At 55.9% G+C, this 50,597-nt stretch carries 48 protein-coding genes and 1 tRNA gene; 30 read left to right on the forward strand and 19 right to left on the reverse strand.

Annotated features, from left to right (window positions below; all coding sequences use genetic code 11):
- Nucleotides 1-148: 148 nt before the first annotated feature.
- Both AC16KF_RS08910 and AC16KF_RS08915 read right to left on the reverse strand, forming a co-directional pair.
- Entirely contained in the window at nt 149-691 is a 543-nt protein-coding gene (locus tag AC16KF_RS08910; protein WP_484036958.1) for a P-loop NTPase family protein, read from the reverse strand.
- A 114-nt stretch (nt 692-805) separates the two neighbouring features.
- Nucleotides 806-1,888 carry a CehA/McbA family metallohydrolase gene (locus tag AC16KF_RS08915; RefSeq protein ID WP_484036959.1) on the reverse strand — a complete coding sequence of 361 codons (1,083 nt, stop codon included), beginning with the start codon at nt 1,886-1,888 and terminating at the stop codon, nt 806-808.
- 173 nt (nt 1,889-2,061) lie between these two features.
- Between AC16KF_RS08915 and secG the strand changes: the two genes are divergently transcribed.
- The 5 genes from secG (at nt 2,062) to AC16KF_RS08940 (ending at nt 7,636) form a co-directional block, all read left to right on the forward strand.
- Nucleotides 2,062-2,283, forward strand: coding sequence for a preprotein translocase subunit SecG (gene secG / locus AC16KF_RS08920; protein ID WP_484036960.1), 222 nt, complete (start codon nt 2,062-2,064; stop codon nt 2,281-2,283).
- 99 nt (nt 2,284-2,382) lie between these two features.
- Nucleotides 2,383-4,080, forward strand: a complete 1,698-nt coding sequence (locus AC16KF_RS08925) for an ABC transporter substrate-binding protein (RefSeq protein ID WP_484036961.1) — start codon at nt 2,383-2,385, stop codon at nt 4,078-4,080.
- 86 nt (nt 4,081-4,166) lie between these two features.
- On the forward strand, nt 4,167-5,540 hold the full coding sequence (locus tag AC16KF_RS08930) for a dipeptidase (protein WP_484036962.1): 1,374 nt from the start codon (nt 4,167-4,169) through the stop codon (nt 5,538-5,540).
- A gap of 93 nt (nt 5,541-5,633) precedes the next feature.
- Nucleotides 5,634-6,512: a DUF1385 domain-containing protein gene (locus tag AC16KF_RS08935; protein ID WP_484036963.1), complete on the forward strand. Its 879-nt coding sequence runs from the start codon at nt 5,634-5,636 to the stop codon at nt 6,510-6,512.
- Nucleotides 6,513-6,751: 239 nt separating this feature from the next.
- On the forward strand, nt 6,752-7,636 hold the full coding sequence (locus AC16KF_RS08940) for a phosphodiester glycosidase family protein (RefSeq protein ID WP_484036964.1): 885 nt from the start codon (nt 6,752-6,754) through the stop codon (nt 7,634-7,636).
- A gap of 25 nt (nt 7,637-7,661) precedes the next feature.
- Here AC16KF_RS08940 and AC16KF_RS08945 read toward each other — a convergent pair whose 3' ends face one another.
- Nucleotides 7,662-8,486 (reverse strand): PD-(D/E)XK nuclease family protein, encoded by an 825-nt coding sequence (locus AC16KF_RS08945; protein WP_484036965.1) that lies wholly within the window; start codon nt 8,484-8,486, stop codon nt 7,662-7,664.
- A gap of 18 nt (nt 8,487-8,504) precedes the next feature.
- On the reverse strand, nt 8,505-9,767 hold the full coding sequence (locus tag AC16KF_RS08950) for a DUF3048 domain-containing protein (RefSeq protein ID WP_484036966.1): 1,263 nt from the start codon (nt 9,765-9,767) through the stop codon (nt 8,505-8,507).
- Between the two features lie 379 nt (nt 9,768-10,146).
- Between AC16KF_RS08950 and AC16KF_RS08955 the strand changes: the two genes are divergently transcribed.
- From AC16KF_RS08955 to AC16KF_RS09005, 11 genes are all read left to right on the forward strand, one after another.
- Entirely contained in the window at nt 10,147-11,706 is a 1,560-nt protein-coding gene (locus AC16KF_RS08955) for a hypothetical protein (protein WP_484036967.1), read from the forward strand.
- A 1-nt stretch (nt 11,707) separates the two neighbouring features.
- On the forward strand, nt 11,708-12,301 hold the full coding sequence (locus AC16KF_RS08960; protein ID WP_484036968.1) for a hypothetical protein: 594 nt from the start codon (nt 11,708-11,710) through the stop codon (nt 12,299-12,301).
- Entirely contained in the window at nt 12,298-13,701 is a 1,404-nt protein-coding gene (locus AC16KF_RS08965) for a proton-conducting transporter transmembrane domain-containing protein (protein ID WP_484036969.1), read from the forward strand. Before AC16KF_RS08960 ends, AC16KF_RS08965 begins: the two co-directional genes overlap by 4 nt.
- A gap of 40 nt (nt 13,702-13,741) precedes the next feature.
- Nucleotides 13,742-14,938 (forward strand): hypothetical protein, encoded by a 1,197-nt coding sequence (locus AC16KF_RS08970; RefSeq protein WP_484036970.1) that lies wholly within the window; start codon nt 13,742-13,744, stop codon nt 14,936-14,938.
- A gap of 103 nt (nt 14,939-15,041) precedes the next feature.
- Entirely contained in the window at nt 15,042-16,937 is a 1,896-nt protein-coding gene (selB, locus tag AC16KF_RS08975; RefSeq protein ID WP_484036971.1) for a selenocysteine-specific translation elongation factor, read from the forward strand.
- Complete coding sequence (locus tag AC16KF_RS08980) at nt 16,937-17,608, forward strand: SOS response-associated peptidase (protein ID WP_484036972.1); 672 nt, start codon at nt 16,937-16,939, stop codon at nt 17,606-17,608. Before selB ends, AC16KF_RS08980 begins: the two co-directional genes overlap by 1 nt.
- Before the next feature lie 146 nt (nt 17,609-17,754).
- Nucleotides 17,755-19,023, forward strand: a complete 1,269-nt coding sequence (locus AC16KF_RS08985; protein WP_484036973.1) for an MFS transporter — start codon at nt 17,755-17,757, stop codon at nt 19,021-19,023.
- A gap of 75 nt (nt 19,024-19,098) precedes the next feature.
- Nucleotides 19,099-20,232, forward strand: a complete 1,134-nt coding sequence (locus tag AC16KF_RS08990) for a peptidoglycan DD-metalloendopeptidase family protein (protein ID WP_484036974.1) — start codon at nt 19,099-19,101, stop codon at nt 20,230-20,232.
- An 88-nt stretch (nt 20,233-20,320) separates the two neighbouring features.
- Nucleotides 20,321-20,394: transfer RNA gene (locus AC16KF_RS08995), tRNA-Val, on the forward strand.
- A 154-nt stretch (nt 20,395-20,548) separates the two neighbouring features.
- A complete protein-coding gene (locus AC16KF_RS09000) occupies nt 20,549-21,187 on the forward strand; it encodes an RNA polymerase sigma factor (protein ID WP_484036975.1) in 639 nt (212 codons plus the stop codon).
- 37 nt (nt 21,188-21,224) lie between these two features.
- On the forward strand, nt 21,225-21,515 hold the full coding sequence (locus AC16KF_RS09005) for a hypothetical protein (RefSeq protein WP_484036976.1): 291 nt from the start codon (nt 21,225-21,227) through the stop codon (nt 21,513-21,515).
- Nucleotides 21,516-21,730: 215 nt separating this feature from the next.
- Here AC16KF_RS09005 and AC16KF_RS09010 read toward each other — a convergent pair whose 3' ends face one another.
- On the reverse strand, nt 21,731-22,237 hold the full coding sequence (locus AC16KF_RS09010; protein ID WP_484036977.1) for a DUF1684 domain-containing protein: 507 nt from the start codon (nt 22,235-22,237) through the stop codon (nt 21,731-21,733).
- 98 nt (nt 22,238-22,335) lie between these two features.
- Between AC16KF_RS09010 and AC16KF_RS09015 the strand changes: the two genes are divergently transcribed.
- The 13 genes from AC16KF_RS09015 to AC16KF_RS09075 all read left to right on the forward strand — a co-directional run bounded on the left by AC16KF_RS09015 (nt 22,336) and on the right by AC16KF_RS09075 (nt 35,621).
- Nucleotides 22,336-22,707 carry a response regulator transcription factor gene (locus AC16KF_RS09015; RefSeq protein ID WP_484036978.1) on the forward strand — a complete coding sequence of 124 codons (372 nt, stop codon included), beginning with the start codon at nt 22,336-22,338 and terminating at the stop codon, nt 22,705-22,707.
- 4 nt (nt 22,708-22,711) lie between these two features.
- The gene (gene thpR / locus AC16KF_RS09020) at nt 22,712-23,323 is read left to right on the forward strand and encodes an RNA 2',3'-cyclic phosphodiesterase (RefSeq protein ID WP_484036979.1); all 612 of its coding nucleotides are present in this window, start codon (nt 22,712-22,714) and stop codon (nt 23,321-23,323) included.
- Nucleotides 23,324-23,404: 81 nt separating this feature from the next.
- Nucleotides 23,405-23,719, forward strand: coding sequence for a ribosome silencing factor (gene rsfS / locus AC16KF_RS09025; protein WP_484037004.1), 315 nt, complete (start codon nt 23,405-23,407; stop codon nt 23,717-23,719).
- Between the two features lie 41 nt (nt 23,720-23,760).
- On the forward strand, nt 23,761-24,807 hold the full coding sequence (locus tag AC16KF_RS09030) for an HlyD family secretion protein (protein ID WP_484036980.1): 1,047 nt from the start codon (nt 23,761-23,763) through the stop codon (nt 24,805-24,807).
- A gap of 121 nt (nt 24,808-24,928) precedes the next feature.
- A complete protein-coding gene (locus tag AC16KF_RS09035; protein WP_484036981.1) occupies nt 24,929-25,228 on the forward strand; it encodes an antibiotic biosynthesis monooxygenase family protein in 300 nt (99 codons plus the stop codon).
- 15 nt (nt 25,229-25,243) lie between these two features.
- Entirely contained in the window at nt 25,244-26,626 is a 1,383-nt protein-coding gene (locus AC16KF_RS09040) for a BCD family MFS transporter (RefSeq protein WP_484036982.1), read from the forward strand.
- Between the two features lie 3 nt (nt 26,627-26,629).
- The gene (locus AC16KF_RS09045; RefSeq protein WP_484036983.1) at nt 26,630-27,385 is read left to right on the forward strand and encodes an ABC transporter ATP-binding protein; all 756 of its coding nucleotides are present in this window, start codon (nt 26,630-26,632) and stop codon (nt 27,383-27,385) included.
- A gap of 100 nt (nt 27,386-27,485) precedes the next feature.
- Nucleotides 27,486-30,071, forward strand: coding sequence for an ABC transporter permease (locus AC16KF_RS09050; protein ID WP_484036984.1), 2,586 nt, complete (start codon nt 27,486-27,488; stop codon nt 30,069-30,071).
- Nucleotides 30,068-32,491: a PEP/pyruvate-binding domain-containing protein gene (locus tag AC16KF_RS09055; protein WP_484036985.1), complete on the forward strand. Its 2,424-nt coding sequence runs from the start codon at nt 30,068-30,070 to the stop codon at nt 32,489-32,491. Before AC16KF_RS09050 ends, AC16KF_RS09055 begins: the two co-directional genes overlap by 4 nt.
- Entirely contained in the window at nt 32,488-33,207 is a 720-nt protein-coding gene (locus tag AC16KF_RS09060; RefSeq protein WP_484036986.1) for a glycerol-3-phosphate acyltransferase, read from the forward strand. The genes AC16KF_RS09055 and AC16KF_RS09060 overlap by 4 nt, the downstream gene beginning before the upstream one ends.
- On the forward strand, nt 33,204-33,890 hold the full coding sequence (locus AC16KF_RS09065; protein WP_484036987.1) for an esterase/lipase family protein: 687 nt from the start codon (nt 33,204-33,206) through the stop codon (nt 33,888-33,890). The genes AC16KF_RS09060 and AC16KF_RS09065 overlap by 4 nt, the downstream gene beginning before the upstream one ends.
- Before the next feature lie 82 nt (nt 33,891-33,972).
- The gene (locus AC16KF_RS09070) at nt 33,973-34,719 is read left to right on the forward strand and encodes an SGNH/GDSL hydrolase family protein (protein ID WP_484036988.1); all 747 of its coding nucleotides are present in this window, start codon (nt 33,973-33,975) and stop codon (nt 34,717-34,719) included.
- Nucleotides 34,716-35,621 carry a DMT family transporter gene (locus AC16KF_RS09075; RefSeq protein WP_484036989.1) on the forward strand — a complete coding sequence of 302 codons (906 nt, stop codon included), beginning with the start codon at nt 34,716-34,718 and terminating at the stop codon, nt 35,619-35,621. Before AC16KF_RS09070 ends, AC16KF_RS09075 begins: the two co-directional genes overlap by 4 nt.
- A gap of 137 nt (nt 35,622-35,758) precedes the next feature.
- Here AC16KF_RS09075 and ndk read toward each other — a convergent pair whose 3' ends face one another.
- The 5 genes from ndk to AC16KF_RS09100 form a co-directional block, all read right to left on the reverse strand.
- Nucleotides 35,759-36,211 carry a nucleoside-diphosphate kinase gene (gene ndk, locus AC16KF_RS09080; RefSeq protein WP_484036990.1) on the reverse strand — a complete coding sequence of 151 codons (453 nt, stop codon included), beginning with the start codon at nt 36,209-36,211 and terminating at the stop codon, nt 35,759-35,761.
- A gap of 59 nt (nt 36,212-36,270) precedes the next feature.
- Nucleotides 36,271-39,390: a tetratricopeptide repeat protein gene (locus AC16KF_RS09085; RefSeq protein ID WP_484036991.1), complete on the reverse strand. Its 3,120-nt coding sequence runs from the start codon at nt 39,388-39,390 to the stop codon at nt 36,271-36,273.
- Nucleotides 39,391-39,423: 33 nt separating this feature from the next.
- Nucleotides 39,424-40,719, reverse strand: a complete 1,296-nt coding sequence (locus AC16KF_RS09090; RefSeq protein ID WP_484036992.1) for a thymidine phosphorylase — start codon at nt 40,717-40,719, stop codon at nt 39,424-39,426.
- Nucleotides 40,720-40,798: 79 nt separating this feature from the next.
- Entirely contained in the window at nt 40,799-41,833 is a 1,035-nt protein-coding gene (locus AC16KF_RS09095; protein ID WP_484036993.1) for a type 1 glutamine amidotransferase family protein, read from the reverse strand.
- A gap of 30 nt (nt 41,834-41,863) precedes the next feature.
- Complete coding sequence (locus AC16KF_RS09100; RefSeq protein WP_484037005.1) at nt 41,864-42,550, reverse strand: uracil-DNA glycosylase; 687 nt, start codon at nt 42,548-42,550, stop codon at nt 41,864-41,866.
- A gap of 25 nt (nt 42,551-42,575) precedes the next feature.
- Here AC16KF_RS09100 and AC16KF_RS09105 point away from each other — a divergent pair, with 25 nt between their 5' ends.
- Nucleotides 42,576-43,571: a patatin-like phospholipase family protein gene (locus AC16KF_RS09105; protein WP_484036994.1), complete on the forward strand. Its 996-nt coding sequence runs from the start codon at nt 42,576-42,578 to the stop codon at nt 43,569-43,571.
- On the opposite strand, the gene queA is transcribed toward AC16KF_RS09105, so the two are convergent.
- The 9 genes from queA to AC16KF_RS09150 all read right to left on the reverse strand — a co-directional run.
- Nucleotides 43,519-44,583: a tRNA preQ1(34) S-adenosylmethionine ribosyltransferase-isomerase QueA gene (gene queA, locus AC16KF_RS09110; RefSeq protein ID WP_484036995.1), complete on the reverse strand. Its 1,065-nt coding sequence runs from the start codon at nt 44,581-44,583 to the stop codon at nt 43,519-43,521. The genes AC16KF_RS09105 and queA overlap by 53 nt on opposite strands.
- A 36-nt stretch (nt 44,584-44,619) precedes the next feature.
- Entirely contained in the window at nt 44,620-45,027 is a 408-nt protein-coding gene (locus AC16KF_RS09115) for a PIN domain-containing protein (protein ID WP_484036996.1), read from the reverse strand.
- Nucleotides 45,028-45,029: 2 nt separating this feature from the next.
- A complete protein-coding gene (locus tag AC16KF_RS09120; protein WP_484036997.1) occupies nt 45,030-45,275 on the reverse strand; it encodes a hypothetical protein in 246 nt (81 codons plus the stop codon).
- A gap of 72 nt (nt 45,276-45,347) precedes the next feature.
- On the reverse strand, nt 45,348-45,575 hold the full coding sequence (locus AC16KF_RS09125; RefSeq protein ID WP_484036998.1) for a DUF2905 domain-containing protein: 228 nt from the start codon (nt 45,573-45,575) through the stop codon (nt 45,348-45,350).
- Between the two features lie 4 nt (nt 45,576-45,579).
- Nucleotides 45,580-45,969, reverse strand: a complete 390-nt coding sequence (locus AC16KF_RS09130) for a PIN domain-containing protein (RefSeq protein ID WP_484036999.1) — start codon at nt 45,967-45,969, stop codon at nt 45,580-45,582.
- Nucleotides 45,956-46,231, reverse strand: a complete 276-nt coding sequence (locus AC16KF_RS09135; protein ID WP_484037000.1) for a hypothetical protein — start codon at nt 46,229-46,231, stop codon at nt 45,956-45,958. The genes AC16KF_RS09130 and AC16KF_RS09135 overlap by 14 nt, the downstream gene beginning before the upstream one ends.
- Nucleotides 46,232-46,282: 51 nt before the next feature.
- Nucleotides 46,283-47,302 (reverse strand): Holliday junction branch migration DNA helicase RuvB, encoded by a 1,020-nt coding sequence (gene ruvB, locus AC16KF_RS09140; protein ID WP_484037001.1) that lies wholly within the window; start codon nt 47,300-47,302, stop codon nt 46,283-46,285.
- A gap of 130 nt (nt 47,303-47,432) precedes the next feature.
- The gene (locus AC16KF_RS09145) at nt 47,433-48,599 is read right to left on the reverse strand and encodes an HlyD family secretion protein (protein WP_484037002.1); all 1,167 of its coding nucleotides are present in this window, start codon (nt 48,597-48,599) and stop codon (nt 47,433-47,435) included.
- Between the two features lie 220 nt (nt 48,600-48,819).
- Nucleotides 48,820-50,597: ABC transporter permease (locus AC16KF_RS09150; protein WP_484037003.1), on the reverse strand; the 1,778-nt coding region annotated here is incomplete at its 5' end.

Raw genomic sequence — 50,597 nt, forward strand, 5'->3', positions numbered from 1 at the left:
CGTTTGCCTCGTGAGCGGCTCTAGACTTGTTCAGCCCTTGTTTGGCAACTCCAATACTACTTCAAGTCTAATGGAGCGGAGCGAAGAATCTACGACATCGACGTAGAGACTCTTCGCTGGCGCTCAGAGTGACATGCTTGTGATTTTATTATAGTCTCGCCAGCCATTCATCTGCTTCGCGCGGATGTTTGAAATGGATCAATGTCAAATGCCGATGTTCTAGCAGTGACAATAATTTTGGCGTTTCCCTTTTTCTGCGCCAATAGGTTGCGAACAACCAATGGAACAGCGAATCTTTTGACCAGAGTTTGAAATGCACCCAAAACGGCTCGATGTTTTTGTCCCAAAGGACTTCTTGAGTCCACCAGCGAGTGAACGTGCGGCGGGTGAGTTGTCGCAGAACAAGGAAGAACGGATAATCGAGCCAGATGACCGCTTCGGCTTTCGCCCACACCAGATCGCGGACGACGCTGTAGTTCCCCGCGACGATCCACCGTTCGGCTTGCGTTGCTTTTGTCACTCGCTCGCGGAACACGTCCAGCGGAGCCTCCTGCCAGTTTGGCTCCCAGTGAAGCGCGTCGAGTTCGATGAAGCGGAGATCGAATCGCTTGGCGATTTTTTCTGCGAGGGTGGATTTGCCTGAACTCGTTGTGCCGATAACCACGAGACGATTGCAGGGGAACGATTCCATAAGGAGCTTTTAACACGAAGGACACAACGGTCACTAAGGTTGGACGAACGATGAGCAAACAGCCTTCCCTTGGTTTTCCTTTGTGCTCTTCGTGCCCTTTGTGTTGAAAAAGAATTACCTCACGTAGATCGGATTGCTGAAAATCCAGCCGCGTTTTCTGCCAAGGTAATTCCGATAGGCTTCCACGCGATAGACTCCCGCTTCGTTGACGTTGTGCGTAGCGGCGTAGGAATTTTTCCACACGCCGATCCGTTGACCGTCTTTGAGGAGGTGAATATCGGCTGGCTTGGGCGTATGCGCGTGGAGTGTGACACCGCCTTTGACGGAAATCTCATCACCCATGATCGCGGATTGTTCGAGTCCTTTGGCTTTGAAGACGAATCCCTTTGTCGGCGCGGGCAGGTCGTACGCGACGAAACATCGTCCTGCCGCGAGCGCGTCGTAGATCATTTTCTTGTCGGTGGGAACGTCGCCCGTCAGCGGCTGAGGGATGAACACATGTGTGTTGATGGTTTTGAAGTGGAACTCATACGGGAAGATGACTCGATGCAATGGTCCCATGCTCATGTGCATCGCGTGCGCGTCCGAGCCGCCGATGGCGACGACGGGGCGTCCATGCGAGAGCAATTCGTCCCAGCGGGTGAGTGTTTCGCGGATGGGATTGTGCCCGATGAATTGCGGAAAAAATGCGTAAAACAATCCGTGCAATTTTGTCGGCACGACGGTTTTGAGTTCGCTCAACCCATTCCATAGTTCGATGCCCGTGTAATTTTGAACGTCCCAGTCTTCCCATGAAATATCCGTTTCGTGGAAGGCGGGGGCTTCGGGGTCTTTGGGGTGGGCGATGAAACATATCCCGCCTGAGTCGCGCACCGCGTTGATGAGCGTTTGCGGATTCTCGGCAAGGGTGGCGAGGTCGCGCTCCGCGTTGAAGACGAGGAGGTGATTCTTTTGGGGAGCGCGGGCTTGGTCGTGTACTTCCTGCCCAACGAGAAGCAGGACGCCCCTTGTCCTGAGCGATGTCGAGGGGCGATTGAAGCGGTAGTATCCCTCCACGCCGCGCACGAGGACGTTGTGATCCGTCACGATGACCGCATCCAGCCCGGTTTGAATCGCGGCATCGGCAATGTCTTTGTGAACGCCGCTCCCGTCGGAGTAGCGCGTGTGCATGTGTAAATTGACGATGATCTCTTGCATGTTTAAAATCCAGCCACAGAGACCGCAGAGATTTTGAGAAAATTCTCAGAGGTCTCTGCGCGCTCTGTGGCTATGGGTGGCATCTTCAAAGTTTCTCTCCTGTGACCTCGGTTTGACGTATGTTCCGCCCAGCGGGTATAATGACCCCGCTTAATAAAAGGAGGCAGTAATTCATGGAAGTATATTTGGACTATGCGCTGATTATAATCTCAGTGCTTCTTATCACCAGCGTCATCTTGCAGAGCAAAGGCGCGGGGCTGGGCGGCTTGACCGGCGCCGACGCTGGCAGTGTATTCACCGCCCGCCGCGGTATCGAGCGCACGCTATTTTGGGTCACAATTGTCTTGAGCGTTATTTTCTTCGGGCTTGTGATCGCGCTGTTGATCATCTCGTAAGCCAACATCCACTCTCGCAAAGGGCCCGTTTGAATCCGCGCGGCAGAGCGCGCGGGATAGAACGAGCCTTTCTTTTTGTATGACCAAATTTCCCCAAGCATGAAACAATTACGCTGGCAAATCCTGGTAGTTCTCGTGACGCTGGCGATCGCGGCTGTGTTGCTATTCAGCCAGCAATCGCAGGACACCACCGTAGGCGGACCGATCGTCTCGCAACCGGAACAGGGAGGCGTGTATACCGAGGCGTTGATCGGGTCGCTGGGGCGGTTGAACCCGCTGTTGGATTGGAACAACTCCGCCGACCGCGACGTGAACCGTCTCATCTTCAGCGGGCTTGTCCGCTTCGACGAGCGCGGCATTCCGCGCGCCGACCTGGCGGAGGCTTGGGGCGTCGCGCCGGATGGCACGGTGTATAACTTCACCATTCGCGCGAATGCGACCTGGCACGATGGAACTCCGGTCACCAGCGACGATGTGCTCTTCACGATCGACCGCATGAAAAGCGCGGGGTCGCTTGTGCCGCAGGACATCAAAGATCTTTGGGGGCGCATCGAGGTCGCCAAGCTCAACGACAAAAACATCAAGTTCACACTCCCTGAACCGTACGTTCCGTTCATGGATTATCTAACCTTTGGCATTTTGCCGAAACACTTGCTTGAGTCTATTCCGCCGGAGCAAATGCCCGACGCGCAATTCAACATCCAGCCGGTCGGCACGGGACCGTACAAGTTCGATCACCTCATTGTGGAGGGAAGTCGGATCAGCGGCGTAGTGCTCACGATCAACGAAAAATATTACAATGCCGCGCCCTACATCGAGCAAGTGGTGTTCCGGTACTACGACACGTCCGCCGACGCGCTAGACGCCTACAATCAAGGCGATGTGTTGGCAGTCAGCCGCCTCACAGGCGATTCACTGTTCGCCGCTCTCGAAGAGCCGAACCTTGCGGTGTACACCAGTCAACTGCCTCAGATTAGTTTCGTCCTATTCAACCTCACCAACCCCGAGGTGGCGTTTTTGCAAGACGCAAAAGTGCGGCGCGCGCTCATGCTGGGATTGAATCGGTCCCTCATCGTCAACAAATTTCTTCAAGGGCAGGCGATCATCGCCCACAGCCCAATCCTGCCGAGTTCATGGGCATTTTTTGACGGCACCGATCATTTCGAGTACGATCCCGAAACAGCCGCATCCATTCTCAAAGCCGAAGGATATGTGATTCCCGCCGGCGGAGGCGAAGTGCGCTCGAAGGACGGCGCGCCGATGACATTCACGATGTTGCACCCAGACGACGCGCTTCACACCCAGATCGCCGAGACGATTCAAACCCAATGGGCGAAGATCGGAGTCCGCGTGGAATTGCAAGCAATGCCCTACGAACAACTTGTCTTGAATGCGCTCGCCTCGCGCGCCTATCAATCTGCTCTCGTGGACCTCAACCTTTCCCACACCCCCGACCCCGACCCCTACCCATTCTGGCATCAAGCCGAAGCCGCCAGCGGACAAAATTACTCCGGTTGGGATAATCGTCCAGCGAGCGAATATCTCGAGCAAGCGCGCGTCACCGCCGATTATTCATTGCGTACGCGTTTGTATCGCAACTTTCAAGTGATCTTTGCAAAAGAATTGCCCGCGTTGCCTTTGTACATTCCTGTTTACTCGTATGGCGTGGACGCGCAAGTGCAAGGCGCGCAGGTTGCGCCGTTATACGATCCCAGTGACCGATTTGCGACCTTCACTCAATGGTTTTTGCTAACGCGCCGCGCATTGCAAGATGTAACAGAAACCCCTTCGCCGTGATAAAACCGTAGTAACGACTACAGTCGTTATGTGAAAAGGGCGACTGAAGTCGCCACTACAACACGATCAATATTCGGAGACCACCAATGACCGACTCACGACAAACCGCGCTTGAATATGCTCACCAGAACAATGAACGATTCATTGAGGAGTTGAAACAATTCCTCGCGATTCCCTCGATCTCGACCAGCCCCGAACACAACGCGGATACGCTCCGTTGCGCAGAATGGACTGCCGCGCAATTGAAATCAATCGGGATGGATAACGTCCGCGTCATGCCGACGGGCGGGCATCCCGCAGTCTACGGCGAGTCGCTCAAAGCGGGGAAAGACGCGCCGACCGTCCTCATCTATGGTCACTACGACGTGCAACCCGTTGACCCGCTCGATCTGTGGACAACCGATCCGTTCAAAGCCGAAGTGCGCGGAGAAAATTTATACGCGCGCGGCTCATCCGATATGAAGGGACAAGTGATCGCCTCGATGAAGGCGGTCGAGTCGGTTGCGCGGACGGGCGGATTGCCCGTGAACATCAAATGGCTGATCGAAGGCGAAGAGGAGATCGGCTCGAAGAATCTCGGCGAGTTCATCAAGAAAAATGCCGAGATGCTCAAAGCGGATTTTTGTATCAACCCCGACGCCGGCATGATCGGCGCGGACTTGCCGACCATCACGTACGGATTGCGCGGTCTTGCGTATTTTGAAATCCGCATGTACGGTCCCAACCGCGACCTGCACTCCGGTCTGTTCGGCGGGACGATCCACAACCCCGCGCAAGCGCTCGTCGAATTGATCGCGGGCATGCACGACAAAAAAGGACGCATCACCTTGCCCGGCTTTTACGACAAAGTACGTAAGGCGGGCAAAGCCGAACGCACCGAAATTGCGCGCTTGCCGATCAAGCCAAAGGACATCATCAACATGACCGGCGTCCCGGCGTTGTGGGGCGAACCCGAGTACACGCCCGAAGAGCGGGTAAGCATTCGCCCGACGTTGGAGGTCAATGGCTTGCTGTCAGGCTTCACCGGCGAAGGATCGAAGACTGTCCTCCCCGCGTGGGCGATGGCGAAAATATCCTGCCGCCTCGTGCCAGACCAAACGCCGGAGTTGATCGAAAAGGCGATGATCAAATATGTAAAAGCCAACACGCCAAAGACGATCCGCTCGGAGGTGAAGATCATCACCGGCTCGGGCGCGGCGATCACGGAGCGCGACAGCCTGGGCGTGCAGGCAACAGCGAAGGGACTCGAACAAGCGTGGGGCAAGCGTCCGCTGTTCAAACGCGAGGGCGGCTCGATCGGCGTCGTTGTGCAGTTGCAGGAATACGTCGGCGTGGACTCGGTATTGACCGGCTTTGGTCTGCCCGAAGATAACGCGCATTCGCCGAATGAAAAGTTGCACCTGCCCACGTGGCGCAAAGGTATTGATGCGCTGGTTCATACGATCTACAATTTGAAATAATTTCTAACACAAAGGACACAAAGGTCACGAAGGTTTTAAACCCAAAGGTTTTCCTTTGTGTTCTTCGCAAGCCTTCGTGGTGAATCAAAAAAAATGGAAGATAAGATCATTACCTACGGCGGACAAGCCGTCATCGAAGGCGTGATGATGCGCGGACAAAAAGCGTTCGCCATTGCCATGCGCGCGCCGAACGGGGACATCGTCGTTCACAAGGAAAGTCTCGCGGCGGTCTATCGTTCGCGCATTGCGAAGATTCCGTTTTTGCGTGGCACGATCCTGTTATGGGACGCGCTGGGATTGGGAATGCGCGCGCTGACCATTTCTGCCAACACACAAACAGGCGAAGAAGAAAAGCTCGAAGGTCCCGCGTTGTATCTCACGCTTGCAACCTCGCTGGCGATTGGGGTCGCGTTATTTATACTTCTTCCCGCCAGTGTCGGCGGCGCGGCGGAACATTATCTCGGCTGGCATAACCTCGCGCATAATTTGCTGGAAGGCTTGGTGAGGCTCGTCCTGCTCGTCGGCTACATTTGGGGAATTGGATTCATGCCCGATGTCAAACGTCTATTTGGCTATCATGGCGCGGAACATAAAACCATCAATGCTTATGAAGCGGGTGTGGAACTGACACCTGAGAACGTGGCGAAATTTCCGCTGGAGCATCCGCGTTGCGGCACGGCGTTCATGCTGACGTTCGTTCTGTTATCCATTCTCGTTCACAGTCTGTTTGGCGACATGGAGTTTTGGTGGCGACTTGCGAGCCGCGTCTTGTTGATCCCTGTCATTGCGGGTCTTGCGGTGGAATTCATCCGCTGGACCGCCAACAATTTGACCAACCCCTTCGTGCGTTTCATCATCAAACCGAATCTTGCCCTGCAATCGTTAACCACGCGCGAACCCGACACGTCCATGCTGGAGGTGGCGATTGAGTCGTTTAAGACGATGAGGATGGCGGAGGGGGAAGTGGTGTAGGGTGAGTGAAGAAGTGATCAGTTATCAGTGATTAGTAATTGGTGGGTCTCCCGTAATTAACGGGAAAGAGCTTCACCACGAAGGGCACAAAGTACACAAAGGCAAAAAAAAGAGCCTAGATTCCTTGGGTTTTCCTTTGTGACCGTCGTGTCCTTTGTGTTTGAAAAAAAGGTTTCCCGTTAAAAACGGTAGAGCCTAATTGGTAAATAGTAATTGGCTTCGTTTTGAGAATCCCAACTATGAAGAAAAGAAAAATCGCAAGGGTTAGCGTTGCGATCATTGCAGCGGTTGTTCTGTTCGTGGCAGCGTATTTCGTTTTCCTCGGACGAAATAGACCCGCGCCCATTCCCGCCAAGGAAACCCTTTACGAAGGCGTGACATATCAGCGCGTGGTGAGATATTTTCCCAACGCGATGATCGCGCACATCATCAAGATTGACACAAAGACGAAGGGGATTCAATTTCTCATCACACCTGCCGACTCAAAAAGCGAAACACCGCTAAATGCGCGAACCACATCGCAATTCCTCGATGAGTTCGGCGTGCAGATCGCCATCAACGGCGATGGCTTTACTCCATGGTGGTCGCGCGGTCCTGCGGATTATTATCCCCATGTGGGCGATCCCGTCGCGCCGCTGGGGTTCGCGGCATCGAGCGGTGACGATTATTGGAAGGGCGTCGAGTTGGATGAGGGTGAACGTCCCACGTTGTACATCAGTCGCCGCAACGCGTTCAGTTTTAACGACAAGCCGAACCGAGTCTACAACGCGATCTCAGGCGATAGGATGATCGTGTTGCAAGGTCAGCCCTTGGCTGGACTCAACGATTCCGAACTCGATCCGCGCACGGCGATTGGATTAAACAAAAATGGGCGATATGTGTATCTCATCGTCGTGGATGGTCGCCAGCCGTTTTACAGCTCGGGCATCACATTTTCCGATCTTGCGCAACTGCTGATTGATCAAGGCGTGTACACTGCGATGAGTCTCGATGGGGGAGGGTCGTCCACGCTGGTGATCGAGGGCGATAACGGCGAGCCTGTGATCCTCAATTCCCCGATTGATAATTACATCCCCGGGCGAGAACGCCCTGTTGCAAACCACATTGGGGTGTATGTGCCGTAGGACAAATTTAAATTTGTCCCACGCTTCAAAAAGAAATTTCCCCAACCTGCTCGAAGTTGACGTCGAATAACTCTTCCGCTTCTGTCTCTGCTTCGGCTTCGCCCGCCTCTCCCGCGCGGACTCCACGCTCGCAGTACGATCTGTAAGGGCAATAAAGGCAGCGGGTGGCGTCGTCAGTTAGAGGGAAGGAAGAAGCGGAATTTATTTCATCCGCAAGTTTGAGGAGCAAGTCCCAATCCCGTTTATATTGCGCGGACGTGTACGCGAATCGCGCGGGGTCGTTGGGGAAATCCGCAAACCAGTAAACCATCTCGATCTGTTCAGGCTCGAAGGGACGCCCATTGTTGAGATGCGCGCCCGCGTGAACGAGCAACGCGCGATAGACGCGGGTCTGCATCCGCGCGGCGAGCCATTCGTTGCGCGGACGTTTGCGATACGTTTTCCAATCGTAGATCGTCGCTTTGTTTTCGTGCAGGGTGATGAGATCGTATTTGGCGAGCAAACGAAAGTTTCCTAGAGGCGCGGAGAGGGTGGCTTCGGGGTAGAGACCTGTTAGGTTTTTAAAACCTAACAGGTCTATCGCGTTTGAAAAATTTCCCCACCAGCGTTGCAGGTTCGGCGTGTTCGCCAGTTTGCTTACCTGTTCGCGCGGAATGCCAACCAAATATTGTTGCGCGAGGCGATGGAAAAATTCTCCTTCGCGCTGATGCTGTTCATTCTCCAGCGCAGGCTCCGACTCGACGGCGGGATAGGCAAGCCGCTCCACATAGCGGAGTTGGAAGCGCCGCGCGCAGTCCACGTAATCTTGCAGGGAGGATTGGGAGAGAGTGGCGAGTTGGAAGGCAGACATGTCGCAATGATACGCCAATTACGGCGGGTCGTGTCGAAAATTCCATTCACCGCTGGCTTGATCGACGAACGACCGCGAGCCGATCACTTCGTAAAATGTGATGCCCGGTCGCAGGTAAATGGGCGCGCCATCCAGCGTGGCGAAGTAGAGCGGCTGGTCTAGGTTGGTCCGATACCATTTTGCCGGTATCCCCACTCCATCGCGGAATACGTAGGCTTCGCCAGAACCTGTCATGTCGATTTTGAAGACCTCGTCGTCTTCATCGTACTCATTGGCGAAAGAATGATACGCAAGCATGACGACCACATTCGCCGCATGAACATGTTGCGATGTGACGCGGTCTACAAGCGGCGCAAAGGAGCCTTCCTTGCCGTCGCGCACATCGGCGGTTTCTTGATAGCGATAATATTGCTGGTCTTGCGGACTGTAGAGCCAGTAATGATATGAATCGACGGAGTAGAAAGTGGAGACTTTGATTCCGCCCAATCCCGCCAGCGGAGGCGCGGCGTCGAACAGCCCATCGCGGATAATCTGAGGCGAGTTGTCTTTTCCGCCGCGCGAGGCGCAATCTGCCATGAGGGTGGTATTGAAATATGAATTGTTATACGGCTCGACCGTCTGTTCGCGTTCCGTTAAAAAGTGGAAGGGCGGACACGAGCCGTTTGTCGGCGTGAGTAAGAGATCGGCAAATTCGCTCCCTTGAAAATATCCCAATTCGCGCGGGTCGGCAAATTTGAACACCAGGAAGGCGTGATACATGCGCTGCACATGCTCATCGAAGTAACGCCCGGAGCGAACGGGTCCCACCCATTCCGAATCGTTGCCATAAAAGACCGCGATGAAACGCGTCAAACCGTCTTCGATGTAGTATTCAAAAACCTGGTCTGCAAGCGTAAGACCGGATTGCGGGCGCATGTAGCGCGGATAGTTAGCCACTTTGATCGCCATCGGACGGCGTTGTAACAAAGCCGGGTCGACGGGTGGCAAGCCGGTTAATGGATTCAACGTGGAGGTCACAGTGAAGGCTGGCACCATCGCATCGGCGGGGATGTATTGCGGCAGGATGAGGAACGGGGTCGGCGTGGGCAGAAGCGGGGCGAGCGTGGGCAGGTCCACCGGTGTGGGAGCCGAATCAGAAGCAGGGGTGTCTGAAGCGCTATTCGTCAGGGGTTGAAAAGGCGTTGGGGAGGAAATCTCTTCGGCAGAAACATGATCTGCCGCCGCATTGCAACCTGTAAGGAAAAGCAACACGGAAATCACGGCGAGGTGTAAAAAACGCATGGCGGGATTTTACAACAAATAAGTATTGATGCAAATCCCGCTCGTTTCAATTCCCTATCAAAGAGGGGAGTGGCGAAACAAGCGCGCAAACCCTCTTTGCCACAGAGAACGCCGAGACCGCAGAGAAAAAATCTCAAACTACCCGACACTTTCCTTTTTTGGACGCTGACAGCGAAGCGCGCTGAAAACGCCGATAAAAACTTTTTTTGCCCGTTTTTTGAAAAATCCGCGTTGATCAGCGTTATTCTGCGTCCCATTTTTAAAACTGTCAGGTAGGTAGAAAAATCTCAGATTCTCTGCGGACTCCGCGGCTTTGCGCGCCCAAATAGCCGCTCCCTTAAAGAGACGAGCGGGTCAAACCTGATAAAATACCTGTCGCATGTTCATTCTCATCACAGTTGGCATTCTTCTCGTTACCGCTCTGCTGGTGTTGGTCGTGCGGATTTTTTTACCCGCCGCCCGCTACACATGGTTGATTGCCGTTAGCGGATCGTTTCTCGCATGGGCAAGCGTTTTCGCATGGATCAACAAGACGGACCGTTTGCAATTCCTGATCTGGCAACCCGTCTCGTTGTTTTCTCAATCGCCAACCTTCGTCACCGACTCGGCCGCCTGGATGTTTGCCCTAAGCATGATCACGCTCACATTCTCTGTGATCCTCACATCGGTGGTAAGGAGCAATTTTCCCAGCGCGTTAAGTTGGGTTGGCGCGCTCGCGCTTTGCTCGCTGGGAACGCTTGCCGCTGTCGCGAATAACCCGGTGACGCTGGCGTTGATCTGGGCGGCGATCGATCTCGTCGACTTGATCGTTCAACTACGTTTTGTCGAGGAGCCAGCGCTGGGCGAGCGAGTCGTGGTTTCATTCGCGGCGCGCATCACAGGCGTCATGGTTTTGCTGTGGGCAAATGTGTCAAGCGCGGCTCAAGGGGTTGCGCTCGATTTCCACGCATTGACCTCGCAAGCCTCTTTATTTCTCCCGCTTGCCGCGGCATTACGGATCGGCGTTCTGCCTCTTCACCTTCCCTATCCCGGCCGGTCCGCATTACGACGAGGCTTCGGCACCGTGTTGCGGATGATCTCCGCCGGCTCCAGCCTCATATTGCTGGCGCGCATCTCCGCCGGCAGCATTACTTCGCCGTTCGCCCCGCACATTCTTATGATCATCGCTTTCGCCGCGCTATATGGCGGGTGGATGTGGTTGCGCGCCCCTGATGAATTAACAGGTCGTCCGTTCTGGTTGATCGGCGTCGGCTCGCTGGCAGTTGCCGCCGCCTTGCGCTCAAATCCCATCGGCGCGGCGGCATGGAGTTGCGCGCTCATCCTGTGCGGCGGCGTTTTATTTTTATCCTCTGAGCCGAACAAGTGGCTCACGCGCTCGCTATGGGTCGCGGTGTTTGGAATTTCCACCCTCCCATTTTCACTGACCGCCAGCGGCTGGGCCGGCGGAACCGGCTTCCTCCTCGCATGGCTTCCGCTCCTGCTTGCGCAAGCCATGCTTATGTCCGGGTTTATCCGACACATCCTTCGCCCACCCACATCGCGCGAATATTACGAAGACCAACCGCCGTGGGGAAAAAACATCTACCCGATCGGAATCATCTTACTGTTGGCGGTGATCGTCTTTCTAGGATGGTTCGGCTGGGACGGCTCGCTTCACCTTGGCAACGTGATCGCGGGACTCCTCGCCTCTGCCCTCACGGTCGGCTTGATCTGGCTCACCCCACGTATTCGCATCCTTAACCCGGTCCGCGCGCATTGGGTGCGCCCCGCCAACCTGACGTGGCTCGATTGGCTATATCAATCCGTGTGGAGTATATATCGCCAACTGGGCAGGCTGAGCAATACCTTCTCGAACATCCTCGAAGGCGACGGCGGTATTATGTGGACCTTGCTCTTCCTCGCCCTCTTCATCTCTTTCTTCACTCAAAGGATTCCTTGAGATGAATATCCTTGTCTGGGTTGCGGTCGTTGTCATCCTCGTCACCTCGGTAGGATTACTCATCGCGCGAGACTGGCGGCTCAGCATCACCTTTCTTGCCGCGCAATATCTCGCCATGTTCATCCTGCTCCTCCCCCATTTGCCGCTTGGCATGGCTTCTGTCAAAGTGGTGACCGGGTGGATGTGCTCCGCGATCCTCGGCATGACACGCTCTGACTTGAGAGAAAATGATTCAGAGGAAAATCTCTGGCCCCGCGGAAGGCTGTTCAGCCTGTTCGCCGCAGGGATGGTTGTCTTGATCGTGGCAGGCGCAACGCCCTCGATCAACAACATCATGGCTGATGCCGGCGCGGCAGTCACCGCGGGCGGATTATTGCTGGCTGGCTTGGGGTTACTTCACCTGGGAATCACTGCGCAAATCCTGCGCGTAACACAGGGCTTGCTCACCGTCATTGCCGGTTTTGAAATCATCTACTCCTCCGTCGAAACTTCCGCGCTGGTGGTTGCCCTGCTAGTGGTCATCAACCTGGGGCTGGCGTTGGTCGGCTCATACTTGATGATCGCTTCGCAACACCGTGAACCGGAGGCGTTGTGACCACAAACGCGCCCACGCTTTGGATCTTCGTACCGCTCGGGTTTGGCGTTCTACTTCTATTCATCCGGAACGCGCGCGCCATCAGCGCGCTCGGAGGAACGCTTGCCGTTCTCCTCGCGCTGATCGCGCAGTTCGTCCCGATCGAAACGGCGTTGCGGGTTGGAGAATTCTCCGTAAAAATCGATTCGTCCATATCCGTCCTTGGGCGCGCGCTCTTGATCTCGCCCGCCGAGGGTTCATTACTCGCGTTGATCTACGCCGGCTCATCACTCTGGTTTTTTGGGTCGTTGGCGGCTGAGCGCTCAGCGCGCGTGGTACCCGTCGGACTCATGGTCACCGCTTTGATGGTCGCCGCGCTGGCAGTGCAACCGTTCCTCTATGCGGCATTATTTATCGAGATGGCGATACTCATATCGATACCCATGCTCTCCTCCTTGTATGCAACGCCCGGCAAAGGCATCGTTCGATTCTTGATCTATCAGACGCTTGCCATGCCGTTCATTTTATTGGCAGGCTGGTTGCTCGCCGGCGTAGAAGCCAGCCCCGGCGACCTCGCTCTCGCGGCGCAATCCGCTTCGGTGCTGGGACTGGGCTTCGCGTTCCTGCTCGCAATCTTCCCTCTATACAACTGGATTCCCATGCTAATGGAGGAGTCGTCTCCATTTACGGTCGGCTTCCTGTTGTGGATTCTGCCCACCATCACGATCCTCTTCGGAGCGGGGTTCCTCGACCGCTATTCGTGGATACGCTCCTCGCCGCAACTCATTTCAGCGCTCCAATTTGCCGGCTTGCTCATGGTAACGACAGGCGGGCTGTGGGCGGCTTTTCAACGTCACTTCGGACGCATCATGGCGTATGCGTCTGTCGTAGAAACCGGGCTCTCCATTCTGGCGCTCAGCGTTGATTCGCGGCTGGGTATCCCGATCCTGTTCTTATTGATACCCGCGCGCGCGTTAACTCTCGCCTTATGGTCGCTCGCGCTGAACATCATCAAGGAAAACGCCGAAACGATGCGCTTTTCCTCCACACGCGGCATGTTGAGGAATACGCCGTTTGCCGCAACGGGAATCGTCCTCGCCACGTTATCCACAGGCGCGTTCCCCCTCCTGGCAAGTTTTCCGCCGCGCCTGGCTCTTTGGGAAAATATTTCGCGCGTATCCTCCGTCTCTGCCGTTTGGATGGGCATTGGCATTGCCGGGTTTCTGGTGAGCGCCGTTCGTTCGCTGGCGGTGTTCGCGATGGCAGATGAGTTCGCCAGTTGGAAACCGCGCGAAAACCTCCCGCAGATGATCATGCTTGGGTTGGGGATGATCGGGCTGTTCATCCTGGGGTTGTTCCCACAGACCGTGCAAGTTTTTCTCGCGCAACTCCCGTTGATGTTCGAGCATCTGGGTCGTTAGGATGGCTACGGTATAATCCTGCCTGATTTCGGAGGAAGTTATGGATTTTGAACAGATCGTAAAACGCATTGCCTGGCTGGATGACGAGCATCGTAAAACACGCAGGACCATCGTCGCGCTCGAAGAACGCATGGCCGCGTTAGAGGGAAACATCGACGCGGTTGCCAAACAGATCAAGCCGCTGAACAAACAGATCGCGGATGTCGCATCCACCGCGGCGCGGCTGGACCAATTCGACTCGATCTTCGCCAAACAACGCGAAGATATGAACAAGGCGATCGACACGGTTGAGAAACGGATCGAGAAACGCGAAAAGGAATTGATCAAGCGACACGCCCAGGATTTGGAGCCGCTGACAAAATCGCTCGAGGCGTTAAAAAAAGCCACCGACCTTACCGAGATCAAGAGGCAACTCAAAGCCCTGCCCAACGAAGATGCCCGCCTGCAACTCGCCATCAAGGAATTCCCCCCCCTGATCGACAACGCCGTCCGCGCCGCCGATGAAGCCCTGCGTTCGCAAAAAGCATTTGAAGAGGCGCGCAAACAAGACACAAAACGAGTCGCCGACCTGCACGGCGAGTTGACCGCCGTTCGCAAACGAATCGACGAAGCCCGCGCGAAGGCAGACCTCAGCGCAGACGGGTTGAAAACCATCGACAGTCGCATGAACGAACTCATGCTCTCTGAATCTGAACGCAAGAGGGCGCAGACCGTATTTATCGAAAGCCAGACCGTTGCGCAGATCGACCGCGAACACACCTACAAAGAATGGAAGGAAAAATTCGACACGGTGAAACAACAAGCCGAGACGCTCGATCACCAGATCCTTCAACTCGAGGAAACCCTGCGCTCCGCGAAGAAAGCGCAGGAGACCTACAACGAACTCAACACCAAACTCGAACGACGTATCAACGAAGTGACCGAAATGCAACGCCTGACCGAAGACCGCCTGCGGCAGGAATGGGTAACCTTCAAAGCCGACGACCAGAAACGTTGGACGGGCTACACCCTCTCGCAAGACGAAGGCACAAAAGATGTCCGCCGCGTGATGCAAAAGTTGGAGGAACGCATCGACCCGCTGGTCGAATCGATCCAAACCATACAAGACCAAGTCCACCAAACGACGGATGCCACCGAGCAACAACTTCAGGAATTGATGAACGTGGCGCACGAGTGGATGTCCGCGTATGAGCGCATTATGGGTCACGGCAAAACTGCGAAAAAAAGTAAAAAATAGAGCAATCTCAATTTTTCATCATGTTATTCCTCTTTCATCCTTCATGGTCAGGAAAAGCGAAAAACCTGCCCTGGTGTAACGAGGGTGGAAAGATTTTATTTTCATGCGAGTCATCGGAACAGCCGGTCACGTTGATCACGGAAAATCCACGCTCATAGCCGCGCTCACGGGCACACATCCCGACCGCCTCAAAGAAGAACAGGCGCGCGAAATGACCATCGAACTTGGCTTTGGCTGGCTCACCCTGCCAGGCGGAGAAGAGATCGGTATTGTGGACGCGCCGGGTCACCGCGATTTCATCGAAAACATGCTGGCAGGCGTAGGCGGACTCGACGCCGCGCTCCTCATCATCGCCGCAGATGAGGGCGTGATGCCGCAAACAAAAGAACATCTCGCCATTTTGGATTTGCTGGAGATTCCCGCCGGCTTGATCGCGCTAACCAAATGCGACCTCGCTTCAGACCCAGGGTGGCTTGATCTGCTCGAAGCCGACATTCGCGCCATCGTGAAGGACACCGCCCTGCGCGACGCGCCCATCGTCCGCGTTTCTGCCAGGACAAAAACAGGACTCGATGATTTAATTTCCAATCTCCAATCTCTGCTGGGAAGTCAACCCGCCCGCCCCGATCTCAACCGTCCCCGCCTGCCGATCGACCGCGTCTTTAGCATGAGCGGGTTCGGCACAGTCGTCACCGGCACCTTGAGCGATGGGCAATTAAAGGTGGGCGATGAAGTTGAAATTCTGCCCACCGGAATTAAAGGAAGAGTGCGCGGTTTGCAAACTCACAAGAAAAAAGAGGACATCGCCATCCCTGGCTCGCGCACCGCAGTGAACATCTCCGGCGTGGAAGCGGAATCCGTCCGCCGGGGAGATGTGCTCGCCCGTCCGAATCAATATCAACCTGCCCGCAGACTCGACGCGCGAATCCGAATACTAAACGATGCGACGACAGGCTTGAAACACAACGACGAGGTCAAATTCTTTGTCGGCGCAAGCGAGGCAATTGCCACAGTTCGATTGTTGGGAACCGAAGAGGTACAGCCCGGTAGCGAAGGTTGGATACAACTTGAACTACGCGAGCCGGTCGTTGCCGCGCGCGGCGACCGTTATATCCTGCGGCGCCCGTCGCCCGGCGAAACTTTAGGCGGCGGCAGGATCGTGGATCACCAGCCCAAGGGCAGGCATAAACGCTTCGACGAATCCGTGTTGCGATCATTGGAGTCGCTGGCAGAAGGCTCGCCCGTAGAGGTTCTACTCGAAGCCGCGAACGCCCTCGGCATCGCGCCCATCAAAGAAATCGTTTTGCGCTCGCGGCTGGATGCGCGCATCGCCGAAGATTCACTGCCGCAATTGTTGAATAGGAATACCCTTGTGCTTCTCGAAAGCGGGCAACTCACAGCCAACAGTGAAATTCTCGCGGGCACAATGAAGCATTGGAGTCAACTGCGCGAACAGATCGCCCGCCTCGTTGAAGAGCATCATCAGTCTTTTCCACTGCGGCGCGGCATACCGCGCGAAGAACTCAAAAGCAAATTGAAGGTGACGCCGCGTATTTTTAACGCTGTTCTTGCGCGAATGGGCGCCGAGCGTTCGATCGTGGATCACGCCTCAACGATTTCCCTGCCGGGGCATGAGGTCCGCTTCACGGCGGGCGAGCAGGCAACACTTGAGAAAATGAAGCGCAAGTTTGAGGCAAATCCGTTCAGCCCGCCGAGCGTCAAGGATTGCCAGGCAGAAGTTGGAGAGGATGTCCTTAACGCGCTGATCGAACTCGGCGAATTTATGCCGGTGTCAGCCGATGTCATATTTCGCGCATCCGATTATGATTCCATGAAGGAAAAGATCAAGCGCAGTATCGAGACACACGGTAAAATTTCGCTCGCGGAAGTCAGAGACACATTCAACACCAGCCGAAAGTATGCGCAGGCTTTGCTCGAACATTTTGACGCGATCGGCTTTACCAAACGCGATGGCGATTTCAGGAAGTTGAGGAACTAATGTGCGGACGATTTACATTGACGGTTGACCCCGCTGAATTACAGGAAAAATTCGGCAACTATACATTTCCGAAAAAATTTGCGCCGCGATTCAATATCGCGCCAACCCAGCCTGTGCTGGCGATCCCGAACACGGAAAAGTTCAAGGCAGATTTTTTTGTGTGGGGGCTGATTCCCATGTGGGCGAAAGACCCCGGCATTGGCGCCCGCCTGATCAACGCGCGCGGCGAAACGGTTGCCGAAAAGCCGTCGTTTCGCGGCAGTTTGAAATACAAACGCTGTCTGGTGCTCGCCGATGGTTTTTACGAGTGGAAAGCGCAACCCGGCAAGAAAACGAAAACGCCGTTTTATATCCACATGAAGGACCGCCAGCCGTTTGCCATTGCGGGCTTGTGGGATACGTGGAACAGCCCGGATGGGTCTTCGATCAAAACCTGCGCGCTCATCACCACCGGACCAAACGAGTTGATGGAAATGATCCACGACCGTATGCCGGTCATCGTGCACCCGCGCGACTACGCCAAATGGCTCGACCCTTCGCCGCAAACACCCGACCAACTGCTTCCCATCATCAAACCTTTCCCCGCCGAGATGATGGATGCATACCCGGTCAGCGCGCTGGTCAACAAGGCGTCGAACGATAAGCCCGAACTGGTCGCGCCGGCGAAGTAGCCTGTAAGCGCGCTTCGGAAAGGCGCGGTAAAAGAGCCTCTGCCGCAGAGGAGTCCGAAATTTTATAGGGAGTTCTCACAGTTCATTCTTTCGCCCCGACGAGCGCGGCAAGGGCGCAAAATGAATTTCGCTGTGCGATCCGCGTTATGATTCATCAAATTCGATTATCGCTCGCCGGGCGATTCCCGGCGCTGACCTCGCGCGACTTTGCGATTTTCTGGCTGGGACATTTGCTCTCGCTGGTGGGAACATCCATGCAGAACACTGCCCAGCCTCTTCTCGCTTATCGCCTCAGCGGGCGCCCTCTCGATTTGGGCGTGATCGGGTTTGCATTCGCCCTGCCTACTTTTTTTCTGGCATTTCCTTCCGGCGTGTTAGTCGAACGGTGGGATAAACGTAAAGCGGTCATGATTCTGCAGGCAGTGATGATGATCGAGACTCTCGTTCTGGCTGTTCTTACCCTGACCGGAAGAATCCAAATCTGGCATATCATTGTTCTTTCGATGGTCTTGGGAATCGCCACCACTTTCGAGATCACTGCGCGGCAATCCATGCTGATCGAACTGGTTGGCGGGGACCTTTTGCCCAATGCCATCGCGTTGCAATCGACGGCTTTCAACATGTCGCGTGTGCTTGGTCCTGCCCTAGCGGCGCCCTTGCTCTTGATTCTGCCCTCAAACGGAGAAGGGTGGATATTCTTGTTGAACGCCTTGAGTTTCGGGGCGATACTCATCAGTTTGTTTTCGGTTCGGTTGATGCACAGAGTGGAACCGACTCCGTCGAATCAATCGATTGCCCGTGATTTTCTGGATGGAGGCAGGTACATTCTCGCGCATCGCAATATCGCGGCAATCATTTTGCTCGCCGCCATACTGGGACTTTTCGGAATGCCGGTCATGCAACAGATCCCCGTGCTGGCAAAAGATGTTCTTGCGCAGGTCGGCGACACCAAATCCATTGTGGATGCCCGCAATAGCGCGTTGTATCTCGCGCTGGGGTCTGGCGCGCTCACGGCGGCTTTGTCGATCGCGTTCAACAATTCCGCGCATCAGAGGGGAGCGCGGCTCGTTTTGGGAGAAGCGGCTTTCATTGTCGGATTGTTGGGCATCGCATTTTTGAATCGGTTTTGGTTTGCAGTCGCGCTGGTAGCGCTCATGGGCTGGGGCGGCGTGACTCAATTTGCCACCATGAATACCCTGCTCCAAACACAAGTGGCAAATGATTTGCGCGGGCGCGTGTATAGCGTGTACTTATGGTCGTTTCAGGGCATCGCGCCGTTCGGGAGTTTGCTGATCGGCTGGATGACGCAAAACCTTTCGCTCCCAGTCACCGCCATGGTCTGCGGAGTGGTGTGCTTATTCGGTTTGGGCGGGATTCAGCTGTTTTTCCCCGCCGCGCGCAGGTCGGCGGCTTAACGTCAGGTTAGCGTTCGAGCGGCGTGGTTGACTTCGATTTTTTGAACGTGTTATGATAATTTTGAGCATACGCCTATGAGCAATAACGAAAAGCGCGGGGTGTTCGCGCGCATTACTGAAACACTGGTCGGCATTGGGCTGGGTGAATCGTTCTTTCGCATCGGAACGCTGATGTTGTCGATCGCGTTGATCGGCGCGGTCATCTGGCTCGCGCGGGGCTTCTTCGCGCAGAACGTTCCCGCCGGGGCTGAGGCGCTCTCTCAGGCAACTGAGGCGCCTGTCATCGTGGCGGGAATCGAATCCATCGGCGGGGAAAATTCATTCGGCGGAGTTCCGCGTCTTGCGCAAGTGCATACCACGATCCCCTCGCGTCCGCGCGAGAAGGTGATCGAATATACGGTTGTCGAAGGCGATACGATCTTTGGCATTGCCCAAAATTACGGGCTCGAACCGCAAACCGTTCTCTGGAGCAACTATTACACCTTACTCGATAACCCGCACTCGTTGAAGCCCGGGCAGGAATTGAGTATCCTCCCCGTCAATGGAACGTATCATGAATGGCAACAAGGCGAGGGGTTGAACGGCGTGGCAAAATATTATGGCGTGACCCCGGAAGACATCATCAATTACGCGCCGAATGAGCTGGATCCCGCCACCGTTGGCGACTTCGCCGCTCCCAACATTGCCCCGGGCACCTGGCTGATCGTGCCGGGCGGAAAACGCGAGTTCATTTCATGGAGCGCCCCGCTCGGGGTGACGCGCGAAAACCCCGCTTCGGCGCGCGTGTTGGGACCCGGCGCATGCGAACCGGTGACCGGAGGCGCAGTAGGTTTTGGAACATTCGTTTGGCCCGCAAGCCAGCACGCCCGCTCCGGTTTCGATTATTCGCCCGGCACAAATCACTGGGGTATCGACATCGCCGGCAATGAGGGCGAAGGCGCATACGCCACAGACGCTGGCGTGATCGTGTATGCGGGCTGGAACAACTACGGGTACGGCAATATGATCATGGTGGATCATGGGAATAACTTCCAATCGCTCTATGCGCACCTCAGCGGAATCAGCGTGGTGTGCGGACAAAGCGTCGGACAGGGAGACCTGATCGGCATCATCGGCAACACAGGGCGGTCAAGCGGTTCACACCTGCATTTTGAGATCCGCGCCATCTCATCCTGGGTCAACCCGTGGGATGTGCTGCCGCCGCCATAATGGAGGAACCACACACGAGCGAGTATGCAAATAGCGTCTTGCCGAAGAACTTTATCTCGGCTATAATGCCGTCACCCGCAACAAGAAAGGGCGCTTAGCTCAGTTGGTTAGAGCGCATCTATCACACAGATGAGGCCAGGGGTTCGAGTCCCTTAGCGCCCACAAAACAAAAAACGAGTCGGTTTGACTCGTTTTTTGTTTTGTGCAGGACTTACGCAGTTGGCGCGCAACAGGTTCAACTGCGTCATTCCTAATGTATAAGAGAGTAGTAAGAAATGCGACAAAACAACTCAAACTTGCTTTATAATTTTCGATCATGACCTCACGGACGAATGAACAATGGCTCGCAGAACTCAGGGCATCGGGATTGGAACGCGAAACCGCTCTCGAAGATCTGCGCGCGGTGATTCAAAAAGGCTTGCCCTACGCCCTGTCGCGCTGGCTGTCTCCCGACCAACCACAATTTAATGCCCTCGTGGAGGAAGTCACACAAGAGACCCTCCTGCGCGTGCTCGACCAACTCGGCACCTTCGAGGGACGCAGTCAATTCACCACGTGGGTGCACAAGATCGCCGTGCGGATCGCCCTGACTGAACTGCGGCGCAAACGCTGGCGCGATTCATCGTTGGATGAACTTACGGAAAATGAAGACGTTCCTCCCCCGCCCGGACTGCTCGCAGACACCCACGCCGGGCCCGAAACTTCGGCGGAACGCGCGGATATGTTGACCCATGTCCGGCGTATTATCGAGGAAGAACTAACCGACCGTCAGCGCGAGGCGCTCATCCTGCTAGGCGTGCGCGACATGCCAATGGAAGACGCGGCAAAAAAACTCAAGACCAACCGCAACGCCCTGTACAAACTTTTGCACGACGCGCGCGTCCGCCTCAAAAGCCGACTCTCGATGGAAGACATCGCCCCGCACGAAGTCCTTGCCCTTTTCGAGCAAAAGTAAGATAGCCTCAAGCCCAACCGTCAAACCAATCGGAACCATGAACATCAAAGACCTTGTCAACCGCGTCCGCGCCAACCTAGGCAAGAAACAGGAACTCCCCCACGAGGCTGTGCTCGGCTTTCTCCGCGTGCTGGAAAATCTGCCCGCAGAAGAACTCACCTGCGATGAAATCTACGCTCAATTGGATGAATACGTGGAGCAGGAAGCGCACAGCCAAGACGCCGCGCGCCTCATGCCTCTCATCCGCGACCACCTCGACCTATGCCCCGATTGCTGTGAAGAATACGAAGCGCTGCTCGACGTGGTAAAGAAGACTGAAGAAAATTAAACCGACAGGCGCGCGCCTGTCGGTTTTGATTTGTCCAGGGATAGTCAACTGTCGTTTTATGGGTGGAACTTGATTACCCTACACTACCAAAACAGGACGCTGATTCACGCTGAAAACGCAGATTTTTCCTTCTTGTAGATCAGCGAAATCAGCGTTTTCACCTGACCTTGCGGGCGACGCAAGGGTCTATATCCAAAAAGCATTGTGCAAGGTAATTATGGGTGGAACAATTTTTCCCCCGCGCGGATCGGCGCCTTCAGTCGATTCTCGCCCGGCGTGATTGGGCACGACCACATCTCGTTATAGGCGCAATACGGGTTATAGGCAATGTTGAAATCAACCAGGAAGCGATCGCCGGGCAACGGCTCAGGCTCAAGATAACGCCCGGCTGGGTAGGTTTCCGTCCCTGCGAGCGAATCGACGAATGGCAGAAAAAAACCATAACTCGCCTGATAGATCGTAAGTTCGGCATCCTGCCCGTCTGCTTGAAATTTGAAGCGCCCATAGCGAACATACTCTTGCGCCCCACCGGTGGAAGTCTGCATCGCCATCGGAGTCGGTTCGGAAAAACGCTCCACCTTCACCTCAAGCCGTAAGGCGGCATTCTCTTCAAAATAATTCAGTCCGTGAAAATCGTGTTTTTGTTCCGGGGTCAGCGGGCTTTGCGGATGCCGCGCAAAGAATTCATCTTTTTCTTTCCGAAATTCTGTCAATTCGCTCATTGGGTCCTCCGTGTGATTGTAGTTCCTAGAATGGAGCATGAGCCAAATTCTTACACCCTCTTGCACAATTACTTTCCCTGTGCTATCGTTACCTGCACATGACGAACAAAACCGTATTAATACTCGAAGATGAAGGCGACGCCGCCGAACTATTTGCCGAGATGATGCGCGTCAGCGGCTTTCGCGTGTTAAAAGTCTCGAACAGCGCGCCCGCCATCGATTTGATCTCCTCCGAGAAGCCCGATCTCATCATCCTCGATATCATGATGCCCGGCATCTCCGGGCTTGATATTCTCCATCACATGCATCACGACCCCGCCTTGACGAACATACCTGTTGTAGTCGTGTCAGCCAAAGGCACCCCCGCCGACATCAAACGCGGCATGGAAGCCGGAGCCAAGATCTACCTGACGAAACCGGTCGGGTTCCTGGAATTGAAAGAAGCAGTGACCCGCGCCATTGGCGAATAACTGTATGAGCTTGCTCCGCGCCTTCCTCGCCATTGAAATCCCCCGCGCAATACAACTCGCTATCTGGCAGGCAACTTCCCCGCTCCGCAACGAACTCGGTCAACACATCCGCTGGACGCCAGCCGAAAACATCCACCTCACCCTAAAATTTCTTGGAGACATTTCCCCTGCCAGCGTGGACGAACTGGCGCGGGCGATCTGCGCCTCGGTAGACTCCATCCCAGCCTTTGATATCCAAATAGGCGGCTTCGGTTCCTTTCCCAATTTCAAACGGGCGCGCATCTTGTGGGTGGGCGCCCAAGCCTCCACAGAGTTGGACGCGGTATTTCGGGAAGTAGAGTCTGCCTGCGCCCATCTGGGATTCGCGCCCGAGCCTCGCGCCTTTTCCCCGCATCTCACAGTTGCCCGCGTCAAAGCGGACGCATCCTCGGCAGACCGTAACAAAACCACTCGCCTGCTCGAAGCGGCCACAATTGACGTACTCGGCACTGCAAGGGTAGACTCAGTATATCTATTCAAAAGCGAACTAAAACCAACCGGCGCGGTATACACAAAACTTTTCTCCGCGCCGCTACGCGGTGTCTTATTGAGCGAAGCGAAGCATCCCCCTTCATAAAGCGGAGAACCTTCCCTGCGGCTTAAAGCACACACTTTAAAGAGGTGAAACCTGAACACACTCGAACTTGCGCGCAAGATCATCGAAGCCCTTGAAGATAAAAAGGGCGAGGATATTTTACTTCTCGACATCAAAGGTATCGCATCGTTCACAGATTATTTCGTTCTATGCAACGGCACCAGCGACCGCATGTTAGACGCGCTTGCCAAAGGCGTGCTTGAAGCGACCAAATCGGATTATAAGAAAAAGGGCCGCATCGACGGGCGCTCGCAGGAAGGCTGGCTCGTGATGGATTACGGCGATGTGGTGGTGCATCTTTTCTCGCCCGACCAGCGCGAATATTACGACCTTGAAGAACTGTGGAGCGACGGCAAGGTGTTGTTAAGAGTGCGATAACGCGCGGCACAATCATACTTTTGCGACTGGAAAACCGATCCATGAACAAACGATTCTCGACACTCACGTCCGTCATATTGATCCTTTCAATCGGGCTGGCTGGATGCAACGCGCCGCAAGGAGAAGACCCCTCTGCCACAGCGTCAGCGCCCATCATTCCAGTAGACGACAGCCTGCTCACATCCTCGGCCGAAGTGGTGGCTGAAAAATGGGCAAGCCTTGCCTTCATGGTCGGCGCGCAAACGGTGGATATCAAGGTCCGCGTGGGCGATTCCGTCAAGAAAGGCGAACTCCTCGCCTCGATGCCGGAAAATGCCCTGCCGCAAAACATCATCAACGCGCAAGCGGACCTCCTCCTTGCGCAACAATCGCTTGACAATTTACTCGCCTCTGAAACCGCGTTGGCGCAAGCGACCATTGCCCTCCGCGCCGCGCAGACAGCATACGACAAAGCCTTCGACTACCGCGACTCGTTGAACGACCCCATCACGATCACCGAGGTCACAACCAAGGTGGAAGACACCCCGTTCGGCAAGGTGGAGGTGCCCGTCACAAAAGAATATCAGGGCTACGCGGATAAGGAAACGATCGCCAAAGCCGAAGAAGACCTTGTGCTCAAGAAAGGACTGCTCGACGACGCGCAACGCGCTCTGGACCGCCTGACCAACATCAAAGACTCTCCCGATGTGATCGCCGCGCAAACCCGCATCGAAGCCATCGAAGCGGTCTTGAACCAGTCCAAATTATTCGCCCCCTTCGATGGCGTGGTGGTGGAAACCTACGTAAACACCGGCGAGATGGTTTCACCGGGCGCGCCCGTGGTGTTGATCGCCGATCTTACAACACTGCAGGTGCAAACCACAGACCTCAACGAGGTGGATGCCGCGCGCGTCCAAATGGGCGACCCGGTCAGCGTCACGTTTGACGCGCTGCCCAATACGGAAGTGAACGGCAAAGTATCCAACGTCTCCTTGAAGAATGCCCCGGGGTCCGGCGTGTATTTCAATGTTACGATTTCGTTAGACGAAATCCCCGAACAGTTGCGATGGGGAATGAGCGCGTTCGTCGAAATTCAAGCCTCGCGCTAAAAAGACAAATCCTTCACGATGAAAATAGGTTACAAAATCTGATAATCTTCTTGTGAGTTATCGGATTTCTGCATAAAATTTAAGCGCCCGACAATATTTTTTCAAAAGGAGATGCAACCCCATGGTTACCGTTGGTCTTTACTACGATGTGATCCTCGGCAAGGAAAAGATATTCGAAGAGGCAGTGGATAAAATTCTCGACCTGCTGTCAAAAACCCCTGAACACGTGAACAGCTACCTGTACCACCGCGTGCGCGAACCAAACTCGTACGCGATCATTTCAGAATGGTCGTCGAAGGATGCCTTCAGTTCCTTCGTGCAGAGTGATGTGTTCAGGCAAGTGACCAACTGGGGCAAGGCGGAACTTCTTGTGCGACGCCCCAGCCATAAAGTCTACGGTCACGAACGCGACATGCGCTAAACGCATGAACATCCCATGAGCACAACCTCATCCAAGGTGGCGGCGCAGACAGGGTCAGCCGAAGCGACATATCGATTCGCGCGCCTCTTGCGGTTATCAACGTTTCAAATCGGCTCCGCATTGGGAGATATCCTCGTCACCAGCGTATGGAACCGCATTATGATCAACGAATTGGGGCTGAACGCCGCGCCGGTGGGATTGTTGATCGCCCTGCGCTACCTGCTCGCGCCTCTCAGCCTGCTGGCTGGTTATTGGTCCGACACGCGCCCATGGCTGGGATTCCATCGCACGCCGTATGTCTGGGGCGGACGACTATTGATCGTCCTTTCCTATCCGTTGTTGCCTCTCAGCCTGTCGCGCTTCGTCGCCGATCGCAACGATCCAAGCGGCTGGCTGATCGCCATCGCCTGCTTCCTAATGTACGGCACCGGCACGTTGCTCTCCGGCGGAAACTTTCTTGCCCTCGTAAGAGATTCTGTTCCCAAACAACGCCAGGGGTTCGCGGTCAGCGTGATCGAAACGGCGCTGATCATCATGTTCCCGATCGCGGCGATCAGCCTCGGCAGAGCCATGCGCGAATTCAACCTCGACACGTTCTGGTCGGTATCTCTCGCGGTCATGGCGATCAGCGCGTTCTTCTGGTTCTTCGCTGTTGCCGGAATCGAACGCAGGTTCGCCAACCCCCGCGCGGGCAACGCGGAATCCACCCTCCACTTCGGCAAAGCGCTCCGCACAATCTGGCAGGATGTGGACACGCGCCGCTTCTTCGCCTTCCTGGCAATCGCCACCCTAGCCGCATGGATGCAAGAGGCGATCCTCGAACCCTTCGGTGCGCACGTGCTAGGGCAGGATATCGAACAGACCACGCGCTACTCCGCTTATTGGCAAACCGCCACCGTGATCTTTCTGATCGGATGCGCAGTCCGCTTCCGCAAGCGAGCCGCGGAAAAAAATACGCGCCTGACCAAGATCGGGCTGGGAATCATGGCGGCAGGAATGGGCATTCTGGCACTCGCCGCGTTTGGCGCGCAACTGCGCTTATTGCAACTGTCACTGCTGATCTTCGGCGCCGGGTTTGGTTTATACACCTTTGGCGCATTCAGCCTGCTCGTCGCCATGACCTCCGACTCGGAAGCGGGAATGTACCTCGGCTTGTGGACGATCTGCGTTCTCCTCTCTCGTGGAGTTGGCATCGCCCTCGGCGGCATTTTCCGCGACGTATTCCTCTCCCTCACAGGTTCGGCAACCACCACCTACGGCTTGATCTTCCTATTGGAAGCCCTCGGGCTTGTAGTTTCCATCTACGCGCTCGCGCGTGTGGACGTGATCGGGTTCGGGCAACGCGTTGGGCGCCTCTCCGCCGACTCTGACCTATCCACCGCCGAACTCGGTTTATAAACCATGCCGATCCTTGAAGCGAAAGCTCTGCGAAAAATCTTCCAACTGGGCGAGCATACCGTTCATGCCCTGGCAGGCGTGGATTTCGCCATCGAAAAAGGCGAGTTCGTCGCGCTCATGGGCAGGAGCGGGAGCGGCAAATCCACGCTCCTGCATCTCATCGGCGGACTCGACCGCCCCACCGACGGCGAAGTGACTCTCGCGGGCATGCAACTCTCCCTGCTCGACGACGACAAAGTGACGCTCGTCCGACGCCGCAACATCGGTTTCATCTTCCAATTCTTCAACTTGTTACCCACCTTGTCTACTGAGGAGAACGTAGCTCTGCCTCTTACCATCGACGGCAAAGATCTGAACGCTTATCAAGAGCAAATCACCACGCTACTTCGACACGTGGGGCTGGAGGGACGGCGCCACCACAAGCCCGATCAACTTTCAGGAGGCGAACAACAACGCGTGGCAATTGCCCGCGCGCTGGTCACACAACCCTCCATTGTGCTGGCAGACGAGCCGACAGGCAACCTCGATTCAAAGAACAGCACAGCCATCATGGAACTTCTGCGCCGTTCATGCGACGAACTCCAGCAAACGACCATCGTCGTCACACACGATCCGCGCGCCGCGGCATACGCCGATCGGGCAGTCTTCCTGCGAGATGGACTCATCGCCAAAGAACTCCGCTTCAAGAAGGCGGTGAAAGTGGCTGAGCGCCTGAGCGCGATTCTCAAAACGATGGAAAACCTCCCCGAGCAGAATTAACCTCGCGTCCGAAAAGAAGCGCGGATGAGAATCAAGCAAAACAATCGCTTCACAGAATCAATAGATCGCGAAATCAGGTTCTTGCCGCAGAGAAACCAACATGATACAAAACATCCTGCTGGCGATCCGCTCGTTGATTGCCCGCCCCCTGCGCACACTGCTCACCACCTTTGGCATTGTGCTTGGCGTGGCAGTGATCCTTAGCATCAACATCACCAACCGAAGCACGCTTGCCGCCATCACGCGGTTATTCAGCGAATCCTCCGGCAGAACCAACCTGGTGGTCACCAACGCCGACCTAACCCTGGGTGGATTCGACGAGGGGATTTTGTATCGTATCGAATCGGTTGCGGGCGTGTCTGCCGCCGTGCCGCTTATCCAATCGCAGACCCTGCTCGCCGACGATTCCCAACGCAATGAATTCAATGTCAGTTTCTTCGGCATTGTGCCGGGCGGACTGCTGGTATACGGCATCGACCCGGCAAAAGACACGCTGGTGCGCGATTACAAACTCGAAGCAGGCACGTTCCTCACCGAAGACCTCAACGAATTTCACATCGTGCTGGCGCGCGAGTTCGCCGAAGAGAACAACCTACAGTTGGGGAAGAGCGTCACCATCCGCACACCGGCGGGGAGCGCCCGCTTGAAGATCATCGGCTTGATCTCGCGCGAGGGACCGGGACAGTTAAACAACGGCGCATTCGGAGTCGTTCCGCTCGACACGGCGCAAAAAATCTTCGAACGCCCCAACGAACTCGACCAGGTGGATATCCTCGCCGCAGAGGAAAACCGCTCGCCGCAGGAACTGGACGCGCTGAAAACCGCCCTGCAAGACCGCATTGGCGTGCAATATTCAGTGATCTTCCCCGCCACGCAAGGCAAGCGCGTCTCGCAAATGGTGAGCGGATATCAAACCGGCTTGAACATTTTCAGCATCATCGCCATCTTTGCGGGGGCATTCCTGATCTACAACGCCTTTTCGATGACCGTCATCGAACGCACGCGCGAGATCGGCATGTTGCGCACGCTCGGCATGACCCGCTGGCAAGTGATGAAACAGATCCTGCTGGAGGCGGTCACGCTCTCCATCGCAGGCTCTGCCATCGGCATCGGTTTGGGAATTTTACTCGCGCGAGGGTTGATCCGCGTGACCGAGGTTTTCCTCGCGCAAGATGTGAGCGATGTCGCCATCCCCGCTTCGGCGCTGGTCACCAGCGCGGGCATCGGCATGATCGTCACGCTCTTGGCAACGGTCATCCCCGCGTGGCAGGCGGGGCGCATCTCTCCGCTTGAGGCGTTGCGCATCCGCGGCAACAGCGACGACACCACAGCCATCCAACGCGGACTGCGAGTGGGCGCCGCCTTCATGCTGATCTCGCTCATCGTGATCTTTCTGCTCCCCATCCCCGAACCGTTTGGAAGCCGCATCAACAACATGGCAGTGCTCGGCATGATGTTCGGCGGCGCGTTGCTCATCCCCGCCTCGGTTGGTTTATGGGAACGCTTCACGCGCGCCACAGTCCGTCGCATGTATGGGCGCGAGGGGCAACTGGGAAGCCGCAACATCGAGCGTTCGCGCTGGCGCACCGCGCTCACCGTCGCCGCGCTGATGATCGGCGTGGCAATGATCCTCAGCATCCGCGCGGTGACCATCGCCTTCGACCGCGACATCCGCAGTTGGATCGACGTGTATATCGGCGGCGACCTCTTCGTGTTCTCCTCCATCCCCATGCGGAACGATCTACAGGCGAAGTTAGCCGCTGTCCCCGGGGTAGACGCGGTGACTCCCATCCGCTACCTCGACATCAAGCGCGTCAAACCCGACGGGGAAACTGAGCCGCTTGCCCTCACCGCCGTCGACCCCGCGTCGTATTCGCAGGTCACCTCGTTCGCGTTCACCGACAGCGTAGGCGAGCCGGCAGACTTCCTTGCCCAACTTGCCGGTGGGGATACCATTTTCATTTCGAGCGTGCTCGCCGAAAAATATGGGTTAAAGCAGGGCGATACGCTTACGCTGAAAACGAGGCGCGGTGAACGAAAATTCAAAATTGCCGCCATTGTGGTGGATTATTACAATCGCGGCATGGTCGTGCAAGGCAGTTGGCGCGACTTGAAACGATACTTCCAGGTCAACGACGCCAGCGCGTATCTTGTGCAAGTGGAGACAGACGCCGACGAAACCGCCGTGCAACAACAGATCGACAAACTCTACGGCAAGCGCCGCAACCTGACCATCCAATCGAACCAGACGCTGAAATCCAGCGCGCTAAACCTGATCGGGCAAACCAGCAGTCTGTTCGATGTGTTGGCGTTCATCGCCATGATCGTCGCGTCGCTGGGCGTGGTGAACACCATGACCATGAACGTGCTCGAACGCACGCGCGAACTCGGCATGTTGCGCAGTCTTGGTATGACGCGCTGGCAGATGATCAAGATGATCCTTGCCGAAGCCCTGCTCATCGGCGTGATCGGCGGCGGACTGGGGTTGCTCTTCGGCTTGTTCCAATCGCGGGTGGTGATCTCGACCGTGAATTCCACAGCGGGCTACGACCTGACCTACATCCTCCCCACGCAGGGAATCGTTGTGAGCCTGATCATCGCGTTGTTCGTCTCGCAATTGGCGGCGATCCTCCCCGCGGCGCGCGCGGCGCGATTACGAATCATCGAGGCGATTCAATTCGAATGAAATCGTACATCACCCCGCTGGATGCTGAGAGTCAAGCCGCCAAGTCAGACGTGGGCGGCAAAGGGCTGAGTTTATTATGGATCGCCCAGCAGGGATTCCGCACCGCGCCGGGCTTCATCGTCACCACCGCAGCCTTTCTGGACGGTCAATTCGGGAGCGCGGCGCTTCAACCCGAAATCGACGCGACGATTCGCGCGGCGTATAAAAAACTTGGCGGGCGCGTCGCCGTCCGTTCTTCGATGGTCGGGGAAGATGGCGCCGAGGCTTCGTTCGCCGGTCAATTGGACACTCATCTCAACATCACAGGCGCGGACGAGGTTGTGAAAACCGTCCGCGCGTGTTGGGCGTCGATGTTGAACCCGCGCGTCAGCGAATATATCAAACAACACAACGGCATCTTCGATGTTTCGATGGCGGTCGTGGTGCAACGGATGGTGGAGGCGCGCGCGGCAGGTGTGGCATTTTCCGCCGACCCGATCTCCGGCGAGGACCTGGTCGTTATCGAAGCAGTGCGCGGGTTGGGCGATGTGGTCGCCTCTGGCATGGTGAACCCGGATCGCTGGGTCGTTTCGGCGGAGGATCGAATCATCGACTCGCTGACACATTCGGCGGACGCTCCCTCGCTGACCGAGGAGCAGGCAGTCGAATTTGCGCGTATCGTTCGGCAGGTGGGGGTGAAAGCCGGCTCGCCCCAAGATGTGGAATGGGCATGGGATGGGCGCGATTTTCTTCTTTTGCAAGCCCGCCCGATCACCACGCTTCAAGACCGCGACACGTACTCCAACCGGTTCGTTTCTGAAATGGTGCCGGGGTTGGTCAAACCGCTGGTGTGGTCCACCACCACAACCGCCATGGTGGACAATGTCTTCACACGCATCTTCGATGAACTGCTGGGCAAAGGCAGGGTGGATACGTCCAAACTGGTGCGGCGCATCAACTCGCGGGTGTACGCCAACGTGACCGTGCTCGGCAAAGCCTGCGAAAAGATTGGCTTGCCCGCCAACTTCTTCGAGACTGTCACGCGCGGCGAGAAGCCAACCAACGCGCGCAGATCATTCTTCTCTTTTAACAACCTCCCTGAAAAAATCCGTTTGATCCGTTTCGTGTGGCGGAACAGCCGCATCGCGCCCAGCGCCGAGACGTTCATCTCGCGCCGCCATACGGAACTCGAGCCGTTCCGCCGGTTGGAAACCTCCACGCTGGGGATCGAAGAATTGCTAGCCGCGCTCGAGCAGTTGAAGAGGTATCATAAAGAAGCGCAGTGGAATGTGTTCATTACAGCGTTGAATATGAGCGTGCGCAACCGCATGCTGGGAAGGATGGTTCAGCGCAACGCGCCGGAGGTGTCGCCTGGCGACTTGTTGAACGGCTCGTCGCCATCTCATGCGCTTGGCGCAAACCAAGCCTTGCTGGACATGGCGAACCTCGTCCGCGCTTTGAACAGCCATGAAAAACAAATCATTGCCGCCGGCGAGACCGCCGCGATTCAAGCATCGCTGAACAGGAACGAGGATGGCAAACGCCTGCTTGCCGCCATGGAAAATTTCAAAGCGCGGTTTGGTTTCCTCAGCGCGAACGGCACCGATTTTTCACTGCCCTCCTGGCGCGAAACGCCGTCGATGTTGTGGCAGATGGTGGGCAGGCTTGCCAACCAGCCCAACCCCACCTTTACCAATACGGCGGAACGGCAGGCGTTCGCGCTCAAAAAAGTGAAATCGCATCTCACGGCGGTTCAGCGCAGGCGGTTCGAGCGCCTGCACGCCGCAACGCTGAAGTACATCGATCTGCGCGAACGCGCCAGCCAGTTGATCTCGGAGGACGCGCATCTCATGCGGCGCGTGTATCTCGCCCTGGCAGAACAATTGGTCACACGAGGAAAACTCCGGGCGCGTGACGATATTTTCTTCCTCAGCCACGAGGAAGCGCTGAGGCTTGCCCGCGAGGGGATGGACGAGGAGGAGGCGAATCGGCTGGTGGCGGCGAGGCAGTTTGAATTGGCGAGAGACGCGGAGTTCGATCCGCCGGAGGTTATTCGCGGGGGCGTATCGGTCCGGCGCGGTGAAACAGTCGAGGGCGAATCATCCGATGTGTTAACCGGCATCAGCGGGAGCGCGGGCGTGGCGCTCGGGCGGGCGCGGATCGTGCGCGACCCGGCGCATGCGCCCCAGGACCTAAGCCGCGAAGATATTCTCGTGGTGCCCTTCACCGATGTGGGCTGGACACCCCTGCTGGCCGGCATCGGCGGCATTGTGGCAGAAACGGGCGGGCAACTTTCGCACACCGCCATCGTGGCGCGCGAATACGGCTTGCCAGCCGTGGTCAGCGTGAAGCGCGCCACGCAACGCGCGCGCGAAGGCGAATGGATTCTTGTGGATGGCGCGCAAGGGCGCGTATATTTGAATCAGGAGGCTCAACCATGAATACAAGTTTGGTCTTGATAGCGGCGGGGATCGGCTATCTCTTTGGCTCGGTCTCGTTTGCGCGCGTGGTGGCGCGGCTCTTTGCGCCGGGCATCGACCCCTCGAATGTGAGGCTCAGCATTCAAAACACCGATGAGAAATTCCAAGTGGGCGTGACGAGCGCGACCACGCTTTCGATGCAGGGAGGTCCGAAACTCGGGTTCCTCACCGCCATGCTCGATATGCTCAAAGTGGCTCTGCCCACGCTGTATTTCAAAACGCAATATCCCGGCGAATTTTATTTCCTCGTCACCGCGCTGGGGGGTATGGTCGGTCACGTGTGGCCCGTGTGGTATCGCTTCAAAGGCGGGCGCGGATTGACCGCCGTGTACGGCGCCATGTTCACCGTAGACTGGGTTGGCACATTCGTCACCTTCTTCGGCGGGATGCTGTTGGGCATCATCGTGATCCGCGATTTGCTCGTGGCGTATCTCTCCGGCTTGTGGTTGTTGGTGATCTGGCTTTGGTTCCGCACGCACGAGATGGCGTATGTGTGGTACGGTCTTGCCGCCAATTTGATCTTTCTTTTTTCGATGATCCCCGAGATCAAACAATACCTCGACTTGAGGCGGCGCGGATTTGGCGCGGATATCGGCGAGACGGTGCAACTGACCGGCATGGGACGCGGCATCTACCGCTTCGCCAAGCGATTGAAGCTGATTCGCGATAGCAAGTGAATCCACAGCCTGTAGTTTTTCTCGGCGGCTTCCTCAGCGTTCCCGCCATCTACGCGGGGATGGCGGAGGAGATCGCGCGCGTCAGCGGGCAACGAGTCTTCATTGCGCAGGCGCGCACGCATCATTGGCTGACGACGGTCACTGCCGCGGGCTGGGCGCTCGTCATCCGCAAATTGGATGAGGCGGCGCGCGAGGCGGTGAAGTTTTCCGCCACCGGCAAAGTGACAGTTGTCGGTCACAGCTCGGGCGGAGTGATGGCGCGGCTGTACCTCGGCGCAAAGCCTTTTAGCGGGCGCGCGTTCAACGGCGCGCAATGGGTGGATACGCTGGTCACGTTGGGAAGTCCGCATTACAACCATCGCGGCGGCAGGTTGCGCAACCGGGTCAATGCCATGTACCCCGATGCGTTCTTCGCGCCGCAGGTGAAATATATTTCGGTGGCGGGGAAATCCCTGCAAGGCAAGCGCGAGGGTTCCTCTGCGGAGCGTCGACTCTATGGCGTATACAAACGCCTATGCGGAGACGGCTCTGCATGGGGCGACGGGTTCGTGCCGATCGAGTCCGCTTTGCTGAAAGGGTCCGAGCAGATCGTGCTGGAGGGCGCGCATCATTTTGGCTTGAAAGGCAATTTATGGTACGGGACGCCGTCCCTTGTGGAGGAGTGGTGGAGGGCGGTTGGGTAGTCACGTAGTTGGGTAGTCTGATAGTTGCGTAGCTGGATAGTTTGAGAGCATCCATCGCAAGAAGGTGACTGTGACGCATCGAATGAAAATTATCATGATCTGGTTGTTGTTGATGTTGATCCTCGGGTTACTCACAACCAACGTTTTTCTGTATCGGGAACTACGAAAATATTACGCCTTGCTCTACAATTCGCAACTCGACCCCATCGGGCTGTCATATTTTCAAGAGGCAACGGACCAGACCACCAGAGACAAGCCAACGGTGGTTTTCTACGGCGATTCACGAGCGGCGCAATGGATCGCCCCCCAGACTGACGAGTACGCTTTTATCAATCGAGGGATCGGCAATCAAACGTCGGCGCAGGTGTTGCTCCGATTCGAGGAGCATATTCAACCCCTGCAACCCGATGCGATCATCCTCCAGGTTTGCGTGAACGACCTGAAAACTATTCCGCTGTTTCCCGACTCAAAAGATGAAATCATCGCCGCGTGCGAGAATAACATCGAAGCGATCATCCAGAAATCGCGCGGGCTTGATTCGGTTGTCATCCTGACGACGGTCTTTCCCACGTCTGGGAATGTTCCGCTCGCGCGTCGCCTCGTCTGGTCAGACGAAGTCTATGAAGCCATCGACCGGGTCAACGGCTTCATTCTGAATTACCAAGCCGAGGGCGTCGTCGTTTTCGACGCGGCGGGCATCCTTTCGAACCCTGAAGGCAACGTGAAAAGCGGATACGCGCGCGATCTTCTACATGTAAATGACGCTGGCTACAGCGCATTAAACACTGAGCTTGTAAAATTACTGGAGAGTCTCAAAATACCAAAATGAAATCTCATCGCATCGCTGTCTTTCAAGCGTTATTCGTCGTATTCCTCTGGGCAACCTCCTGGGTGTTTGTCAAAATCGGGCTGCAAGATATACCGCCGATCACCTTTGCAGGGCTGAGATATTTCACCGCCTTCCTCATTCTGGCAGTGTTCTTACTTTTCAGCGAGGCAAAACATGAGGTAAAGCAACTCTCGAAAAGGATGTGGCAAAGACTAGTCCTGCTCGGCATCCTCATGTACGCCGCCACGCAGGGAGCGGTCTTCGTCACGCTGGACTACCTCCCCGCAGTGACAACCAACCTGCTGATGAGTTTCAGCACGATCGGCGTGGCGACGTTGAGTATTTTCTGGCTTTCCGAAAAACCAAACTGGTTGCAGTGGGGTGGCATCCTGCTGGCGATCAGCGGCGCGATGATCTACTTCCTGCCGGTCTCCATTCGGCAAAGTCAAATGGTCGGCGTGATCGTCGGCCTGGCCGGCATGACGACAAATGTGATTTCATCTGTGCTGGGCAGAGAGATCAACCGCGCGGAGGCGCATCATCCCCTTCTTGTGACAGTCATCAGCATGGGCGCAGGCTCCATCCTTTTACTTGTGGCGGGCTTTGCCATCGAGCAACCGCCGGTGATGACTCTGCAAGGCTGGGGCATCATCCTCTGGCTGGCGCTGGCAAACACCGCCTTCGCCTTTACACTGTGGAATCACACCCTCCGCACGCTGACCGCAACCCAATCCAGCGTCATCGGCGGGACGATGATGATCTGGGTTCCCATCCTTGCCTACTTATTCATCGGAGAAAACATCACGAGCAAAGAAATTATCGGCTTGGTCGTAACAGGCATAGGGACATTGATCGTGCAACTCAGGAAATTTCCATCGCCGAGGAATCTAACAGACTCATAAAAACAAATATCCCGCCGACTCTCGCCAGCGGGATGAATATCCAATTCTCTAATTCTCCAAGTACAAATTACCACCCTTCGACAGGCTCAGGGCAGGCTTACCAATTACACACACCCCAATCTCTAATCTCTGCTCTTCTACTTCTCAAACACCCACCGATCCACATCCCTCGTCCAATCCACGAGTTCATCGTTCTTGAACCACAACGCAGTTTCGCGGACGCCAGTCTCGGGCTTATCCGAAGCGTGGATGAGGTTACGTCCCACCTCCAGCGCAAAGTCGTGACGAATCGTGCCGGGCGCCGACTCGACCGGCTTGGTCGAACCCACCGTCTGACGGATGGCGGCGACCGCGTTCGGTCCCTCCCACACCATCGCCATCACCGGCGCGGACGTGATGTACGCGATCAAACCGTCATAGAACGGCTTCCCCTCATGCTCCGCGTAATGCTGTTTCGCCAGATCCAAACTCACCTGCATAAATTTTGCGCCGACCAGTCGCAGTCCGCGCCGCTCAAAACGAGCGATCACCTCGCCGACCAATCCGCGCTGCACACCATCGGGTTTAACTAACACGAGCGAACGTTCCACAGATTCCTCCAAATAATAATTTTAGACCTCACAGGTCTTCAAGACCTGTGAGGTCTGATTTAACGAAGTAACTCTTCCGCTTTCGTATACGAATCCAACGCGTCCTGCAAACGGTTGGCGCGCATATACGCGTCGCCCAACGATTGCCAAATACTCACCTCGACCGGGTAACGGTACAATGCCTCGCGCAGGTCGAAGATCACCTCATCGAGATACTTGCCTTTCTTGATGAGCTTCGCATACGTCTCGAGCGCGCCAGGGATGTTACTGCGCGAGAGTTCATTACGCGCGTTGCCCAGCGTCATATCGACAGGCGCGGTCAACATGCCCGTCGCTTTGCGAGTGACAGGTTCCTGATAGGTGGATACCGGCGTTGCCGGGCGCGGCTCCGCCTTCTTTACGGCGGGTTTGCGCGGCGCGGGCTTTGGCTCCGCTTTCGGTTCTTCCTTCGGCTCCTCAAACGATACCGGCGCCGGTGTTTCGGCGGGTTGCCATTCCTCGGCGCGTGTCGGTTCGATCTTCGTCGGCTCGGCAATCGCCTCACCGCTATCGTCGCTCAACCATGAGGGGAGTTCGCCGGTCAGCGGTTGTTTGTCTTCTTCATCGACTCCGCTCAACCAACTGGGCAGACTGCCGGTATTGGGCCGCGGCGCCTCTTCCAACTCAGCCACCGGCTCGCCTTGTCCCTGCCATTGTTCGTCTGCGCTCGCGCTCACAGGGAGTTCTGTTTCTGCCGCCACAGCAGAGTCGCCCTCCCCAGCGCTTTGCAACCATGAAGGTAAATCGTCACCTGTTGCGGGTTCAACCATAGGCTCGGGCGTGGTCTCCGACTCTTCCAGATTTTGCAACCAACTCGAGACATCAACATCTCCCGAACCAGAAAGCGGCTCAGATTTAGGCTCATCCAAGCTCTTCAGCCACATGGCAGTTTCGTCGGCTTTACTTTCGGCAACCGGCTCGCTTGCCGGGGTTTCCGCGTCCAGATTCTTCAACCACATGGCGGTTTCATCGGCTTTACTTTCGGCAACCGGCTCGCTTGCCGGGGCTTCATCGTCCAGACTCTTCAGCCACATGCCCGTATCCACCGCAGATTGCGACTCTTGCGCCACAGGCATTTCCACCGGTGCAGACTCACCGGTTTCCTTTGCTAGTTTCACCCAATCAGGCTCTTCCGCCGAACGTTCCTCGGGTTTCATCAACAACCCTTCGGTGGAACCTTGTTTGACGGCGAGGCTCTCCAACCACGCGAAGGCATCGTCTTCGGCGCTTGGAACTTTTGCCGGCTCTTCCACCGCAGGCGCGGGTACTTCGGCTGTCACTTCGGGCGCCGCCATCGTCGGAACACTGGCTTCGGGCTGAGGCTCATCAGTCAACCCCTTCGCTTGCTTCACCCATTCCGGTTCTTCCGAGGAGCGTTCCTCGGGTTTCATCAATAACCCCTCGGTGGAGCCTTGTTTGACAGCCAGGCTCTCCAGCCACGCAAAAGCATCATCTTCCGACTGCGGCGTCAAGCCAGCGGCGCCCATCGGCGCCGCAACAGACGGACCTTCCACCGCTGTGGGTTGCTCTCCCACCCCATCGAGAAAGTTGAGTTCCTCGGCAGGTTGGGCAGGAGTGGGCATGGCAGACTCGCTTTCCATATTCTTTAACCAATCCGGTTGATCGCTCGCAGTGGGTTGACTCACACTCTCGGTGCCTAACGATTTCATCCAGTCCGGCTGTTCAGTCGCGGCAGGCTGGGCATTTTCTTCTTCAGCGAACGACTTCATCCAATCCGGTTGTTCGGTTGCGGCGGGTTGTGCGGCTGGTTGCTCTTCGCCAAATGATTTCAGCCAATCGGGTTGTTCGGAGGCTGAGGACTGCGGCGCGGCGTTAGCCTCTGTGCCGCCCAGCGGTTTCAGCCAATCGGGCTCATCGCTAAACGCAGAGCCTGAGGCGTTCGCCGGTTGACCGAGGTCTTTCATCCAATCTGGAGATTCATCAAAGGATGCCGATTCTTTCCCGGGCAGGATGCTGGGATCGATACGATTCATCCAATCCGGGGTGGATTCGGACTCCTGCGCCGGGACAGACGCGGGCGATTCATCCGCCGGTTTGAGTTGCTTCACCCAATCGGGCATTTCTCCAGCCGCCAGAGGGGCGGCGGCAGTGGGAGGCAGTGTCTCCTCTTCGCTGACAAGAGACGCTTTACTTTCATCGAACTCGCCTGTCGATTGACCCCAGCCGGCATCCTTCAGAAAGTCGGGGATGTTGTCGTCCGATGGTGAAACAGCCGCACTGGCGAGTTGAGGCGGAACTTGAGTCTCCGTCTCAAATCCTTTATAGAGCCAGGTTGGTTCAGGTTCATCTTTCGGCTCCAGGCTGATCCCGCGTGATTCGCGCCAATCGGCCGGCATCCCCACAGGCTGGCCGCTCCAATCGAGTTTCTCGATCGAGATGGCAGAGTCGGGCGCTTTGGAGGTATCGAAGAGCGAGCCGCTCACATGCGCGGCGTAGGGGTCAAGTTCAATCACCCGTTGACGGTACGCTTGCACGTTGTCGGGTTTATCCGCGCTGAAAATTTCGACGAGCACGGCATTGGCATCGTAACAATACGGATACCGCCTCAACAAGGAGGAAGCCGCTTCCGCGGCGTCGGTCTTTTGCCCGCTTTTGTAATGGGCTTTTGCCAGCAGGGCGCTCATATCACTGCGCCCGGGATCTTCGGCAAGCACGCTCTTGATTTCAGAGATCGCTTGCGGGTACAACTCCCCTTTCACATACATCTGGGCAAGCGCGCCGCGCGTCATGCGAATGCGCGGAGACGGCGAATCGCCTCGAGCCATATACAGTCGTTGCAGTTCGCTTTGCACGGCGGCGTTCGAGGGCTGGGTTTCAAAAGCGCGCTCCATGTGCCAGATGGCATCATCGAGTTTATTCTCCTCATCGCGGATGATGCCCATGCCCACATGCGAGACAAAGTCGCTCGGCGCGCACACGAGGACGCGCGAGAAAATATCCACAGCGTCGCCGTATTTTTTCATTTCGAGGTACGCCTTGCCGAGCAGGCGGTACGTGTCAAGATGTTTTGGATGAGATTTCAGGATGTGAAGACAATGAGCCACTACCTCGTCCACCTGACCGCGGTCTAACATGGTTTCGATTTCGCGGTTGTATGCCCGCAGGGATATTTTCGCCATGAGTGTCAACTCCTGCCGCTATTATAACTCACCTTAATTGTAGAACAACGGCAACGGCTGGACGTCATCTGCGCTACATGTATGCCCGGCGAGAGTCATTTCGCGCGCCTCCGCCAGTTTCGCCTCATCGTCGGCGTGGATGGTGAAGAGCGGTTCGCCCTTTTGAACTTTATCGCCAACCTTGTGATGGACGACGATGCCAACCGCGTGATCGATCGCATCGGATTTCTTCGCGCGTCCGCCGCCGAGGATGACCGACGCCTCGCCCACGCTTCGCGCATGGACTTGGGAGAGGCTCCCGTCCATCGGCGACTCCACCACCTCGACATATTTCGCGCGCGGGAATTTGGAGGTGTCGTCCACGTAGGACACGTCGCCGCCCTGCGCCTGCACCAACAAGCGGAATTTCTCGAGGGCAGAGCCGTTCGCCATCGCTTTTTCGGCTTGGGCGCGCCCGTCGCCCAAATCTTTGGCGCGTTTGCCGATCACCAGCAAGTGGGCGCACACATGCAAACAATGTTCGCGGAAGTCATGCGGACCTCCGCCTTTCAAGGCTTCAATCGCTTCAACCACTTCAAGCGAATTCCCCACCGCATGTCCCAACGGTTGATTCATATCGGAAAGCAGGGCAATTGTTTCGCGCCCCGCCAGCTTGCCGATGTCCATCATGAGTTTTGCAAGCACACGCGCTTCATCGAGAGTTGCCATGAACGCGCCGAGTCCCACCTTCACATCCAGCACAATTGCTTGCGCCCCGGCGGCGATCTTCTTGCTCATAATAGATGAAGCGATCAGCGGCGTCGAAGGGACGGTTCCCGTCACATCGCGCAGGGCGTACAGTTTTCCATCGGCTGGAGCCAACGCCAGGGATTGACCGGTCAACACCGCGCCGATCTCTTTGAGTTGTTTTTTGAATTCTTCGGTGGATAAGTCCACGCGGTAGCCGGGGATCGATTCGAGTTTGTCGAGCGTGCCGCCGCTGAAGCCCAGTCCGCGCCCCGACATTTTGCCGACGGGCAGTCCGCACGCCGCCACGGTGGGAAGAACCGTGATACTGGTCTTATCTCCCACGCCGCCCGAAGAGTGTTTGTCTACGGCGAGGTCAACTACGTCGCTCAGGTCGAGCGTGTCGCCTGAATACGCCATCGCCAGCGTGAGGTCGGTGGTCTCGCGCGGCGTCATGCCGTTGAGCATGACCGCCATCGCAAATGACGACGCTTGATAATCAGGCACGTCGCCCGACACAAATCCTTTGATGAAAAATTCGATCTCTTCGCGGGTAAGTTCGATCTTGTCGCGTTTTTTGATGATGATGTCTACAGCGCGCATGGGAGGCTCCTTGTTCAGAATTGCAAATTTATTGTATCCGATTCTGCAAAGTAGGTCACGCTTGAAGCGTGACCTACTTTTATGATTTCACTAATTTGTATCCATCTTTCGCGTCTTGCACCGTCCACCCCAGCGCGGAAATTTTATCCCGCAGGCGATCCGACTCTGCCCAATTTTTATTCACCCGCGCGGCGAGACGTTCTTCCGCCAGCGCGGTCACTTCATCCGAAGGGTTGTCATCCCCTAGAGTCGCCGCGCTGACAACCATCTCCCACACATGAGGCGGAATATCTTTTTCAAGCGGATTTGGAATCTCCACCTCGCCCAACTCGCTCAGTTTGAACTTCGAGCCAGTTGGGTACATCTCCGGGTCACATTCGCGGACAATGGACACACTGCTCACCCCGCTCACTTCGCATTGATTCGACTCAATGTCCACGACGAGACCGGTGTGCTCATCCAAGCCGATGGTTTGATTTTCGACCGGGACGAGGTCGCACCATTCGGCGAAGCGATCCATGCCGATGAAACAGCGGCTCGTGTCGAGGTCCGCGCCGCCTTCGGCGTTGTTCCAATGCGGGATGAATGAAATGTGCAAGCCGAAATCGCCGAAGAGGTTCAACCCATCCACCGCGTGAACGTCCTGCCCCACTTTGTAAATTTCATACACCGGCAGCGCGTGGGCGCCGATGGAAATCGTGGCGGCGGAGGCAAAGATCAACGTGGCGCCGAGGCGATGGCGGGCGCGAATCACATCCCACGCGAGAGTCCCTTGCAAATTGCGAATCGCGTACGTGGGACTGCCCGGTCCCATGAAGATCATGTTTGCGCACAACAATGGCTTTACGATCTCAGGATCATCGGGGCTGAACGCGGAATTTTTCTTGCGGGCAGAGACGACATCCACGATAGGTTTGTAGTTTTGCAAACGAGTCTTCATAAACTCCCCCACCTTGCCAACCACCTGCGACGAGTTCAGTTCAAAACCTGCGGGCGTTTCAAGCAACGCGATGCGAAGCGGATCGTTGATCCGTTTTGCAAGCGATTCAAAAATACGTCCGCCCGCCAGCGAAGTTTCACCCGAGCCGAGAAATGCGATTTGTCCGATCGTCATATCAATTGGATGATGCGGTTAATTCATCTATTACGATTCTTGTTTCAGCAATTCTTTTGCTTTCGCCCAAATCGCATCGAACATTTTCACGGTCAGCCTCCCAGTCAACGTATTTTGCTGGCTGGGATGATAGGAGCAGATCAAGGATGAATTATGAAGGATGAAAGATGAAGACGGCAATGGATACACCGCTCCATGAGAAAATTTCCATTCCGAATTGCGGATCGAATAGATTTTCAAAATTCTCTCGAACGCGATACGACCAAGACAAACGATCACCTTCGGCTTGATAATTTCCAATTCACGTTCGAGATACGGCTGGCAGGTATTCAATTCTTCGAGACTCGGCTTGTTATCTGGCGGAGCGCAGCGCGCGACAGCGGTGATGTATAACTCGTTGAGACGAAGACCGTCGCTTCTCGACGTCGCCTCAGCCTGATTCGCAAACCCAGCCTTGTGCAACGCCGGGTACAAAAACCCGCCCGACGCGTCGCCGGTGAACGCGCGTCCAGTGCGATTCGAACCGTGCGCGCCGGGGGCGAGTCCCACCACGAGGACGCGCGCTTTCGGGTCTCCAAATCCCGGCACCGGCTTGCCCCAATATTCCTGATCGCGATACGCCTTGCGCTTGACGCGGGCGACTTCCTCCCTCCACGCAACGAGACGTGGACATTTGCGGCAGGTTATAATCTCGGCATTCAACTCATCAAGTTTCATACCTTCGATTGTATCAGGAGCCAAGATGAAGCCTTTGCGTAAAAACGTTGCCATTGCGATCGACGGAGGCGGCGTTCGCGGCATCATCCCAGCCAAAGCCCTGACCATGCTGGAGGCTGAGGTCGGCAAATCAGTTCATCAGATCTTCCGACTGTGCGCCGGAACGTCCACGGGTTCGATGCTGGCGGCGGGAATCGCAAGCGGCGCGGACGCAACGAGCCTCCTTCAACTCTATCTTAATATGTGTCCCGTTTTGTTTCGCAGATCATTCTGGACAATGTTGTGGCTGGTTCGCGGCTATCGCTATTCGCGCGAACCGCTCGTTCAGCAATTTGGAGAGATCGTGAAGGGCAAGACTCTCGGCGACTTGTGGAACGCATCCCCTTCGACCGCGCTAGTGACAACCACCTACGACCTCGTCTCGAATCGAACGCGTTTTATCAAATCGTGGTCGGAAGAATATCAGAGTTGGAGCGTGCTAGATGCCGTCCTCGCTTCGTCCGCCGCGCCTACTTATTTTCCAGTTTTAGACGGCCGCTTCACTGACGGGGGAATCGGCTCGTATGACAACCCCTGCTTCTTAGCCGCCTATGAGCTGACACATATCCTGCATTGGAAACATAGCGAGACCACGCTCATCAGCCTCGGCACCGGGCGCGCCCCCGAACATATCAAAGTGGGCGAACCGACTCGCTACAGCGCGATCCAATGGCTGCCAAAAGTTCTTGAAACACACTCACAAGACGCCAGCGACCAACAGATCATTCTGGTGAAAACCATGTATCCCGACCTGGATTTTCGGCGTTATCAGGTCGATCTGAAAGAACCCATCGCCGTGGACGATTACCACAAGTCGCCCGAACTGCTGATCTATGGCGAAGAAATGGGGAATCATTTGCTAAAGGATCAAGTTGATGAAGCCGAGATGGCGCCTGCTCCGCGAGTGCCCAAGATGAACAAAGCGCAGACTACAAAATCAGCATCGCGTCGCCGAACGAATAGAAGCGATAACCCTCGCTGACCGCAGTTGCATAGGCGGCGAGAATCATATCGCGCCCCGCGAACGCGCTGACCAACATCAACAGCGTGGACTTGGGCAGGTGAAAGTTGGTGATCATCGCGTCCACGATCTTGAATTGATAGCCGGGGAGGATGTAGAGAGAGGTGGGACCGAGGAAAGGGAGAATTGGAGAATTAGAGATTAGAGATTCAGAGACTGGAGACTGGAGACTTGTCCTGAGTGAAGTCGAAGGGCTGGCGGCGGATTCAAGCGTTCTCACCGATGTTGTTCCCACCGCAACAACTCTCCCGCCTCGCGCGCGGGTTTCGTTAATTGCATCCGCTGTTTCTTGAGTCAACTCGCACCATTCGCTGTGGATCTTGTGTTCTTCGGGGTTATCTTCATTCACCGGAGCGAAAGTGTCCAAGCCGACATGCAATGTAACATAGGCGACTCTTATACCTTTGACTTGCAACTCTTCGAGTAAGCGCGGCGTGAAGTGGAGTCCAGCCGTCGGCGCGGCAGCGGAACCGGGCTCTTTGGCATAGACCGTTTGATAACGTTCGGGGTCATCCAATTTTTCGTGAATGTACGGCGGAAGCGGCACATTCCCCACTGTGGAAAAATACGGCTCGATGGGTTCGGAGAATCTTATCAAGCGCTCCGATCCGTTCAATTCTTCGATGATCTGAACTTCGGGTCCCTCGTCCACTTTCGCCACCCTGCCTACGCGCAGACCTTTTCCTCCGACCAACGCCTCCCATGTGACTTCATCTCGGCGGCGCAATAACAAGAGTTCCACTCGCCCGCCAGTTTCCTTCCGCGCAAAGATCCGCGCAGGGATGACGCGCGTATGATTCAACACCAGCAGATCCCCCGCGTTGAGGTAATCCGTCACATCGCGGAAGATGCGATGCTCCAATTTTGCACTCTCACGATGCAACACCAACAAGCGCGACGAATCGCGCGGCTCAGCAGGCGTCTGCGCGATAGAAGATTCGGGGAGGTTGTAGTCGAAGTCGGAGGTTTGCATTTCGTTTGAATGATCTATGTCCCTGCATCCAAACGCTTACTGATCAAGCCAGAACAAAGAGAGTTTTTCTTTGAACGTTTTGAATTCAGAATCACCTGTAACCAAAGAGGCATTTAATTCAATAGCTAGAGACGCGGCAAAAGCATCGGCATAGGAAATTGGGTATTTCGCTTTTAGCCATGCCGCGGCAAGGATTCTTTCTTCGGTTGCATCATAGAAAGCAATCGGGAAGGCTTGCAAATCTGCTAATACAGTTTTGGCTTTATCGATTCCCTGCTCACGGCTGACGATATAAACCAACTCTCCAACATTCATCATGCTCATTGCAAGACTTATTTCCCCATCTCCCGCATCTTTTAATAGCTGAGTTACTTTTTCTCCACTGAGCTCAGCCTCAAAATGAGCGACCAAGGCGAATGCGTCCAACACAAAAAATTGCGCCATCTTTATGATCGGAATCGCTTGATCTTGGCTTCTTCACGCGCCAATTCCTCTTTTCGCTCTCTGAGCAGCGCCTGTGTCAGGGATTTCTTCCCCGCGTATTTTCCATATGTCGCTTCGATATGTCGAAGACGCTGCGCCTTCGACATTGCAGGTTTCTTAGCGCGCAAAATCTTTTGGATTTGCCTGTAGGTTTCTGGAGAGAGCTCTATTGTTTTTCCAGCAGGAGTAACCAAGCGTGGAGTTGCCATAGTAAATAGCCTTTCGTTATGCGGTAATTATACACCGAGCGCACGAAGGAGGATTTGGGGAGGTTTGCAATATTATTTTTGTATAAAGCGAGAGATTAAATTGAGGACAATGGTCAACACCACCGACACCAAAATCGAAGATGCAATCGGAAAATAGAACGAGCCGTTCTCGCCTTCGATGCGAATGTCACCCGGCAACCGTCCCAGCGGCAAGCCGAATTTCGCGGCGAGGTAGGCGCCTCCGCCGATAAGGAAGAGGATAATTCCGCCGAGCATCAAGTAGCGGGCAACGGAATCCATGCCTCTAACTTCCGCGTTCATACGGCGATGCGATCTGCACGTCCCCCATTGGATAATGCTTCACATTTCTTGTCACCACCTCAGCGCCCGTAACAAATGCGGTTGCCGCGATCAGGGCATCTGCCAATTCCATCTTGCGCACAGCTCTGTGTTGATTTAAGTACTCTCCCGCTTTACGAGCAATTGCTTCGTCCACATCAATAACGAGAAACAGGTTAAATAATTTCTCGGTTCGCTCTTGTTCACCAGGGCGCATCCCCGCCAGAATCTCCGTCAGGCTCACCACCGACATGGCTAGAATTTCACCGTCTGCCAATGTTTGGGTGAAATACTCGAACGTTTGGCGATGACCATGAAAATGGTCAATGGCAATATCGGTGTCAATCAGTTTCATCCGAGTCGGTCCGCGTCGAATCTAAACGATATCCTTTGCGAATTTCACGCACATACCTAAGCGAGTCGGCGGAAATGTCAGTTCGATCCGCCCACATCCCAAAACTTTCAGCCAGCGCTTCGCGAATCTTCTCGATGGGAGTGACGACCATGCGTCCCAATTTATCAATCGTGATCGCCACCTCCTGCCCCGCAGGTAACGCTTTTCGATATTCATCGGGAATGCTCAACGTATATTTTTGAGTGATCTTCGTAACGACCATGCGAACCTCCGATACAACGCCATTATACAACTGGGCGGGAAAACCCCGCCCCTACAACAACCTCGGCTGACCCTCTTCCACATAATCCAACCCCAAATGCTCATACGCGGACTTTGTCGCGACGCGTCCCTGCGGCGTGCGGTCTAAAAATCCGAGTTGCAAAAGATATGGCTCGACCACGTCCATGATCGTGTCCTGTTCCTCGCTGATGGACGCGGCGATGGTGTTCAAGCCGACGGGTCCGCCGTTGTATTTTTCGATGATCGTCCGCAGGACGCGGCGGTCCACATCGTCGAGCCCGAGCGGGTCCACTTGCAACAAGTCCAACGCTTCTTTCGCGACGGATTGCGTGATCGTCCCATCTGCGCGGACTTGGGCAAAGTCGCGGACGCGGCGCAGGAGTCGCAACGCGATACGCGGAGTCCCACGCGCCCGCTTCGCCACTTCCCTTATGCCTGATTCGTCAGCGGAGACTTTGAGCATCCCTGCGGCGCGCGCGACAATTTGACGCATGGCTTCGATGTCGTAATAATCCAAACGATAGACCGCGCCGAATCTCGCGCGCAACGGCGCGGTGACGAGAGCCAGTCGGGTTGTCGCGCCGACGACAGTAAAGCGAGGCAGTTTGAGGCGCAGAGAACGAGCCGAGGGTCCCTTGCCGATGACGATGTCCAACGAGAAATCTTCCATCGCGGGGTAGAGCACTTCCTCCACCGCGCGTCCGAGGCGATGAATTTCATCAATAAAAATGACATCGCCCGCGCGGAGGTTGGTGAGGATGGCGGCGAGATCGCCCGCGCGTTCGATGGCGGGACCCGCCGTGACCTTGACGTTGACGCCCATCTCGTTGCCCAACACATGCGCGAGCGTGGTCTTGCCCAAACCAGGCGGACCGTAAAACAACACATGATCCAACGCCTCGCCGCGATGTTTCGCCGCATCAATGAGGATCGAAAGATTCTCTTTCACTTGATCCTGACCGATGAGGTCGGCAAGTTGTTGCGGCCGAAGCGCGTTGTCCACGCGGTCGTCGGGTTTCGATTCGGGGTCGAGAGGGCGTTGTTTCGGCATGGAGGGATTATAGCAAATAAAACGGGCGACCCAATGAGCCGCCCGACAGGAAATGACAAACCTAGCCACAGAGCGCGCAGAGATTCTGAGATTTTCTCAAAGGTCTCCGTGTTCTCTGTGGCTAATGAAATTATTCCGATGGCTCGAACGTAACTTCCACTGTCATCCCCCACTTCAGGCGCGGATCAACATCATGCGCCGCGATTCGCACAGTGTAGATCACGTCACCGCCTTGCAACACGGACGAACCGCTGATCTCTGTGACAACGCCATTCATCGTCACATCAGGCAACGCATCGGCAGTGAACGTGACATTTTGCCCAACGGACAATTTCACCACTTCGAGTTCGGTCACGTCGGTCGTCTCGATCACCCACGCGGACGTATCCGCCACGCTCACGATTCGAGTCTCAGGGGAAACCTGCTCGCCCGCTTTGACTGCCACCTCAGCGACGACTCCATCGAACGGCGCGGTGAGAACATAATTGGAAAGATTCGCCTGCGCCGCTGTCACTTGCGCCTGCGCGTTCTCCAAACGAGCGGTTGCCAAGGCAAGTTGATCTTCGTTAACTCCGCTGGCGGAAGTTTCGTATTGATATTTCGCTTCGGCTTCGGTCCCAAGCGCGGCATCCAACGCGGCGCGGACGGTATCGCGCTCACGCGTGATCTCATCCAGATTGCGAATCGCTTCGTTGTAATCCTCCCGCGCGGTTTCGAGCGCGTCTTCGGCAGTCACGCGCTTGGAATTGTCTTTATCCAAATCTTTGTACTTACCAAACTCGTCCTTCGCGTCCTGCAGATCGGCGTTGCGATCTTCCACGTCGGCTCTCGCGTCTTCGATGCGGTCTTCGATGGAGTCAACGTTCAAATCTTCCCACTCGCGCTCGGCTGTCTCGCGGACTTCCTGCGCGTTCATGTAAGCCGTCCATGTGGCGGCGAGATTTGCAGAGCCGTTGCGGTTCAACGAGTCCAACGCTTGTTGCGCGCCGACCAGCTCGAGATTCGCGGCGCGGAATTGCGCTTCCGCGACGCTGGCATTCGAGAGACGCGCCAACTCATCGCCTCTTTTCACCGAATCGCCGATCATCACGTTGACCGATTCCACGATGCCAACTGCTCGAAACGTCAGGTTCGCCGCGTGGACGGGTTCGAGCCGCCCTTCGGCGATCACGCCCTCAGACGCCGCGACGCTCTCCGAAGCAGGAGCAGGCGTCCCCGTCGCCTGATTCGCGCAGGCGGTCAGGATCAAAGCGGCGATGAGGGAGATCATCATAAAAATTTTCGTTTTGTTTTTCATTGCATCCTTCTTTCTGTTTCCATAATAAATTCGCTGGTTGAGTAGGGCGAAGCCCGTATCGAAACCAGCAGGCTAGATTCAAACTTTATATTTCATGAATACTTGTGGTCTCGGTACGCCCTTCGACGCTTCGTCTTCGCTAGCGCTCCGCTCAGCGCGCTCAGGGCTACTCGACCACCGTGTTTACCTGTTTCCTTGTCTACCTGTTTACGTGTTTACCTCATTCATACGCCAACACCTCGCGGATCGTCAGCCGCGCCGCGTTGCGGGCAGGGATGACGCTTGCGAGGGTCGAGAGCGCCAACACCAGCGCGAGCCAGATGACATAACCTTGATACGTGAAGACCACGTCAATTGCCGATTGGAAAATTGCGAGGCTGACGATGGTTGACAGCAAATACGAAAATGGGATGGAAAGAATCACCGCGAGCGCAAACGACATCATGCCGATCACGATGCCCTCGGCGATGACCGTCCGCATTACGGCGCGATCGTCTGCGCCGATGGCGCGCATGATGCCGATCTCGCGCGTGCGTTCGAGGACATTCATGCCCATCGTGCCTGTGAGTCCCATTGAGCCGACGATGGCGGTGAGGATCGCCATGATGAGCAGGAACACGACGAGCGTGTCGAGACTCTCCACCGCCGTATCCAACGACGCGCGTCCCGACTCTGCCACGCGGACTTTGAAACCTTGATCGCGGAAGAATTTATCCAACTCTTCGGCTTTGGCGTCTTGGTAGGCGCGGCTGTGTTCTTCCGTTTCGAGCCTGAATGAATACGAGCGGTTCGCAAGATCGTTCATCTGCGAAACATATTCGTACGGCGCGTACGCCAGCACGCCCTCGCGATCCATGAATTGAAAAATGCCGATCACTTCCCACAGTTCTTCACGCCCTTCGATCTTGAGATGCACCTGATCGCCGACATTGAGATTCGGAAAATATTTACGCGCGCTTTCGCTGATGGCAAGTTTCTTCACATCGTCCGCGCGGATCCAACGCCCATCCAAAAGATTCGGCTGGACGAGTCCGCTGTCCGCGGGCGGACCGAACATGTTGAGATTCTCCATCACGTCCCCATTCGCGTCGAGCAGTTCACCGCTCACGAACTGCCAACCCTCCACGCGCTCCACGCCGTTCACCTTCATCGCAATTTGTTCGATCTCTCGCAAACGATACGGCTCATCGAAATCCAGCGAAACATCGGCGGAAAAATATTTGCTGATCTGCCCGATGTACTCGTGCAACGACACGCGCACATTGAAGACCGCGATGAAGATCGCGCCGCCCATCGTCAGCGTGAACAACGTCAGCATGAGCCGACTCTTTCTTCGGAATGTGTTGCGCAGTGATATGACGAACGGACGCGGGATGTGGATTCCGCGCGCGGCAAGCAGACGCGTCGCCTTGACTTGGATCCAATCCAGCCGCGACAGACGCTTCTCTTCGCCGCTTCGGGCTGGTCGCTCGTCGTCAGCCAACCCACCGCTGAGAGCGCGCAACACCGTGATACGCGATCCGTTGACCACAGGCGCGAGCCCCGCAATGAGCGGAACAAACAAGCCGACGAGGATTTGAATCAGGAACGCCAGCGGCACGATGCGATAGCCGAGCAAATTGAAATTCAGTTCGTTGGCGATGAATTCCGCCAGACCATACGCGCCCGCGCCGCCGAACGGGACCGCGATCAGCAACGCGATGACTCCGAACGCCATGATGAGCGTAATGTACATCACGAAGACTTGATTGCGCTGTCCGCCCACGAGCTTGATCACGCCGATGTGCCGCAAGTGTTGGTTCAACAACGCGCTCAACGTGTTGGCGATCAACGAACTGGAGAGGAATACGATCAAAATTCCCAACGCCAACAGGATGCCGAGCACCGCGTTGATCGTATCTGCCAGCGGATGCTTATGCGATTCGGAGAACCGCGAACGGACCACGAGTTGTCCGTTCTTTTCGAGTTTGTCTTTCAACGCCGCCCCCACCTCGCGGA

The organism is Candidatus Defluviilinea gracilis, assembly GCF_057138825.1.

Coding starts and splice junctions, on each gene's coding strand:
- AC16KF_RS08910 (WP_484036958.1), bottom strand. CDS start 691: ATGGAATCGTTCCCCTGCAATCGTCTCGTGGTTATCGGCACAACGAGT.
- AC16KF_RS08915 (WP_484036959.1), bottom strand. CDS start 1,888: ATGCAAGAGATCATCGTCAATTTACACATGCACACGCGCTACTCCGAC.
- secG (WP_484036960.1), top strand. CDS start 2,062: ATGGAAGTATATTTGGACTATGCGCTGATTATAATCTCAGTGCTTCTT.
- AC16KF_RS08925 (WP_484036961.1), top strand. CDS start 2,383: ATGAAACAATTACGCTGGCAAATCCTGGTAGTTCTCGTGACGCTGGCG.
- AC16KF_RS08930 (WP_484036962.1), top strand. CDS start 4,167: ATGACCGACTCACGACAAACCGCGCTTGAATATGCTCACCAGAACAAT.
- AC16KF_RS08935 (WP_484036963.1), top strand. CDS start 5,634: ATGGAAGATAAGATCATTACCTACGGCGGACAAGCCGTCATCGAAGGC.
- AC16KF_RS08940 (WP_484036964.1), top strand. CDS start 6,752: ATGAAGAAAAGAAAAATCGCAAGGGTTAGCGTTGCGATCATTGCAGCG.
- AC16KF_RS08945 (WP_484036965.1), bottom strand. CDS start 8,486: ATGTCTGCCTTCCAACTCGCCACTCTCTCCCAATCCTCCCTGCAAGAT.
- AC16KF_RS08950 (WP_484036966.1), bottom strand. CDS start 9,767: ATGCGTTTTTTACACCTCGCCGTGATTTCCGTGTTGCTTTTCCTTACA.
- AC16KF_RS08955 (WP_484036967.1), top strand. CDS start 10,147: ATGTTCATTCTCATCACAGTTGGCATTCTTCTCGTTACCGCTCTGCTG.
- AC16KF_RS08960 (WP_484036968.1), top strand. CDS start 11,708: ATGAATATCCTTGTCTGGGTTGCGGTCGTTGTCATCCTCGTCACCTCG.
- AC16KF_RS08970 (WP_484036970.1), top strand. CDS start 13,742: ATGGATTTTGAACAGATCGTAAAACGCATTGCCTGGCTGGATGACGAG.
- selB (WP_484036971.1), top strand. CDS start 15,042: ATGCGAGTCATCGGAACAGCCGGTCACGTTGATCACGGAAAATCCACG.
- AC16KF_RS08980 (WP_484036972.1), top strand. CDS start 16,937: ATGTGCGGACGATTTACATTGACGGTTGACCCCGCTGAATTACAGGAA.
- AC16KF_RS08985 (WP_484036973.1), top strand. CDS start 17,755: ATGATTCATCAAATTCGATTATCGCTCGCCGGGCGATTCCCGGCGCTG.
- AC16KF_RS08990 (WP_484036974.1), top strand. CDS start 19,099: ATGAGCAATAACGAAAAGCGCGGGGTGTTCGCGCGCATTACTGAAACA.
- AC16KF_RS09000 (WP_484036975.1), top strand. CDS start 20,549: ATGACCTCACGGACGAATGAACAATGGCTCGCAGAACTCAGGGCATCG.
- AC16KF_RS09005 (WP_484036976.1), top strand. CDS start 21,225: ATGAACATCAAAGACCTTGTCAACCGCGTCCGCGCCAACCTAGGCAAG.
- AC16KF_RS09010 (WP_484036977.1), bottom strand. CDS start 22,237: ATGAGCGAATTGACAGAATTTCGGAAAGAAAAAGATGAATTCTTTGCG.
- AC16KF_RS09015 (WP_484036978.1), top strand. CDS start 22,336: ATGACGAACAAAACCGTATTAATACTCGAAGATGAAGGCGACGCCGCC.
- thpR (WP_484036979.1), top strand. CDS start 22,712: ATGAGCTTGCTCCGCGCCTTCCTCGCCATTGAAATCCCCCGCGCAATA.
- AC16KF_RS09030 (WP_484036980.1), top strand. CDS start 23,761: ATGAACAAACGATTCTCGACACTCACGTCCGTCATATTGATCCTTTCA.
- AC16KF_RS09035 (WP_484036981.1), top strand. CDS start 24,929: ATGGTTACCGTTGGTCTTTACTACGATGTGATCCTCGGCAAGGAAAAG.
- AC16KF_RS09040 (WP_484036982.1), top strand. CDS start 25,244: ATGAGCACAACCTCATCCAAGGTGGCGGCGCAGACAGGGTCAGCCGAA.
- AC16KF_RS09045 (WP_484036983.1), top strand. CDS start 26,630: ATGCCGATCCTTGAAGCGAAAGCTCTGCGAAAAATCTTCCAACTGGGC.
- AC16KF_RS09050 (WP_484036984.1), top strand. CDS start 27,486: ATGATACAAAACATCCTGCTGGCGATCCGCTCGTTGATTGCCCGCCCC.
- AC16KF_RS09055 (WP_484036985.1), top strand. CDS start 30,068: ATGAAATCGTACATCACCCCGCTGGATGCTGAGAGTCAAGCCGCCAAG.
- AC16KF_RS09060 (WP_484036986.1), top strand. CDS start 32,488: ATGAATACAAGTTTGGTCTTGATAGCGGCGGGGATCGGCTATCTCTTT.
- AC16KF_RS09070 (WP_484036988.1), top strand. CDS start 33,973: ATGAAAATTATCATGATCTGGTTGTTGTTGATGTTGATCCTCGGGTTA.
- AC16KF_RS09075 (WP_484036989.1), top strand. CDS start 34,716: ATGAAATCTCATCGCATCGCTGTCTTTCAAGCGTTATTCGTCGTATTC.
- AC16KF_RS09085 (WP_484036991.1), bottom strand. CDS start 39,390: ATGGCGAAAATATCCCTGCGGGCATACAACCGCGAAATCGAAACCATG.
- AC16KF_RS09090 (WP_484036992.1), bottom strand. CDS start 40,719: ATGCGCGCTGTAGACATCATCATCAAAAAACGCGACAAGATCGAACTT.
- AC16KF_RS09095 (WP_484036993.1), bottom strand. CDS start 41,833: ATGACGATCGGACAAATCGCATTTCTCGGCTCGGGTGAAACTTCGCTG.
- AC16KF_RS09100 (WP_484037005.1), bottom strand. CDS start 42,550: ATGAAACTTGATGAGTTGAATGCCGAGATTATAACCTGCCGCAAATGT.
- AC16KF_RS09105 (WP_484036994.1), top strand. CDS start 42,576: ATGAAGCCTTTGCGTAAAAACGTTGCCATTGCGATCGACGGAGGCGGC.
- queA (WP_484036995.1), bottom strand. CDS start 44,583: ATGCAAACCTCCGACTTCGACTACAACCTCCCCGAATCTTCTATCGCG.
- AC16KF_RS09115 (WP_484036996.1), bottom strand. CDS start 45,027: ATGGCGCAATTTTTTGTGTTGGACGCATTCGCCTTGGTCGCTCATTTT.
- AC16KF_RS09120 (WP_484036997.1), bottom strand. CDS start 45,275: ATGGCAACTCCACGCTTGGTTACTCCTGCTGGAAAAACAATAGAGCTC.
- AC16KF_RS09125 (WP_484036998.1), bottom strand. CDS start 45,575: ATGGATTCCGTTGCCCGCTACTTGATGCTCGGCGGAATTATCCTCTTC.
- AC16KF_RS09130 (WP_484036999.1), bottom strand. CDS start 45,969: ATGAAACTGATTGACACCGATATTGCCATTGACCATTTTCATGGTCAT.
- AC16KF_RS09135 (WP_484037000.1), bottom strand. CDS start 46,231: ATGGTCGTTACGAAGATCACTCAAAAATATACGTTGAGCATTCCCGAT.
- ruvB (WP_484037001.1), bottom strand. CDS start 47,302: ATGCCGAAACAACGCCCTCTCGACCCCGAATCGAAACCCGACGACCGC.
- AC16KF_RS09145 (WP_484037002.1), bottom strand. CDS start 48,599: ATGAAAAACAAAACGAAAATTTTTATGATGATCTCCCTCATCGCCGCT.